The organism is Dictyobacter formicarum, assembly GCF_016587435.1.
The window spans coordinates 1-57,671 of sequence record NZ_BNJJ01000003.1 but is presented as its reverse complement, the minus strand read 5'-3'; the positions used below and the strand labels follow the sequence as shown (position 1 = coordinate 57,671).

Sequence of the window (57,671 nt, the reverse complement as noted above, 5' to 3'; positions counted from 1 at the left end):
GCAGCGATAGCAGCCTGGTGTTCCTGAGCCGAGACCAGTCCGGCCTCAATGATGCTAGCCGTCACAAACGGTCGCGCGCCATCGTGGATCATCACCCAGCGGCAGGCTGGCTGCAACGTTGCCAGCGTATCCAGTCCCTGGCAGACTGAATCTTGCCTGCGGGCACCGCCGGGTATAACGGCACAGATCTTACTCCATGCCTCCTGCTTACAAAGTTCTTGTGTCGCCGCGAGGCGTTCCGCACTAACCACCAGCACAATCCTATCGATAGCCGACGAGCTCTGGAACGCATCAATGGTGCGCGCAAGCGTCACGCGACCGGCCAGCGGAATCCAAAGCTTATCCCTGCCCATGCGCCGACTGGCTCCTGCAGCCACGATAATAACAGCTGATTTCTCTTGCATGGTATGTGTGGAGGTAGGTAGCTACCTGTTCTCCCTCTCCATAAAAAATAGAGAGCACCGCAAAGGGTGCTCTCGTGAAAATGCGTTATGCTAATTAAGCTTGCCTTTGCTTTAAGGACGATTGCGGCGCTATGGCGGCGCTACTGGCATTGGCTTGTTTGGGATGGGCAAAAATCATGCGACCCGCCACCGTTTGTAGCACACGCGTTACCGTAACCTCAATCATCATATTCATGAACTGACGTCCATTTTCTACCACGATCATGGTTCCATCGTCCAGGTAGCCAACTCCCTGTCCCAGTTCTTTACCGTCCTGCATGATTTTAATATGAATATCCTCTCCTGGCAAGAGGACCGGTTTGATGGCATTGGCCAGCTCGTTGATGTTGAGCACCTTAACGCCCTGCAGTTCGGCGACGCGATTGAGATTGAAATCATTGGTGATGATCGGACAATGCTGATCGCGAGCGACTTTCACCAGCTTACCATCTACATCCGCGATCCCCTCAACATCGGTGTCAACGATCTCTATCGGGACTGTTGCATCTTTTTGCAGGCGGTTCAAGATCTCCAGCCCACGACGACCACGATTGCGCCGCATCGTATCGGCCGAGTCAGCAATGCGCTGCAGCTCGTTGAGTACGAAACGGGGCACAACCAGCGTACCGATGATAAAGCCTGTCTGGCTGATATCGGCGATGCGACCATCAATAATCGTGCTGGTATCCAGCAAAATCTGCAATGATGGTATGGTTGATACCACAATCGGCTCTTTCTCTGGCTCACGCTTCTTGCCACGTTCACTACGCTCACTACGCTCGCGATCCTCATCGCGGTCGCGATCACGCTCGCGGCGCCGCGCCACGGTCGATTGGAAGAGATGGGCGATATCGCTCTTGCGCAGGACTGCGGTTGTCAGCCCGATATAGCCAAAGATGACCGCGCCTAGAAACGGCGTAATCTGCCCCAGTCCGAAAGGCAAGTACTGTAAAGGGATTGCCAATAAAACAGCAAGGATAAGACCGATGGCCAATCCGATTGCGGCGGCAACCAGGTCACTGGCCGAAGCTGCGCGGATCTTATTGCTAATCCACTGAAATGGGATAACCGTGATATACGGCGTGATAATAAAAGCGGCGATAGCGCTGACGGTCGCGATAATAGCAATCACCCATGGTACAGGAAGGGGTAGAGGAGCCAACGTCGTTGCTCTATACAACGAGATACTGATCGCTGCGCCTATGGCGACCAGCGCTCCTATGATGCGGGTAACGGTATTAACTGACATCCCTGCATCCTCCAAAGCGAGACACTTAGACGTGCCTTTTCTAAGCTCAAGAGGTCAACGCTGCTTCTTTGTCCGATTGGCAGGTCTGGTATTAAGAAGAAAATGATGAATAATAATTCCAGATGAAATGTATTGCTTAGCCTGCTGTCCAAAAAAACACGTGCCTGTTTGAGCAAACAACCTTTAAAAAATATACGAATCGACGAACAATTTTGTTGCTATTGTGGCAACATTCTGCCTCAAGTAGCAACAATTTCTCTGTACTTTTATCATAGAACATCAAAGAAAGAGCATTTGCCATCTATTGATGCAAACTAAACAACAATACACGCTACGTAGGTAGGGTACGCTGAATATGCAGTATACACTGTTTTCATGTTAGAAGCAAGAGACTTCTCTGCGGTATTGCGTATGGTGCTTTTATTACCGATACACATTGCCAGAAATGCTGCCTCCTTTGCTGTTTTTAATGAAGTGCAATCTCCAATGCCACAGCTAACGTACTGGCTGTAATTACTTTGAAATCCTCTGAGGGATGTGTCTCAGCTATTTCATTGCGCAATTTATTGCCCTGACCCGCGGAAGGGATCAAGCAACGTTTAAAGCCCAGTTTGGCAGCCTCATGAACGCGCAATGACAGGCGGCTGACGGCTCGCAGTTCTCCAGAGAGTCCTACCTCACCAATCAAGGCCATATCGGCCGGAATCAGCTTCTCACGATAGCTGGAAGCGATTGCAGCGGCGACCCCCAGGTCAATTGATGGCTCCTCAATGTTGAAACCGCCAACCACATTGGCGTAGACATCGTGGCCACCCACCGCCAGGCCGACGCGTTTTGTTAAAACCGCCATCAACATCAACAGGCGATTATGGTCGATACCGTTGGTGGTACTGCGTGGATTCCCAAAGTTACTGGGCGTAACCAGGGCCTGAACCTCGACCAGCAAAGGACGAGTTCCTTCCATACTGACCACTACCGCCGATCCACTCGCACTGGTCGCTCGATCCGAGAGGAAGACAGCCGATGGGTTAGAGACCTCTACCAGACCTTCGCCATGCATTTCAAAGACGCCGATTTCATGGGTCGCGCCAAAACGATTTTTGACACTGCGCAACAACCGGTAGGAGTGATAGCGCTCACCCTCCAGATATAGCACAGCATCAACAATATGCTCCAGCACCTTGGGTCCAGCCACCGTTCCTTCTTTGGTAACGTGTCCAATCACCAGGATCGGTATCTGAGAAGTTTTGGCCAGCTGCATCAACTGCAGCGTACACTCGCGCACCTGGCTGATACTGCCCGGGGCCGCCGTCAAGTGACTGGCCAGCACCGTCTGAATCGAATCCACAATAACCATGGCCGGTTTCACCCGATTGACCGACTCAACAATCAGGTCGAGTTCAATGGCGGCCAGCAGATAGAGCTGCTCACCGACGATGTCCAGGCGCTCAGCGCGCATCTTAATCTGCTCAATGGATTCCTCACCCGAAACATAGAGTACCGGACCAACATGTTTCGCAATCTCGCCCGATATTTGTAAGAGCAGGGTAGATTTACCAATACCTGGCTCGCCACCAACCAGGATCAACGAGCCCGCAACCAGTCCGCCGCCCAGCACGCGGTCCATTTCAGGATAGCCTACTGAGATGCGTTCTTGCACCAATGGCTTAATGTGAGGAAGAACAATAGGAGTATGAGGATGATAGTTACTGGAAGCAGGGGATGCAGCCAGCAAGCTCTGCCGCCGTTGTTGGGCGGGACTTTGCGGAATATCTACCACTTCCTCCAATGTGTTCCAGGCCCCACAGTCGGGACATTTCCCCATCCATTTACTATGTTCCCCGCCACATTGCTGGCAGACGTATTTTGTGCGAATTTTTGCCATGTAAAGATCTGCAATCTAGGATAATCCAGAAAATAATCCAGGATATAGGAGCCGCTAGTTTGTGCGTGGTCAGGTTGTAACTGGAAAGTTTAGTACTAAAGGTAAGAGAGAAGAGCAAAGAAAAGGGGACGCGATGTTTGTCACGTCCCCTCAATTCTGATCAGCTTTCTGTATTCGTACTACCTTCGCCGCCAGCCGAGAGGGCCGCTTCCGGGGTAGCCGATGCCGGTGGTGGCAACTGCTCAATGCGGTTGCGTACCTCCAGAGCAAGATCGTCATCGACAATGCTTGCCTCTACCAGATCGCCAGGATGGAACTTGCCTTGTAGCAAGCCTTCCGCCAACGGATCTTCAACCATACGCTGGATAGTGCGGCGTAAAGGACGGGCACCATACTGCGCGTCGAAGCCTTTGTCGATCAAGAAATCCTTGGCGTTCTGTGGAACCACCAGTTCGATCTGCTGTTCGGTGAGCTGTGCACGTACACGGTTCAGCAACAGGTCGACGATAGAGTACATCTCCTCCATACGCAGAGAATGGAAGACAATAACCTCATCGATACGGTTCAGGAACTCAGGCTTGAAGGTATTCTTCAATTCGCCGAGCACCTTACCCTTCATCGCATCATAGTCTGCCTGGTTGGCTTTCTGCTTGTCTTTCGACTGCCTAAAGCCGATCGAGGCCTCCTTATTCAAGAGGGCGGCACCGACGTTTGATGTCATGATGATAATGGTGTTGCGGAAATCCACCGTGCGGCCCTTGGCGTCTGTCAGCTTACCATCTTCCAGAATCTGGAGTAGCATATTGAAGACGTCAGGGTGAGCCTTTTCAATTTCGTCCAGCAGGATCACGCTATAGGATTTGCGGCGAACCGCCTCGGTCAGCTGACCGCCCTCTTCATAACCGACATATCCGGGAGGGGCACCCACGAGACGCGCGGCCGCGTGACGCTCCATAAACTCTGACATGTCGATTTTGATCAGAGACTCTTCGCTACCGAACATAAATTCGGCCAGCGTCTTGGCCAGCTCTGTTTTACCAACACCTGTGGGGCCCATAAAGATGAACGAACCAATAGGACGTTTCGGATCCTTCAGGCCTGCACGAGCGCGGCGTACAGCGCGTGCAATCTTTTCTATTGCTTCATTCTGACCGATCACGCGAGCGTGGAGTGCATCTTCCATTTGTAAGAGCCGCTGTGACTCTTCCTGAGCGATACGCATCACAGGGATGCCGGTCCACATAGAGACGATCTGAGCAATCTCCTCTTCGCCAACCGTTGGTTTCTCATTTCCACGTTCTTTGTGCCAGCCAGACTCAAGTTTGGCAATACGATCTCGCAACTTTACTTCGCGGTCCCGCAGTTCCGCTGCCAGTTCGTATTCTTGTTGCTGGATAGCTGCCTCTTTCTCACGCAGGACAGACTCCAGACCCTTCATGGCCTCTTTCAGGTTCAGAGGAGCCAGTGAGTTCTGCATCCGTACGCGGCTAGCGGCTTCATCGATCAAGTCGATAGCTTTATCCGGCATGAAGCGATCGGTGATATAGCGGCTGGCCATATCGGTTGCGGCCTTGAGCGCCTCGTCTGTGATAATCAGACGGTGGTGCTGCTCATAGCGTTCGCGGATACCTTTGAGGATCTCAACGGTCTCCTCGACGGATGGCTCGCGTACAATCACTTCCTGGAATCGGCGTTGGAGTGCAGCATCGCGCTCGATATACTTGCGATATTCATCGAGGGTTGTTGCACCGATACATTGCAATTCACCACGAGCGAGGGCAGGCTTCAGGATATTGGCTGCATCCACAGCCCCTTCAGCGGCGCCCGCACCCACCAGGGTATGAACTTCATCGATAAAGATGATACAATCGCGGCTATTGCGAATCTCTTCTATAATTTTCTTCAGACGCTCTTCAAACTCACCACGGTACTTTGTACCAGCCACCAGAGAGCCAACGTCCAGTGTGAGTAGACGTTTGCCGGCCAGTGTTTCTGGCACCTCGCCAGAGATCAGGCGTTGCGCCAGACCTTCAACGATAGCTGTTTTACCGACACCGGGTTCGCCGATGAGAGCCGGATTATTCTTATTGCGTCGGGAAAGAATCTGGATGACGCGCTCAATTTCTTGATGACGTCCAATGACGGGGTCGAGTGTACCTGCGCGAGCAGCTGCCGTCAGATCAATGCCCATCTGGTCAATAGTGGGGGTCTTCGAATGTTTGGCGTCGCGCTCATGTGGAGTGCCAGACTGGCTGAGCACTTGAATGGTTTGCGTACGCACTTTTTCCAGGTTGACGCCCAGACTTTCAAGTACGCCTGCTGCGATACCTTCACCCTCACGGACCAAACCCAGCAAGAGGTGTTCTGTCCCAATATAATGATGATTCAGGCGGCGAGCTTCATCAACTGCTAGCTCGATTACCTTTTTGGCACGTGGCGTCAGGCCAATTTCGCCCAGAACAATACGGTCGCCACGACCAATAATAAATTCGACGGCGCTACGAACCTTATTAAGCTCAACGCCGAGATTTGCGAGTACTTTTGCAGCAACGCCTTCACCCTCACGCACAAGGCCGAGGAGCAGGTGTTCTGTACCAATATAGTTATGTTGGAAGCGCTGGGCTTCCTCCTGTGCCAGGCTCAGAACTTTTCTGGCCCGTTCTGTGAACTTATCAAATCTGTCTCTATCGTTCACCTGTTTGTCACCCCCCTTTCATTGGCAGAGGGTGGAACCGAGCCCTCTGTGTCGCTCAGGTAAACTATGTGATTCATCATACAACACCCATCATACAGCGTCAAGGATAACAACTGTAGCCTCCCGTCTGTCAATAAACGCTCAACCTTCTTACTGAGAAACAATCGACCTCTGCACTGCATTCGCATAGATGCACACAGTGGAGAGGTCGCGAGATCATCTGTTCAGGTACGATTTGCTCCAACAGCCAAGGAACCTTGTCTATCTAGGTGCCTCTGTATCTTCTTTGATGCCCTGACAAACGAGCGACTGAGCGGAGTGCATCAGTCATGATCGTTGTCCCTCCATCGTCACTGCTACTGGTAAACATGCGATTTGATTATCCTTTATTCTACAACAAAAATGCGTGGATATCATCAGTATGTTCACGATTTGCTTTTTGCTCAAAAATGTAGAAGGGAACTCTTGATCGCTTCATTAACTGCGCATTTCATCATACTACAACTCTTTTTACAACGTCAAGAATACTATATGTATTCTTAATAGCAACAACACCTATTATACACTGATTTCTTACTAATAAGTGAGAACCTCCCTGTGCAATCTTTCAATGAAAGACTACAGGGAGGTTCTTCTTACAAGTGACGACTACGTAACAGCGCTACAGCGCTACTGACTACTCAGCTGTTTCATTCTCATCTTTAGCTGAACGCTGGCGAGCAGCTGCGCGGAAGGCCTCGGCCATCGCGGTTAACTCACCCTCACCATGTACGTTCTGGCCGCTATCGCCAGAACGCTCCTGGCGCTCGCGGCGCTCGCGCTTGGATGGAACCTGTTCAGAAAGTGTTGGCAGTGACTCCAGAGAAGGAGTGCCGGGCGCAGCTGGTGTTTCGACAGCTGGAGCGGCATTCTGTTCAACAATAGCACTTTCAGCCTGGGCTTCTTCCTGTTCAGGGACCTCAGTCGCAGCCTCTTTGGCATCAACTTCGTCAGCCTGACGTAAGCTGAGACCAAGGCGACGGCGCTCGGCATCAATGCGCAGGATGCGCAACTGCAATTGTGCACCCTCGTGCAGAACCGACTTGGGATCTGTACCAGGTGTCAACTCGGACTGATGGATCAGGCCCTCGATGCCATCTTCGATGCGTGCAAACGCTCCGAAGGGGGCGATCTTGGTCACAGTACCAGTGACGACCTGTCCTGGTGTGTAGCGCTGCTCGACAGTTGTCCAGGGATCAACCTCAGCACGTTTGATCGAGAGTGCGATTTTCTTTTTCTCTTTATCAACACTCAAAACCTGTACTTCGACTTCCTGACCAACATGCAACACTTCGCTAGGATGGTTAACACGGCTCCAGGCTAGCTGGCTGATATGAACCAGTCCGTCTGCGCCACCAAGGTCGACGAAAGCACCAAAGTTAGCAAGGTTGCTCACCACACCCTTACGCACTTCGCCGGGCTTCAACTCATCGAGCAATTCCTCGCGACGGCGCTGACGCCATTCCTGGACAGCCAGACGCTCGGAGAGGATCAAGCGGTTGCGCGCTCGATTGATCTCGATAATTTTTAACTGAAGCTCTTTGTCCTTCATGCCCTGGAGTTTGGCTGCAGTCTCCTGGTTTTCACCGCCGGCTGCAACTTCCTCGCGCTTGAGATTCAAAATTTGAGATATCGGTACAAAGCCACGAATTCCCGCCACGTCAACAATCAAGCCACCTTTGTTATAATCAATGACTTTCGCTTTGAGGAGTTCGTTGTTTTTGTACTGTTCTTCTGCGATACGCCACTGGCGCTCGGTGTTGGCCCTCTTCAGTGAGAGGACAGCATGACCCTCTGAAGTTTCTGGCTGGATAACATAGACCAGAACTTTGTCATTGAGGTGCAATTCGCTAAAAGAGCCATAGCCACTGGATGGCAACTCTTTTGTTGAGAGGACGCCTTCTGATTTAAGGCCAATATCCACCAGGATTTCGTCCTGGTCGATACGCACGATAACGCCCTCGACTACATCACCTCGCTTAATGCTGATAGGATTCGCCGATTCCGCCAGCAACGCTGCCATTTCGTTCTGGTTAAATTCTTCCATCTCTTCGGGGTTGCTGTTGTTTTGCCCTTGTAGGTCATTTCCTTCGATCATCGTCTGTACCCGCCCGCTGTTTTGATTTGCCGCTGGCATTGTCGAAAGGTCGCCGTGCTTTTGCGCATGCATGGGTAGTTAACCCCCTTCGATCCACGGTTTTTGCCTGTCTACGATATTACACCCATGCCAACCCTTTTTGATTCTGTGCTGTTCTCTGTTGCCAGTCATGCCGAACCGACTATTACCAACTCTATTGTCCTTGTAACAGTAAGAACAACAAGATGGATTGCACTGCACGTTGGGACCCTTGGGGAGTGTACCATCGGACTTGGGCTAAATCGGAGGAGGTGCTCAGGCGGTCATCGTTTCGGTTTCCGATATTCCTGTCATTACACTAAGAATACCTTTATAACCCATTGTTTGCTTTACAGAACGGTGATACGAAACGATACTCGCAGGCAGTACGCCACCATACATATGATAATGACGCCTGAATGTAAGCATACCCCCACTCGATACTCTCTATTATACCAAATGCTCTCACCGATTGCAAGACAATGCCCAACCTTTTGCCAAATCTCTCCGATAGTTTTTTTCTGTCTCAGATTGTATCACAGTAGCGCAAGCCCCCTTCAAATGTGCTACAATAGCAGTATGGATGTGTTGGATTTTACGAATACTGCAGCGATTATGGGCATTTTGCGTACACGCCTGACGCCTGTTGAGCAAGCAGGATCGCTTATAGATATGGTCGAGGGTCATCAGCAACATGCGCGCCAGGCCGCAGTGCTCCTTCCATTCTTTGTGAAAGATGGCCGGTTGCAACTGGCCTTGATTCGTCGTGCCAGCACGTTGCGTGCCCATAGCGGCGAAATTGCTTTCCCGGGCGGAAAGGTTGATTCCACCGATTCTTCAATTGTGATGACCGCGTTGCGCGAAGCACATGAAGAGATCGGCCTGGAACCAGCTCGTGTCGAGGCACTGGGCGTGTTACCGCCGGTGTTTACCGTGGTCAGCAACTATCTGATTACACCAGTGGTAGCCTATCTACCGCAAGGATTAGGATCGCTGGTATTACAGGAAAGTGAAGTAGACGAGCTGCTCTGCGTCTCTCTGGAACGGCTGATAGATCCTGCCATTGCTCATACTGAGCAATGGACGCGCAATGGGCAAACACGGACCGTGTATTTCTATGATTACGATGACTATCGTATATGGGGCGCGACCGGGCGTATTCTCGCAGCAGTCCTTGAGCTATTCAAGCGTGCTGATGCGCCTCCTGTCGGCTAACCAGTTCTTATAAAGATTCCCCCAATAGTCATAGTTCCCTTGCGAAAATCGGCTATATCGCTACAATTAAGAGTAGACGGACAAAAATGCTGTAGTGCGTACGTTGTAAGCTGTCCCTTGTTGATGCGGTTGGTATGTAAGTGCCTTAGCGGAGAAAAGCTGTGACGTTGCCCAGTCCTGATGCGCGATCCAGAAGAACAGTGCCTCGCCGGCCACAAATGATCTCTCCCACCTACTCGATGCCCGAAAACTCTTTGGCGTCTTCCCCTGCTATGTCCTCAAACTCTCCCTCTATGTCGGCTTCGGCAAGCTCTCGTCAAGCGGATCATGAGCATGCATTGGATTTTGCAACCCACTCCTGGGACCTGGCTACCGGTGGTTTAAAGACCCTTACCGCGAAACGAGAGCTCCCGATACGACCTGAACGCCGCAATGCGAGTGTTGTACCAGATATTCTGGCCACCTCGCGTAGCTATATGTTTGCTCTGGTCATTATGGGATGTGTATTGCTGATGCTGATCGGCGGAGGCATTGTGTTATTTGTAATGCTACAACCATGACAGACAGGATTGGAGTTCGCATAATCGTACCAATAACAACACCTTTCATCATTTTATAATAAAGAACTGGCTGCTGGGACGCCATGCAAATCGCTCGCGCTGCGCACTGCTTTCACAATTGCTCGTGCGAGTGTGTTCGCTGCCGCCGCTCCTAACGTACTCACCTGCAGTGCTGCGGTTGCTGTATTTTGCTGTATTTCTGGTGCATTGCTCCCTGTTGCCAGCGCAAATACGGTATCCCCGTCAAACATCGTATGTGCAGGTCTGATGACGTGCGCTATGCCGTCATGTGCCATCTGAGCCACTTTGGTGACCTGAGCTTTGGTCAGCGTGGCATTGGTGGCAATCACTGCAATGGTGGTATTGCCAAACGGATTGCTCGCTCCCGAGCTTTTTCCGGCTATATTACGTGTGCCAGCCACTACCTGCTGGGTCTCAGGATCAACAATATCTCCCAGCGCATTGACCAGGACGATGGCGCCGACCACGATACCTCCCAGTAGCTCCATACTGGCGGAGCCAAGCCCACCTTTCATGGCAAACTCTGGTCCTAGCAGTTTGCCTACGGTTGCTCCTGTGCCCCCGCCTACGTTTCCCAGCTCAATGGGACCGCTGCTGGCCTGCTCACAGGCGTGATAGCCAGCGGCATAATCGGGCCGAATGGTGGCGGAGCCGCATGATAGATCAAAGATTGCTGCGCCAGGCACAATTGGTACGCGCGCAATCCCGCTATCGTAGCCGATACCATGCTCATCCAGATAGTGTACAACGCCACTGGCAGCATCCAGCCCAAAAGCACTGCCGCCGGTCAGCAGAACCGCATTGACCTCATCAATCATACATAATGGATGCAGGAGGTCGGTCTCCCGGGTAGCGGGAGCACCGCCACGCACATCTACTCCACCTACCGCAGGCGTGTCACATAAAATAACGCTACAGCCAGTGCCAGCCTCTAGATTTGTATCGTGTCCAACGCGAATACCGGGTACATCGGTGATATCGTCGTGCATAACATCTCCCCATAGGTTCGGAGCTTGCCTCCGATTTGCCCCGTCATTTGGGCGGCAAATCGGAGGCAAGCTCCGAACCTATTTGATGATAATGTATTGTTTATGCCTCGTTGGGAATCGCGCGCCGCAATTTATCCATCGCCTGTGCCACGCTCTCTTTATCGTTATATACGGCAGAGCCCGCTACCAATAAATTAGCGCCCGCACGCACAACTTGAGGGATCGTTTCGGCATTGATGCCACCATCGACTTCAATATCGCACTTCAGATTGCGCTGCTGCAACATTCGATGCAACGTCTCTATCTTCGACAGTGTCTCAGGAATAAACTCTTGTCCTCCAAAGCCCGGATTAATCGTCATCACCAGGATCAGATCGCAAAATGGCAGCATATCCTGCAACATAAAAACAGGGGTGGACGGATTGATCGCCACGCCAGCCTGTTTGCCAGTCGCTTTAATCTGCTTCAAGGTTCGATGCAGATGGGGAGACACCTCCTGGTGCACAATGATGACGTCCGCGCCTGCCTTTGCAAATGTCTCGATATATTCCTGTGGATTGGTAATCATCAGATGGGCTTCAAGGACGGCGCTCGTGCAGCTGCGCACGGCCTCGACAACCATGGGACCCATAGTGATATTGGGCACGAAATGCCCATCCATCACGTCAATCTGGATGCGGCGCGCGCCAGCCGCCTCCACATCCCGCACCTGCTCGCCAAGACGTGTAAAATCGGCCGACAGAATAGAAGGTACGATTTCTACCATGGAAACAATCTCCTATTTCTGTTTGCGCAATTTTCCCGCCGCGGCCGTATCCAGCATCCAGGTAACCTCACCATGGGTAGGGTGTACAATCTGCGCTGGATACTCATCGGACTGATATGGTCCCTCTAGGACGGCCCCTACGGCCTCATCTTTCTCTGCTCCTGTGGCAAGGAAAAGGATATGGCTGGCAGCATTGATCAGGCGAGGCGTAAAGGTCAGGCGGTCGGGTGGCGGCTTGGGTACCGATACCGGCATCACCAGCCGTTGTTGCTCGCGTAATGACGGTTGATGTGGGAAGAGCGAAGCGGTATGCCCTTCGGGTCCCATACCCAGCTGGATCAGATCAAACTGTGGAACATCATCTGTGCCAAATGTCCGCTTCATCTCTTGCGTATAGGCCACAGACGCGGCATCGCGATCAGCCTGGTCGGCGGGCATGCTATGAATATGCTCGGCTGGAATTGGCAGCTTACTCAGCATCACCTCGTTGGCCATGCGATAATTGCTCTCAGGATCGTCCGGGGGCACGCAGCGCTCATCACTCCAGAAAATCTCTACTTTAGACCAATCGATCTGGCTACGATATGATTCGGTTGCCAGCAAACTATATAACTTTTTAGGAGTAGAGCCACCCGATAAGGCCAGTGTAAAGAGGCCACGGGCTGCAATGGCTTCCCGGGCAACGCGCACAATATAGTCGGCCGCGGCACGGCTAAGTTGTTCTACATCGGAAAAAATGGTAACGTCCATACAATGCTCCAATAGAAAAGTTGTACAAAACTGTCGTTACGCCAATAAGGCGAACACCTCGTGTAACGTCATCTCATAGAGACGATCGCGCCCCATGATCTCTAATTCATTATGTAGCAGATCACTTTCTTTATGGGTCGCCGCTATATTCACGGTTCGAGGGGGGCGCACGCTTCCCGGCAATTCGACAGACGTGAGCACATGATCATCATCATCGCCACGCTGGATCGTAAAGGTGGCCTGTTTCCCATGGACGGTACTGGTCATATGTACCAGGCAAAGAGTACCAGGAGCAGACTTCCCGAGTGCGCGTGGTTGAATCGAGATGCGGATACCCCCCAGTGGCGCGCTCATGCGTCTCCCACCTGCGCTGACGCTGAGTGGTTGCGTAACGACCTTCGTCATATCGCGCGTTGACATATGCCAGGAATAGGTTCCTGTCTCATGATCGATGTCATTATCTGACGGATCGTCCGATAGCTGCCAGCCCAGGCGGTTTTTCAACCAGGCAGCCAGCAACAATGCCCGGATAGGATTTTTCGGGTTCGAATGGTGATCAAGTGCCTGGGTAGAAGTGGCGACGGTATGTTCGATCAAAATAGAATCTACACCCATCACATAGGGGCGGTATTCTGTGATATCAAAGAACTGAGCGATCAGTTCACGCCAGGCCGTAACACGTCCCCAGGTGAGATCACTTAGAGCACAATGTGGCGACTTTTGTAGAATAGCAGAAGCATCCTGAATCTGTTCTTCAGGCTGTAAAAAGTGGCTTGAATCAATAATAACCCGGTTACTGATATTGATCAAGCGATGAAAAATTTCATGGTCTTCAGGTAAATCATTTAACCACCATAAATAGACCGGGAGATCAGGCTTTAATGTAGATTGCACAATATTATCTACAAAACGAATAGCCGAGCCACCTACTGAGATGGTTATCTGTTCAAAGTGATGGCGCATAATATCTGAAATGATGGGGAAGGAACGCAGTGTGATCCAGGTTGAAACTTCTGATGGAGCATCACTGCGTGTATCAAGGATTAAAAGGGTAACTCGAGCGATATGTGTACTGGATAAATCACGTAAAATGGCGCTAGCCTTGCGTGCTGACTCTATATCCTGCGCACAGATTACAAAGTTCAGCACACTGGTGCGTACATTCATATTTTGACTGATTCGCATGTTGTCGGCCGCCAGGTGCCAGAGAGTCGACAATTCGCCTTCGACTTGTTCCTGGTTGACCTTTTTACCTGCCCAGGGCAGATGTATTCTGGGGGTTGCGGAGTTATCCATTGCCATTCCTACACCCTTCATCATTGAACCTCATCGTTCTAAAGGACAACGTTGTACTATCTCTGTTCTGTGCTTGCTCTTACAATCACTCTTATGGACGGCGCCAGCGGCGATTATCGCGCCAGATGAACTCATCGGCGGCCTGTGGGCCCCACGAGCCAGATTCATACGTATGGACCGTATCGCGTGGAGCGTTCTGCCATTCATCCAGAATGTTCTGCACGAACGACCAGGCGGCTTCTACTTCGTCACGGCGTGTGAAGAGCGTTGAGTCGCCATGCATTGCGTCGAGTAAGAGACGCTCGTATGCTTCTGGCTGTTCACGTACGAAGGACGAGCCATAGAAAAAGTCCATATTTACCGATCGAATCTGCATATCCGTGCCCGGTACCTTGGCGCCGAACTTGAGCGAAATGCCCTCATCTGGTTGGATGCGTAGTGTAAGGATATTCGGTTCTACCTGTCCTTGCGTGTCATGATCCTTGAACAGCATGAGTGGCGGCTGCTTGAACTGGATAGCGATTTCACTCACACGTTTCGGCAAATGTTTGCCTGTGCGTAAGTAAAATGGTACCCCGGCCCAACGCCAGTTGTCAATAAACGTTTTTATCGCAACATAGGTTTCGGTCGTAGATGTAGGAGATACGCCTCCTTCTTGCAGATAGCCGGGCACCTGTTTTCCGCCAACCCAGCCTGAGCCATACTGAGCGCGAATCGTATTATTCTGTACCTCGCGTCCCACCAATGGTTGCAGGGCATGCAATACTTTCACTTTTTCGTCGCGCACAGAATTGCCGTCGAAGGCAATCGGAGGCTCCATTGCTACCAGTGTGAGTAACTGCAGCATGTGGTTCTGGATCATATCACGGATGGCGCCTGATTCTTCATAATAACCCGCGCGTCCTTCCAGACCGAGATTTTCAGCCACCGTAATTTGAACATGGTCAACATAACGTCTGTTCCAGACTGGCTCGAAGATGCCATTGGCCAGGCGGAAAACCAGAATATTCTGAACGGTCTCTTTGCCCAGATAGTGGTCGATGCGATAGATCTGTTCTTCTTTAAAGACTTTACCAATCTGGCGGTTCAGCTCACGGGCCGTGGCCAGATCATGACCAAATGGCTTTTCGACGATGATACGTGTCCAACCCTTACGGTTGCGGTTCAAGCCAGCCGCGCCCAGGTTTTGAATGATCTCCGGATACTGGCTGGGCGGCGTCGACAGGTAGAAGAGACGATTTCCGCTTGTTCCACGTTCCTGATCGAGCTTGTTCAATAGTTGATTAAGTTTTGTATAGCCCTCGGGATCGTGGAAATTTGACTGCAAGTAATGAATTCCGGAAGCAAAACTATCCCACACTTGAGGACTAACCGGTTTTTGGCGAGAATATTGATTAATAGAGTCGAGGGCCTGCTGGCGGAATGATTCGTCTGTATAAGGCCGTCGTGCAAAAGCAACGACTGAGAATCCTGCTGGCAATGGATGCTCTAGCGCCAGATTATAGAGGGCGGGAAGCAATTTTCGGTGTGTCAGGTCGCCTGTTGCACCGAAGATGACCATAACACAGGGTTCAAGGCTCTCTTTAATGCGTAATCCTTCACGAAAAGGATTAGGCGCCTCGACGACGCTACGCTGAGGCATGTGAAATTCTCCTAATGACTTTTTTAGTTTCTTACAACTAATGACATGTTTTTAAAGGTGTAAAGACCGTTGTTTGGGTCGATATCAAGCGTTGCTTGCTGCTCGCTTTTTGCGGGCAGTGGTCAGCGTTTGATGCTCTACAAGATGATCACCGATATTGGGACATCGCTATCCATGGTTCGTTTGTTTGTGTTCAGCAACCAGACAGGATAGGTAAAAGAACCACAAAGGCTTGCCAGTTGACCATGTATTTTAACGGCGCTCTTAATTGTGAGCAACCTGGAGCGTACAATACTTCCTGTTACTAATAATAATAATAATAAGATTAGCACAAGAGAATTTCAGGTCCGAACTGGTAAGGCTCTCAGGATCTCAAAGCCTTTACCATAGGTTTGCATGATACCATATTCACGTTCGAGCTGCGTTATTTGTACAAGACAATAGGACCGTCCTGTAACTTTCACTTTTATCATGCGATTACCCCTGAAGCCTTGTCAACATCAATAATAAAAGTAGGCTCTGGCCTGGCTTGAGATTGTATCCATACGACCCGGTACCTATATCCTACCACGATGAGATGAATTCTGCTGGAGGGTCAAATATCTGGCAAATATCTGGATTATATGATGCTGGAATGCTCAGGAATATCTCCATCCCGCTACGTCATCAGCGTAATCGGGATGGAGATGCGATGGCGTTACTAAATGCTACAACTATCTGCGCAAGGCGAACTAGTCAGCCAGCTGAGATTCTTTGATCGCATTTTTCTTGTCTTCAATACCTTTGAACAGCTGATGGAAAGAATCGGCGAACTTCTTTACGCCCTCATCCTGTAGCTGTTGGGTGATCTGTGCGTAATGGATGCCCTTTTTCTCCAGGCTATCCAGGACAGCTTTGGCGCCAGGAATGTCATCCTCAATGCTGAGGCGCACCCGACCATGGTCACGGAAGTTTATGATGGTTTCCAGTGGCATGGTATCTACGGTGTTAGGTCCAATCAGTTCCTCTGCATACAGCACATCGCGGTAAGCAGGATTCTTGGTGCTGGTGCTGGCCCATAGTGGACGCTGTACATGGGCACCGGCATGCTTGAGTGACTCAAAGCGTGGGGTGTTGAAGATGCGCTTGAAATCCTGGTAAACGAGACGCGCATTGGCGATCGCAGCTTTGCCTTCCAGCGACTTCAATTCTTCTTTCTCAGCAGGATCATTGCTGGCCTTGATTTTCTCTTCAAGCAGCTTGTCAACCAGGGTATCCACGCGGCTGACAAAGAAACTGGCCACGGAAGCAAGCTTGCTGATGTCCTCACTGCGGCCATTGCGATCCTCAAGGGCGCGGGTATAAGCATCGGCCACATCCCGGTAGGACTCCAGGGAGAAGATCAGGGTTACATTGACGTTGATACCGCTGCGCAGTGTTTCGTAGATAGCCGGGATACCTTCAGGCGTGGCAGGAATCTTGATCATCAGATTCGGGCGATCTACCATGCTCCAGAAGCGTTTCGCCTCTGAGATGGTACCCTTGGTATCATGAGCCAGATCAGGAGAAACCTCCAGGCTCACATAGCCATCCCCTCCCTCTGTGCGATCATAGATCGGGCGTAAGAGATCAGCTACGGTACGGATATCTTGAATCACAACTGCTTCATAGATATCGTTGGTATCTTTACCCTCTTTGATCAGTTGAATGATCTGATCGTCATATGCATGGCCCCCACTGATAGACTTCTCGAAAATGGTTGGGTTGGCGGTTACACCAACGATGCCATCCTCGGCCAGCATCTTTTGAAACTGGCCCGAAGCCAACTGAGCACGATCGATATTGTCATACCAGACGCTCTGACCCAGTTCTTGCAATTGTATTAAAGGATTTGCCATGGTATTGTACCTTCCTTCTACTTAATTGAACATTTCCTGCTAAGTATAATCTTTATTTTTTCAACAGAGCTTTTGCTCTCGCTACAACATTCTCTACTGAGAAGCCAAATTCCTGGAAGAGAACTTTGGCCGGAGCGGAAGCCCCAAAGTGGTCCAATGCAATGATGTCGCCATCCAGACCAACATAGCGTTCCCAGCCCTGAGTGCGGCCGGCTTCAATTGCTATACGGGTGCGAACGTTTCCTGGCAAGACCGCTTCTTTGTACTCTGCACTCTGCTCTTCAAACAATTCCCAGCTTGGTACACTTATTACACGAACAGCAACGCCTTCCTGACGCAATTGTTTGGCTGCGTCGAGTGCCAGAGAAACCTCTGAACCGCTGGCCATCAGAATGAGATCTGGTGTTCCCTCGCTATCCAGTAGCACGTATGCGCCTTTAGCAAGGTTACTTGCGGCTGGATACTCTTCGCGATCGAGGGTTGGCAGGTTCTGGCGTGTCAGGGCCAGTGCTACAGGACCCTGATGAGTGATGGCTACACGCCAGGCTTCGGCGGTTTCGTTGGCATCGCCGGGACGCAACACGGTGACGCCCGGGATCGAGCGCAGGGCGGCCAGTTGTTCAACAGGCTCGTGGGTTGGACCATCCTCACCGACGCCGATACTATCATGAGTGAAGATATAAATGGTCTTGAGACCCATTAAGGACGCCAGGCGGATCGGTGGGCGCATGTAGTCGGAGAAGATCAAGAAGGTGGCACCGAAGGGGATCAGGCCACCGTACAGGGCCATACCGTTGATGATACTTCCCATGGCATGCTCGCGAATGCCAAAGTGCATGTTGCGACCGGACTCGCTAGCACTGAAATCTCCCAGACCCTTCATGTTGGTATTGTTTGAAGGAGCCAGGTCCGCAGAACCACCAATCAGGTTGGGCAGGTTAGCTGCAATCGCGTTGAGCGTTTTTCCAGAGGCGACGCGGGTCGCCATTGCTTCACCGGCTTTAAAGGTAGGAATATCTTTATCCCAGCCCTCGGCCAGTTTGCCGCTTAACTCCCGCTCCCATTGAGCGGCCAGCTCAGGATACTCTGCGCTATAGGCGGCATATTGTTTCTGCCATGCCTGCTCAAATTCTGCGCCTCGCTCAACAGCCTGGCGGAAGTAGTTCAGTGACTCTTCAGGTACAAAGAAAGGCTCTTCCGAAGGCCAGCCCAGGTTACGCTTGGTCAGCACAACTTCCTCAGCGCCCAGCGGAGCACCATGGGCTTCGTGACTACCTTGCTTGTGCGGGCTGCCATAGCCAATCTTAGATTTGACAACAACCAGCGAAGGCTTATCGGTCACTGCTTTAGCAGCTTCGATGGCCTGGTTAAGGGCATCTAAATTATTGATATCCGCGACATGCTGGACGTGCCAGCCATAGCTCTCAAAGCGAGCACCGACATTCTCGGTAAACGCAATGCTGGCATCGCCTTCGATGGTGATATTGTTATCATCATAGAAGAAAATCAGTCTGCCCAGTTTGAGAGTGCCAGCCAGGGAAGCGGCTTCAGAGGAGATGCCTTCCTGCATGTCGCCGTCACCAGCGATGCCATAGATATAGTGGTCAATGACTTCGTGGTCCGGACGATTGAAGCGGCTGGCCTGGAAGCGTTGTGCAATAGCCATACCAACGGCATTACCAATACCCTGACCCAGCGGACCAGTGGTCGTCTCGATGCCGGCGGTGTGACCATATTCGGGATGGCCGGGGGTCTTACTGCCCCACTGACGAAAATTTTTTAGTTCGTCCAGTGAAAGATCGTAGTCAGTTAAATACAACAAGCTGTATTGCAGCATTGAAGCATGTCCAGCTGAAAGTACGAAGCGGTCTCGATTAACCCAGTGTGGATTCTTTGGGTTGTGGCGCATGTGGCGTGTATAAAGTAAATATGCTAAAGGGGCCAGCGCCATTGGGGTGCCGGGATGCCCACAATTTGCTTTTTGTACGCCATCCATGGCTAGTGTGCGAATAGTATTAATACAGAGTTGTTCTAATGCTTGCTTGTCTTCTTCAATATATGTCGGTTGTTGGGTCGTCATTTATCCTCCCAAATTGGTTTTATTATTGTACACAATACACTAACCATCCTTATAATATCACATCTTGATGGTTAGATGTCGGGATTATGCGCGGCAAATATATCGGAATAAGCAAAAAGCCAAAAAGCTAGGAATCCCGCCTGGCTTTCTGCTGTAATTCGTAGAGTTTACTGATGGCCTCGATTGGCGTGAGTTCATCGATGGCCAGCCCTTTAATTTCATCAATCAGCGGATGGGTTTCGGGTTCCAGCAAAGTCATTTGCCAGGCAACTGGCATCGTGATATCGCGCATAGCTTTGCGCCGGTGTTTGGCATCTCCTTTACGTTCTAATTCCTCCAGAATCTCCTCGGCACGATGGATGACTGGCCGGGGAATACCGGCGAGCTGAGCCACATGGATGCCGTAGCTTCTATCGGCACCGCCGGGTACGATTTTGCGTAAAAAGATGACCTGACCAGCCTCTTCGGTGACGGCTACATTCAGGCATTTGATGCGCGGCAATAGCTGGGCGACTTCGACCAGTTCGTGGTAATGGGTGGCGAAGAGGGTACGAGCCCCACTACGCTTATTATTATGTAAATATTCGACCACCGATCGCGCGATGGCCAGCCCATCATAGGTACTGGTGCCACGACCGATTTCATCCAGGATAATCAGGCTGCGTGGCGTGGCATGGTGCAGAATGTTGGCGGTCTCAACCATTTCAACCATGAATGTACTCTGGCCCGTGGCCAGATCATCCTGCGCTCCAATGCGCGTGAAGATACGATCCACCATGCCGATCGTAGCGGCTTCCGCCGGTACAAAGCTGCCAATCTGGGCCATCAACACAATCAGCGCCACCTGGCGCAGGTAGGTTGATTTACCCGCCATGTTGGGTCCGGTGATAATGCCAATCTGGGCCTCGTGATTCGAGAGGTTGGCATCATTAGGGATAAACGGAGTGTCTGCCTGGGCCTGCTCTACCACTGGATGTCGACCGGCTACGATGTGGATGGTGTCGCCTTCGTTCAATGTTGGTCGACAATAATTTTGTCTGGCCGCCACCTCGGCCAGGCTCTGGTAGACGTCGATCTCGGCCAGCGCATGGGCGGTATCTAGAATGCGCTCGGCCGCGTGGACGGCGATATCTGTCCGCAATTGCACAAAGAACTCGTTCTCCATCTTATTGACGCGTTCCTGCGAATTCAAGATGAGGGTCTCGTATTCTTTGAGATCAGGAGTAATATAGCGCTCGGAATTGGTAAGTGTCTGTCTGCGAATATATTCCTGCGGGACACGATTGAGGTTGGATGTGGTGACTTCGATGAAATAGCCAGTGGCCTTGTTAAAGCCAACCTTCAGATTGTTAATGCCTGTACGCTTGCGCTCGCGCTGCTCCAGATCCGAGATCCATTTGCGGCCATTGTGTGAGGCATCGCGCAACTGGTCAAGCTCGGCACTAAAGCTTGGCCGTATAATGCCACCTTCCGTGATGCTCAGGGGCGGCTCTTCGACGATTGCATGTTCGATCAGCTCAACAATATCGTCGTTATCGGCCAGGTGCTCGACGATGCGCTGCAAAGCGGGTTTGTTGGCGCTCTCTTCTTGCGTGAGGCAGTTGCGCACCTCTGATGCGGCCCGCAGTCCATTGGCCAGCGCCACCAGGTCGCGAGGAGAGGCAATGCGTTGCTTGACACGGTTAATCAGTCTTTCAATATCGCCAGCTTTTTTGAGCCCCTCGGTCAGTCTCGCCTGCAGCAAGGTATCGCCTAGCAACTCATTGATGGCCTCTTGCCGTTTGGTAAGGAGAGCGATGTCCAGCAATGGCTGACCGATCCAGCGCCGTAGCAGGCGACCGCCCATCGGGGTGCGTGTGCGATCCAGCACCCAGAGCAAAGAACCTTTGACGGAGCCGCTACGCCCGGTTTCAAAGAGTTCCAGGTTGCGTCTTGTATAGGGATCGAGCGTCATAAAGCCATCGGTGAAATAGGTCTCCAGCGCATTCAACTGTTGCAGGAGTCCCTTCTGGGTCTCTTGAACATAGGCCAGCACCGCGCCTGCTGCCCGGATCGCCAGTGGCAGATGCGCGCAGCCAAAGCCTTCCAGGGATGCCACGTTGAACTGGCGTAGTAAGCGATGGCGGGCATCATCTTCACTGAAATAGCGGGTATCATAAGGCGTGACGTGTCCGGCGACGCCGGTCAGTAATTTTGCCAGAGGGGCTACATCATCCTCTTCATCATCATCGATATCGGGAATATGCGCATTAGGATTGCCATTGCTGCCTAGTTTGGTGACCTGTTTTTCATTCATGACGGCAGCCAGCCAGCGGCGCTTGCGTTGGCCCAGGCGACTATAATTGGCTTCAACCAGCACTTCGGCCGGGCCCACTCGCGCGATTTCTTGCTGGGCCGCCAGGTCGGGCTCAGTTGAGCTGAACTGTGTGATGGCAAATTCGCCTGTGGTGATATCGACATAGGCAATGCCAACCGCGTCGCGACCCACGATCACGGCCGCCAGAAAATTATTACGTTTGGCGGCCAGCATGGCCGGATCGATCACGGTGCCCGGGGTAACAATGCGCACCACCTCGCGATCCACCAATCCTTTGGAGAGAGCAGGATCGCTTGTCTGTTCGCAGATCGCTACTCTATATCCCTTACCAACCAGCCGGGCGATATAGCCATCGGCGGCATGATGAGGAATACCAGCCATTGGCGAGCGTTCACCGCGACCGAAATCCCGGCGTGTCAGCGCAATCTCTAATTCTCGCGCCACGATTTCCGCATCATCATCGAACATCTCATAAAAATCGCCCATGCGAAAGAAAAGAATCGCGTCAGGATTTTGCTGCTTAATATTTAGATATTGTGTGCGAACCGGACTATGGACCGGGTTCTCTTTCTCGTAATCTTCAAATAACACGTTTACCCTCCTAATGCTCAACCCCAGTATAAGCCTATTGCCGCACGCCGTCAATTTGCCTGACAGCAATGAGAATGTTTTGGGATGGGAAGTTAGCTCCTAGTTTTTGCTGTATATTATGCTGGTATATATACTGTATATTATGTAACAGGTCATCCGTATTATCAGTAAGTCCAGCAATTGAACGCAGGCCAACAAAAAGCATGGGTGAATGCTGCTGGACGTATGTATCATTTTTTATACTACAACACCATTATGAAGGAGGTCGTTATGTTCTACCTCATACTGTTACTATTCTTATTGGTATGTGGGGGACTGGCAGTACTGACTATCTTGAATTTTACAACCCAGGTGCATATAGTGCTATTTTCGTGGCAATCGCCTGACTTGCCCATTGGCATGTGGATTTTGCTGGCCTTCTTTTTGGGAGCGTTGCTGCTCTACTTTGTTTCTCTGGTGTCAGCATGGTCCGACAGGCGCAAGATCAAAAAGTTGCAACAGAACGTTGCCGAACTTCAGGAGCAACTGCTTGCCACAAAACAGCCTGTATCCATGCCGGGACTGTCATCATCTCCCAACGTCTCAGGTGTTGTGCCTGGGCAGTCAATGCCGATGCCCACTATGGGCGGTACCCCATCGGGTCGTTTATCTTCTCCGGAATCTATCTAGGGAGCGCTTGAATAAGCCTCGCGTTTTGCTATCGGCGGCAACGTGAGGCTTGGCGCTATTATTAGACGTAGAGATTGTTGGCTGCTCCTGCTGTCCCTGATGATCCTGCGAGGTTACAGGCGAGGCGGCTGGCTCTGCCGTTTGCCTCGTATCCTGAGACTCCTGATATACATAAGGCCACTGCGTGTGCAGGGCTTGTTTCTCCTCTTGAAGAGGCTCTTTCTCTACAGCTTCAACCTGCTCCTGTTGTTCCTCTTCTCGAAGGGGCTCTTCCGGAGCAGTATCTGCAGTATCGGTGGTTGCTGCCAACTGATCACTTACAGGCGAAACAGCATCATCTGTTGCCGCCTCTTGTTCGGGGGGCTCTTCCTCTACCACTTGCTCCGCAGTTGCTAGCTGTTCGTGTGTGGATTCTTCTTGAGTGGAGAGCTCGGTAGGAGAATCGGTAGCTGCGTTCTCGCTCTGTGTTGTTTGTTCAACTGGAGGGACCTCTGCGTTGGCTGGCACTTCCTCTTCTGGCGGATTTTGCGCGGGCTGAGTCTCCTCTTCTTCATCAGGTTCAGACAACTGCCTCTCGTTGTCTGGCTCTGCTCTATGTGGCTGTGGTGCCTCTTCGGCTTCAGGTTCTGCTGGCGTGTCCTGGTTGGCCATCGCTATTTCTGCAAGCTCGCTCTGTAAGGCTTCTTCATGAGCATCTGGCTCATCCTCAAGAGGAGTGTGCGGCATCTCATTCGTTGCGTGTGTTGCCTCTTGTACGGGCTCCGGCACATCTGTGTTATCTCCGATCCCGACCATGTCGGTCTCTTCAGTTGTATCTGCCGGGACCGTATCATGTTGATCATCAACCGTGCCAGGCTCTGTTGCTACTTCTGGCGGGACTTCTTCATGGGCAGTTCCAAGGTCTAGAGGCATAAATGCTTCGGATTGTGCCAGCACCTCTTCCGGACTGATAACCGGTAGCGGCCGGGTGATCCTGGCCTGAGGTCGAGCCGTGGTTTTCTCCTCGCCCTCCTCACTCATCAACTTTTGGAGGAGTTGCGCTTCTGTTACTTCCTCGCTGGTAGTTGTGGTTTGTGTCGTCTCTTGCTGATGCATTGTATCTGGCTGCTCGACATCAAAATAGGTGCTTAAGCTGGCATCGTTCATGGACCACATCCATTCGTATGCTCCTTCCAGCGCATGTTCACACCACTGTGTATAGTTTCCTTGAATGAAGTTGAGGGTTTCGCAGCGCGCGAGCAGTTGCATGGTGTTATCGAGCCATTCCTCTCCACGTTCCAGCATACGATCTAGCAGATCAACATCGTCAACCCCATGAACGCGCAACTGTGCAATGGCCGAAAGCGCAATGGCTGATGGCGCGATCGATTGCATGTGGGCGGTATTTTGCGCCTGCTTTTCGCGCAAAATCTGCAGTTCTTGTTGGATCTGAAGGACCCTCTGGCGGTGCAGCCAGAGCTGATAGGCCTGGTAGAAATCATCAACTTCTGTGGTTGTGAGTTGGGAAAAAAGTTTATCTATGTCTGCCTGGCTAATCAGTTCGCTGTGCTGGTTCTCGCCCTCTTTCATTCGGCCTGGCCCTCCTGTTTTGGTGCGGAATTTTTGGTGCGCTCTCCCCAGCGTTCAAACCAGCGTTCGACAAGCTGGTTCGTTCGAGTACTTTGCTGATCAACCGGGCTGGTACTCCCCGGTGCGTCTTTCTCGATCATTTTATTGGCATGGGCACTGCGTAGCCACCATGGTACTTTGAGTTGTGGGTCCGTCTGACTGTGGGCATCAACAAATGCACTGATATCGGTGGGTAGCAAATTGCCGGTAGAGGCAGTAAGAGGTGGTAACGGGCTGTTAGGAGGTGTATCGTCATCTGATGGTTGGATATCCCGACCATCAAATTTAGGCAACTGACTCCAGGCGAAAAGAGCCGGAGAAACGGTCCCGGCGGCCTTCTGCCCCTTTCCCGTGGCATTACTAGCTGACTGCTGACTATTGGCCCGTTGGGCCTGTTGAATGCCGATCAGCGCCTGGAGGATGATATTGTCTGTATAGCTTGTTTTATGTTCCAGCTGGCCTATTTCTGCCTGGATTTGCGCCAGCTCTTGCTCAAATGCCTGGATCTGAGTCGTTAGCTGTTGATCAATCTCGCGATAGAATAGCCATTCCCTGTATTGACCCATTCCATTATTCCCCTACGCATTCTTACAAATACTACGTCATGGGCAGTATAGCATGTGCCCAAAGTGTAGACAAGCAATGTCCAGTGTGTACTGGTAATGCGTTTTCGACCGGCGCCTCATCCTTCAAATATTATGTATGTTTGATTGGCTGAACCGCTAACAGTTCAGGGATAACGCTGTATATCTGGTACGAAAAATGCTCATTTTTGAACTTTTTTTCGACGGCTAGCAGCGCAACCTTATTGTTCTGATTAAGCAGGTATGTCGCGTAAGGATCGCTCAGTACCGCTTTTAAATATGGAGCATATTTGTTATTGCTATAATCGAATACCCTGCGCCTGGGATACTCATAGTGGGCTGATGCACAGTTTACACTTGGTCCCATCTCAAAATTAATACGATAGCAGATCCAGTAATCAGCATAGAGGTGATGAAGTTTGTGAGATTGCAGGCTCTGGATGAGTTCTTGCTCATTGTGCATGGCCTCTTGCGCTACTGGAACCTGTAACAGCGTCCGATAACTTCCGTACATTGAAATAAATAGAAGTAGTGCCAGTGAACTGAGGCAGAATGCTGCACCGATTTTTCCCGGTAGACCAGCAGGGTGTGTAGCTACTGTGCGTATATAATAATTTGCTCCTGACCAGAGAGGCCAGACCAGTGCTGGTAGGCCTATCCAGACTCCTATTAAGTAGCGAGCATTTTGCCCTGGACCGCTAAGCACTGAACTGCTGCGCAAGTATGGTAAGATGGTTGCTACGATACCCAGGATCAAGATCAGTCGGGCACAGTTGATGATTAATACGCTCCGCTCCTTAGCAGATAGTGTGTGCAGGTGCAGTGGGAAGAAATGTTTGGCCAGCGTCCAGCATGCCATGCCAGTGGCAGTTGCTGTGAGAATGATGAAGCCTGTTGACCAGATACTATTTGTCGTTGCGCAATAGCTATGCCAGTAATTGCCAAATCCCCAATACTGCAAGAATGAATATTCGGATTTATAGCATATCGGGCTACCCGACATAATAGGTAAACTAATGGTGAAGGTGTTCTGGAATTGCGCTTTTAGTGTATGCAGGGTTAGCGGTGCATGTCCTAGCTGGCTCAGCAGTACGGAAATTGTATCGTGGTGGATTGGAGCGTGGATATTATAGACAATGAGTGGAGCGCCACCCACCAGCAGACCAGCGATCACGGCTACCATGGCTGCTTTGAAGATGAGCTCACGCCAGGAAAAGAGCAGCAGCAAACTCGAGCAGGCCACCCAGGGCAGAATAAGGGTGTTGCTCCAGATGCCCAGGCTCACTGTTATACCCCAGAGAAAGAAAAGTCCGTACCTTCTAGCTCGCTGCCACAACTCTCCATCGGGGGTTGTCAATGCTAGCCTGAGTCCGAGCGCCAGGGAGAGGGTTGCAAAAAAGACGGTTTCTGGATAGCCACCGATCGCGATCAGCTGCCGCGACAGCATAGCTGCTGAACCAAAGCTAAAAATTGCGACTATAAAGAGTGCGAAGCGCCGGGCATAGAGCTGACGAATCAGTAAATACATACTCAGTAAAAAACCTACGAAAAGCGTCACCATACCCAGACGAAGTGTAAATACTGAGCGACCAAATAATGTAAAGAAGACGGCACCTAGATACGCCTGTAGCACCCCCATATAATCCTGGTCATAGTAAATAACGGGATGTTTTCCTTGCCGGATGTGCATTCCTATCAGACCCATTGTGCCCTCATCGCTGTTGGGTAAGGGCCAGTTCTGATAAGCCAGAAACACACGTAAGGCAATGGCGAGACAAAATAAAACGAGCAGGGTTGCGCTTTGCCAATTTACTCTGAATTTTCTAGTGTTCACACATATCATTAGCTGCTCCTACCTGGTGGAAGCAAGCTACCTCCTTTTGATTTTGTGCCGCTTAGAGTTGCTATTCCATTAGCAACCGCATAGAAGGAAATGTAAAGTTATAAATGCGGCATGCCTGCTCACAAAAACCAGATGCCGTTGCTAAAGATGGCAGCGCGGTTAAAGAATAGACAAAAGCTTCCCATTTTTAGCTACTTAAAAATGTCTAAAAGCCATAGGTTCCGCGCCTTCGGCTCCTCACACTACGCTCCTGCGGAGCTCAAAAGAGGTTTTTATATTGGTGCAAAACGTGCGCATTGCGCACGTTTTGCACCAATATAAAAACGAGATTGGGGACGCCTACGTTCCCCAAATGATGTTTTAATATATGCCTTCGCGTTCCACTGCGGTGTTGTGGGAGATGCGTAGCAGGATACCGACGATGATAAAGTTGGCCAGGATAGCGTTACCACCATTGCTCAGGTAGGGCAGTGGGATACCGGTCAGTGGCAGCAACTTGAGGTCTCCGGCGGTAATAATCAGCGTTTGCAGAGCAAAGATCGATGTCAGACCGGTGGCCAGCAACTTACTGAAAGGGTCAGTTGCCTCGGCCGCGATGCGGAAGCCTCGGTGCACGATCAGCAGATAGATGCCAATAATCGCAAAGAGACCAACCAGACCGAATTCATCAGCATAAGCAGTGAAAGCCATGTCCGAGTCAATAACCGGTACGCGAACCGGATAACCCAGGCCAAGCCCATTGCCGAGGATTCCGCCGCTGGCGACATTGATGAGCCCCTGATAGACTTGCAGGCCTTTATCCGTCGCGAACGCATCTTCCTTTGGTGTCAGGTGGGCCCAGTCGGCTGGATTGAAGGCCACGGTTGCGAAGCGGTTCTGTACATATGGCAAGAGGCTGTAGCCGATCAAAGCCAGTAAGACGAATGCCAGCAAACTGACCAGGACGTATGATTTTTTGCCTGTCGCCACATAGGTCATGCACAGAAAGAGGCTGTAGACCAGCAGTGCCAGACCAAGCTCACGCACAATCAGGAAGCTCATAAGACCAATTCCCAGCATAGATAGCATTGGTCCTAGCTGCCTGAGCGGTGGCAATCGCAAGGGACCCAGGCGATAGTGTCCTTCGGCCAGGATGTCGCGATTGTCGTTAAGGTAGCCTGCGAAGAAAATAGCCACGCCAATTTTCAAAAACTCGGAGGGCTGTAAATTTAATGGACCAAAACCGAGTGTGTCACGGGTTGGGTCAGCATTTTTAAAGGTAATGATACCTCTGATTACGCTCGGTGCCAGTACCGCAAAGCAGAAGAGGAGCCAGGTATATTTGTAGCGTGACAGCCAGCCGATATTGCGCAGGAGGAACATGGTGCCCAGGCAGATAGCCAGGCCCAGCAATACCCATAATAATTGTTTCGAACCCAGATTAGGGATTGGTCCATTAGGAGCAGGGATATCCGGCCCCAGCCGGGTCATCATTACCACTCCCAGACCGCTCAGGAGCGCTACCAGAGGGAGGAGCACCTGGTCAGCCTTGCGAAAGAAAATATTTAGTACGAAATGTACTCCTAATACGGCGGCAATAAAACCCAGAATGGGAATCAGACCATCCAGAATTGGGAGATTGCGCAGGTTATTCACTGTGGTGGTATCATTGCTGGATCTGATGATGAGCAATTGCGTCATCAATAACAGCAGGATCACCCCCGGAAGCAGCAACAATCCCAGTTCTTTCCAGCGATATTGTCGGAATGCTCCTGATGTTCGTTGTGCCATTTGTGCCATCTATCAAAACCTCTTGTAACTAGAAGCAGGAGTCGGTGCTTAATGAAGAAGTAGCATGAACAAGGGAAGGCAACCACTCTGGTTGCCTCTCATTTATTGTGTGAGTTTGAACTGGATATAGCCGACGCGCACAATATCGCCAGCGCGGGCTGGCACAGCTTCGCGAGCCGGTTGGTTATTCACATACGTACCATTGACACTGCCTGCGTCCTGTATATACCATATGCCATTGCGGAACCAGAGCCGTGAATGTTCCGATGAGATAAAGTTATCAGAAATCTGAATAGTATTGGTGGGACCACGCCCGATGGTGGTATTCTGGTCCAGATCAAAACGCATCCCTGGTTGTACTACCGTGCTGGGACCGCTATCTACCACGATCAGGTGGCCAAAGATTGCCTGCCGTCCTCCGTCGGGGATGTCCCCGATGGCGGCCGTTTTACGCAAGTCGCGGGTAATCGCGATTACCACCTGCATCAAAAAGAGATAGAGCAGAACGATAAATAAGAGACGCAATATGAGTAAGAATACTGGTAGTTGCATAGGGCGAAGATCTCACCTTCTTTCGAAGTAAAAATCATAGCTGCCTATGGTGAACTGATCACCATTGCGCAGAATATGTTGGCGCATATGTGGCGTGTTATTAATTGTGATTCCATTAGTACTGCCAAGGTCAAAGATGGCAAATTGCCCATCTGGTTGATATTTAATTTGTGCATGATAACGAGAAACGCGTTTGTCTTCAACAATAATATCGTTGCTGAGCTGACGGCCGATATTGACCAGTGGCTTTTCGATGCGATAGGTCTGCTGCCCTGCCTGGGGTAAACGGATCGTTAGCCAGGCCTGTGGCATAGGCGTCTGGGGGGTAGGAGGAATGGTCGGAGCAACACCTGGATTGCTATGATGAGCATAGCCCTGGTGTCCAGCCCCTGAATGTGATCCTCTGCCATGCATACCCTGATTGGGTGAACTGCCCCCATCAATGCCGGGCAATGGCTGATTTGTGGCTAGCTGAGCGCGTATATTGGCTAATTGTTCGGCGCTTAGCGCCTGGGTAGCCATCAGGCCCCCACCCTGATCAGCCTGCTCCGTGTCGATACGCACCATACCTGGACGCAAAGAGGTATCAGAGTGCAGGCGAATGATCGGCACTGTCTTTAACGTATAGTGCCGTCTTTTGGCGAATTCCACCAGGTGGTTCTGCCAATCGCGGATGAGCCCGGTCTGGCCCGGCGACAACTGCTGATGATCTTTAATACTCAGATAAATGTCATACACATTTGGCGACAGCCGACGTCCCTCACCTTGCAGCATCGTATTGTCATCCATCGCACGCTCTAATTTGCGCGCGATCTCGATCGGTTCCATCTTGGATGGGAAGAGCCGATTAAAGGGAGTCTCAATGACCCGCTGCATAAATGCTTCTAATTTCGCTAATGGGTTCTGGCGAGCATTCAATGGCTCACTCTCCTGCTTGCTAAAATCTGTTGTGCTTGTTGCACATCCATAGAAATCTGATTTTTCAAGGCATCAATTCCCGGGAAGCGTTGCTCTCCACGTAGCCGTTCAATAAATTCAACGCGCAGATACTTATCGTAGAGATCCATTGTTGCATCGAGTAGATGTACTTCTACAAGGCGCTCTGTTCCATTAAACGTAGGACGAATACCAATATTTGTTACACCATTATAGACGGTAGAAGCTTCTACTGAGTCACCGCTGGCATTGTTCTGGATTGTAACTCTTACTGCATATACGCCGTTGGAGGGAAGAAGTTTGTGTTTATCTGGACGAATATTGGCTGTTGGGAAGCCTAACAGCCTGCCTCGCTCATCGCCATGCACTACCGTGCCTCCAAGTACTAATGGATGGCCCAGCAAAGTATTGGCTTCAGCAATGCGGCCCTCGCTGACTAAAGTCCTGATACGGGTACTACTAATGCGTGTCTGGTTATCTGTCTCCAGGGCTAATGCACGTACTTCTATATCGTGCTCTTGACCATACTGTTCCAGAAAAGCGACGTTGCCCATGCGATTATGCCCCAGACTAAAGTCTGCGCCAACAATCAGTCCTCTTATAGTAAAACGTGTGCAGAGGTTGTTCATAAAATCTTCAGCCGAGAGTGCTGCAACTTCTGGCGTAAAATGCACAATAATAGAATCTGCCACCTTGCCATATTCGCGGGCAAGGGAGAGTTTTTCTTCTAATGTCGTGAGATATGAAATATTCATATTCGGGCGCACAACCATCAGGGTATGCGGCGCAAAGGTGACCATAGCTGGCGTGCACTGCAGCTTCTGTGCCATGGCACGAAGCTCTTGCAAAAGTCGCTGATGTCCAAGGTGGACGCCATCGAAATTGCCAATCGTGATTGCGATCGGCGTTTTTTCTGATAGGGTTGTCTGGTATTCAGTCATCTTTGTTGAGGCCCTCTTCCATTGTTGCCTTGCTTGGAGGTACCTGTTCCTTGTTATTCTCTCGTTTATAGTACCACAGCCGATGCATGCCCGCAATAAAGGTAGGATAATGCAGGACTCTGCGCTTTGGGGCCGCTTGCTGCGGCCCCAAAGCGCAGAGTCCTGCTTCTTTTTTCTGACTCGCCGCCTGCGGCGGCGGGAGGAGAGAGAAAGAATGCTGGGGGACACCCCCATAGGCGTCAACTTAAGCACTTGAACAACTGAAGATTGCATCATCACCTGATAGACGAGCGAACTCCTTCTGGAAATGCACCCGTCGTTGCTGCTCTAGGATAGGTCGCTGGCGTTTATCGCGCAAGAGACGAATACATTGCCTGATATGACTTTTCAAGGTTCGTGGGTCCCAATAGCCTTTCACGATTTGCTCCACCCCCTGCGCACTCAAGCGATTGAGCTGATACAAACTGGTGGGGGTTGCATCTTGTTGCTGGCTCTTCTGGGCTTCAACGAGCAGTTGACTGGTTTGCTCGGTCTGCTGTTCCACCAACAACCACGCGACCAGTAACGTTGCGACCATGGCCTGTGCGGTATCGGCTCGCGTGCAATCTAGATGATGGGCGTCAATGACTTGTTTAAAGCGTTTGAAGAGCGTTTCCACATGCCAACGACTTTGATAGGCTTCGATCACCTGGGCGGCAGACCAATACGTCTCAGGAATGCTGGTCACCAAGAGCAGAAAGCCGGCTGCGAAAATTGCATCGTCAGTCGACTTGCGCCCTTTGTCGCGGTCTTGCTGCCGCTTGCGCTCACGCATGCGTTCCGCTTCCTCGGCTGGTGGGACCTCAACGATGAGGTGCAGACGCACGCACTTGTGTGCGTGCAGCACCTGCACATCCTTTTGATGCACGCCAACAGGCAAGCTTTGGAGCCACTGATGCCAATCGATCATCGCTGGTTTCTCTGTTGCAGACTCAGGAGTCAACTCCGCGAGTGGCAGGTGAAAGGGACTCCAGCGAATGAGCGACCATGCGCCTTGTTCCGCCACTGCAAACACGGATTTGGGATGACTATGACCAGCATCAGCCACGACCACATCCCCGTGCTGAAGGGGAAGATCACACAGATTTTCACCTCCTGTTCCTCGCTTCACGCGCAAGCTTGCAAGCTGACTGGTGAGTAGATGGTAGGTGGCACGCACCTGCCATGAGGTGCCGTGGGGGCCACGACAGGTGAAATGCGTTCCATCCACGAGCAATAGACGTCCGGACACCTGTCCCTGAACTGCAGTGGTCTGGGTCTGGTGGGCCAACAACGTATTGGCAATCCACATCAGCCAGTCGGTTGACTGGCGTAAACGTTGATGCCACGCTTGCTTGCTTAACGGGGGACTGTTGGGCTGAGTCGCCGCGCTCCACAAGCTTAATTGGCGCAAGGACGATTGACTGAGCATATAGCAGAGCAATCCCCGCAGCAGGTCACTGGGCGAAGCCAAATGCCGTTTGCGACGGAATGCTTTGTAGTGCAGTGCTTGCTCATCAAGATCTCCTGGCAAGTATTCCTGGACAAACCATTGCCATTGCTGATTGGAAAGGGCACACAGTTGTTGCGAAGCCTGGGCGTATTGAGTATCATGATGGTGTTGAGGCACGAGTCACTCCTGGTCTGGATTAGGTTTGTACATGTCCAGTGTACCAAGTTTGGCTCTGCCTTGCATCCTCTTCAGTTGTTCAGTTGTTCAAGTACTTTTTCTTAAGTTGACGCCTATGGGGGACACCCCCAGCCCCCCGGCAGGGAGACCCCTGCACCCCATTTGGTTCTTGCGCCTCTTTTGTTAAAGGAGGACTTTTTTGGGTTTCCATTGGTGGTGTTCAGCATCCCAGGTGGCGATAGCCAGAAATTGGCCGTTGTGGCCATAGACGCGCCCCAGAGCAGCTTGCCTGGTGCCACTGGCAGTGGGATAGGCAAAGGCATTGCCATGCATCACACGTTGCGTAAGGGCTTCATCCAGATGCAGGGCGGGGTAATTTTGGAGGGCGAAATCTGCTGGGAAGATGTACTGCTGCAGGGTACCTTGTTCCTGGGCCGCTGCCAGTTGTTCCAGCGTGACGCTTTCAGCCAGCACAAAGGGACCACTGCGGGTGCGTATTAAACCTGTCAGGCAGGCGCCACAGCCCAGATATTCTCCCAGGTCATAGGCCAGGGAGCGAATGTAGGTGCCTTTGCTGCACGCAACCGCCAGCGTGAGGTGCGGATTGTCCCAGGCCAGGATGTCGAGGGACTGAATCTCGATGGTACGAGGTTCCAGCGTAATCTCAGCACCGGCCCGAGCCAGTTTATAGGCCGGTTGACCTTGAATCTTGATCGCGGAGTAGCGTGGTGGCAGCTGTTGCTGTACACCCAGGAAATGTGGCAGCGCGGTTTCAATCTGTTCACGCGTCAACCGCGTGGTATCGGCCGTGCGCACAACTACACCTTCGGCGTCATAGGTATCGGTGACCATACCAAAGGTAACGGTAGCCTGGTAAGCCTTGCCGCTCTCGCTCAGGTACTCTGCGACCCTGGTACCCTGACCGATGCAGATCGGGAGTACGCCGCTGGCCTCTGGGTCCAGTGTGCCGGTATGACCGACACGCTTTTGCTTGAGCAGCTTACGTATTTTCGCCACCACATCGTGTGACGTCATATGCAAGGCTTTATTAATGTTCAGAATTCCGTCCACTGCGCTTTATTTCTCCGCTTCTGGTTATGAATTGAGGGTTTCGTGTGGCAGCCGATCTGTCTCGCGCATCTCGCGCTCTATTTCGGCGATAACCAGGGGTATGGCTTCCTGGAGAGGCAGAGCGATGGTCGCGCCCGCCGCACGCGGATGGCCGCCGCCACCCAGGCGCATACATACGGCCGCTACGTTGTATGGCTCATTGCTGCGCAGGCTGACGCGGGTAACAGCCGGATCGCCATAATTTTTGAAAAAAGCAGCCACCTCTACGCCCTCAATATCGCGCAACATGCCTGAGGCATTGGTATCCATATCATCGGTCGCGCCGGTAGCAGCCAGTGTCTCATCCGTCGCGAAAGACCAGATCAGGCGTCCATCAGCAGACGTCTGGATATTGTTGATGGCGGCCGCCGTAAAGCGCATCTGGGCCAATGGCTGGGTGCGGAAAATAGGTTTGACAATTTCCTCTGGGCTGGCTCCTGCTTCGATCAGGATGGCCCCTACCATCATCGTACGCGCTGTAGTGCTGGGATACTGGAAAGAACCTGTATCGGTAATCAAACCGGTGAGCAGGCAGATGGCAGCATCCTTTGTCAGCTTCAGGCCGACCTGTTGCTGGAAGAGGACAATGAGTTCAGTGGTTGAGGCTGCCCCTGGCTCAATAATATTGACCTGCCCACAACCAATGCTACTGATATGATGGTCGATGTTCAGGATTGTAGCCTGATCCAGGAAGGTTTTATGCCGCTCATAGAGTGCGCCATAGCGGCTCAACTCGCCAGCATCCAGAGCGATAACCAGATCAAACTGTTCATCGCCCAGGGTATTCTGGAGCGCTTCAACACCTGGTAAAAAAGAAAACGCGTGTGGTGCTGGATCAGCACAGATCGGCACACAGACTTTACCCAGCTGGCGTAATATATGGGCGAAACCCAGGATGGCACCCAGGCAGTCGCCATCGGGATGTTCGTGAGCGAGCAAAGCGATACGCTGTGCCCGCTCGATCAAGATCATTGCCTGTTGAACCTGGGTCGGAGATAATTGTTTGGCCAGCGATGAATTACCTGGAGAAAAAGACTCGTTCATTCAACCTCTTTTATGTTGGTTTGTTCGCCTACGTTGGCCTGTTCGGCATTCGCCCTCGCACGATCCTCTTGCTCAACCTGGTTAATCAAGCTAAGGATACGCGCACCCTCTTCAATCGATGTATCCAGTTTGAAAGATAGCTCTGGCATATAGCGCAGGGTCAGGCGTGAAGCTAGCTCATGGCGTAAGAAGCCACTGGCATTCTTCAAACCACTCATGGTTTCTTTTTGCTCTTCAGGTGTACCCATCACGCTTACAAAAACCTTGGCATGGCGTAAATCGCCACTGACTTCAACGCGGGTGATGCTGGCAAAACCGACCCTGGGATCTTTGAGACGGGTGCGAATCAGCTCGCTGAGGTCCGCCGTCATGAGCTCTCCCAATTTTTCTTGTCTATGTATATTTGGCATACTCTTTCCCCTCAACAGCGCTGAAGTGGCCACCTGCCTTAAGACAACAGGTGACCACTAGCGGATGCTGTATTTTTATGCTCCTGGTGTCACGCGTTCCTGCGAGAATGCCTCGATAATATCACCAACTTCATACGCGTTGAAATCTTCGAGGAGGATACCACATTCATATCCACTGAGTACTTCACGTACATCATCTTTACCACGGCGCAGGGATGCCACTTTGCCGTCAAAGACCTTTTCATCTTTGCGCATCAGGCGAGCCTGGGAGCCACGAGTGATACGGCCATCCAGCACGCGGCAGCCAGCGATGACTGTTTTACCAGCTTTGAAGGTCTGCATAATTTCAGCATGCCCATCAATCACCTCGCGATAGGTAGGCTCCAGCATACCGACCAGGGCGGCCTGGATGTCCTCAATCAGCTTATAGATGATGTTATAGTAGCGAATATCGACGCCTTCACGTTGAGCCTCGCGAGCGGCTGCTCCATCTGCCTTTACGTTAAAGCCGATGATAATCGCTCCTGAAGCGGCGGCCAGATGGACATCGGTTTCGCTGATATTGCCGATACCTTCACGGATCAGGCGTACCTTCAGATTCTCTTCACTCAGCTTCGATAGGGCACCCTTAATGGCCTCCAGTGAGCCCTGTACATCACTCTTGATGACCACGTTGAGCTCTTTGACCGTGCCTTCCTGCATCTGCATATAGAGCGTATCCAGGCTGACCTGGCCAAGTGGCATCGCCTCGGTCGCGCGTTTCTCAGCCTCGGCCTCAGCCTGCTGCTTGGCGGTGCGCTCATCTGGAGTTACCTCCAGGCGATCGCCAGCATTTGGCACCTCTGGTAGGCCCAGGATGCTGACAGGAGTGCTGGGAGCTGCTTTCTGGATGCGCTTGCCGCGATCATTGAACATGGCACGTACTTTACCGGCGATCGGGCCAACCACAATATTGTCGCCCATCTTCAATGTACCCTGCTGGACCAGTACCGTGGCTGTGGCGCCACTATTCTTCTCCAGGCGGGCCTCAATGATGACGCCTGTGGCCAGACGGTTCGGATTGGCCTTAATATCCTGCACTTCGGCTACCAGCAAGATGTAATCGAGTAGCTCATCGATGCCTTCGCCGCGACGAGCGGATATCGGCACACATACTGTGTCACCACCATATTCTTCGATCACCACGCCGATTTCAGCCAGTTGCTGTTTGACGCGATCTGGATTGGCGTTGGCTTTATCAATTTTATTGAGGGCGATGATTATCGGCACTTTAGCAGCGCGGGCATGGTCAATCGCTTCACGGGTCTGTGGCATCACGCCGTCATCAGCGGCCACGACAATGATTGCGATATGCGTTACCTGGGCACCACGTGCGCGCATGGCCGTAAAGGCTTCGTGACCCGGTGTATCCAGGAAGGTGATCTTTTTGCCATTGACCTCAACCTGGTACGCACCAATGTGCTGGGTGATACCACCCGCCTCACCAGCGGCCACCTTGGTTTTTCTGATCGTATCCAGCAGGGACGTTTTACCATGGTCAACGTGACCCATAATGGTAACTACTGGTGGAATTGTGACCATATTTTCGCCATCGCGTGAGGCCATCATGGCTTCATTGGCCGAGAGTGGGCGCTCGCCACGAACCGCCGGGTTTTCGGTCATCGTGCTAAGGCTGGGCTCAAAACCCAGGTCTGTCGCCACCAACGAAGCTTTCTCATAATCAACCACCTGGTTGATACTTGCGAAGATGGCGTGCTTATTGATGAGATCACGAATGACCTCGATTGGCGAGACGCTCAACATATCTGCCAGGTCTTTGACCACGATCTGTGGTGGCAAAGAAATGGGCCCGGTTGGCTTTTCCTTCACGGGTGCTGGTCGGCGCTCCTGGGTACGTTGTGCTGCAGGACGTCCACTGCCAGGGCGACGATTTCCATGGCTCTGGATATTGCTACCAGGACGATTGCTAGGTCGTGGTGCGTTCCCCTGTGGTCGCGGTGATGCAGCATTGTCGCGTGAACGCTCCCTATCGCGGTCTCTATCGCGGTCTCTATCTCTATCTCTATCTCTATCCCTATCACGTTCAGGAGCATGAGGGCGTGGCGCGACAGCTGCATTATTCATCGGAGGACGAGGGCCACCGGCATTGCCACCACGATATGGTGCGCGACCACCAGATCCGGCGGGACGTGCGGGTCCGCTGCCAGCAGGCCGGGGGCCACTGCCCGAACCGCCATATGGGCGTGGTCCGGAAGATTGAGTATTCGGATTGCGATTGTAGCCACCGGGACGTGACTGTCCCCCCTGGGCACCCTGACCACCACCAGTATTAGGACGATGGCCCTGATAGTGTGATGATGGACGTGTTGCCTGTGGTTGTTGATGTTGCTGTTCAGCTCCATCGCGTTGCTGCTGCGCTGATGCGGCATTAGTATTTGGCGCTGTACGACGCCGAGACGCGGGCCTGGTCTCCTGTTCCTGGCTGCCTGTTGCTTGGTTTTCTGGTTTTGGGCGAGCGGCGGACCTTGGTTTTGGACTTACGGACTTGCTCTGTGCCTGCTCTGTGCCCTCTGGAAGTTCTGATATATCTCTCATGAAGAAGACTCCCTTTCTTAATCAGATGTTGCGCCAAAGGTGGCGGCGGAATCTCTCTTCACAGCCATAAAAAAGGTCTGCCCCCTGTTCCCGAATAAAGGGAAAAAGGCGACAGATCCTCGTTGGTGCAGTGCCAGGCGAATATCAGTCTGCGCTCTCTGACGTAGAGGCAGCTATGGTTTATATAATCATAGCTAATTGCTCCGCAAACATTCGCTTACAGCTGCCCTGTATACGAGGGGCTGTGTCTCTTTCAAGAGTAGAGAAAAAACGAAACATTGTTCAATCCTCATCTAATCCGTAGATCAGATGCCAGTATTGAAAACTCTATCTCCCCAACGGAGATAGTGACAATAACACATACCGTTTCTCAGTATAGCTTACTGAATAGATCATTGCAATATCGTGCCGCTTGCTTAAAAGCTGAGTTGACTCATTTGTTATGCAATTTTATGAATTTGTCTCGATGGCCTTCTTGCGGCTGGACGATACTTTTGTGGTTTGTACCTCAGATAGTCGAGGATCATCTTTCGGCAGGGTTGCAATATAGTCATCCAGGGCGGCCCGATCTTCTGCAGAAATCTCGGCTTCGAAGGCCTGTTCGAGGCGATGCTCTTTTAATGCTTTCTGCCAGCAAGAAAGTCTGGCGCAGAGGTAAGCTCCACGCCCAGACTTTTTTCCAGTGGCATCGATAAGTACCTGGCCCTCGGGAGTGCGGACGACGCGTAGCAACTCGCGTTTCGGTTTGTTTTCTCGGCAGGCGATACACGTGCGCAATGGGAGATGCTTCTGACGCTGTGGTTGTTTTTTTGCTGCTTTCACGCTCACTCCTCCCTAATCTCGATCGTACTCACTATATCCTGAATGGCTATGGCGACTACCCCGGTCACGTCCTCCGCGCCGCGAACTGCTGTCTCGCTCATGGCGTCCCCCGGAACGCTCCGGGCGCTCGCGACGTGGATACGAACTACTAGAAGACGTTTCCGCCATCTCGCTGAAAGGCTGCTCTTCGAATATTTCGCCTTCACCGGGCTTGGTGACATCTACGCGCCAGCCGCTCAACTTGGCGGCCAGGCGGGCATTTTGTCCATCTTTTCCGATAGCCAGAGAAAGCTGTTTCTCCTGTACGGTGACCAGCGCCGTATGGTCCTCTTCGCGCAGTTCAACCTTAAGCGGCTTTACCGGGCTCAAAGAGTTGGCGACAAAGGTAGCCGGATCAGGGCTCCACTGGATGATATCTATTTTTTCATCGTTGAGCTCGCGTACAATATTATTAATGCGCGAACCGCGTACACCGACGCAGGAACCAATCGGATCAAGCCCTTCCTGGCGTGCGACTACGGCCACTTTTGAGCGACTGCCAGGTTCACGGGCGATCGCCTTGATTTCCACGGTTCCTTCATAGATTTCTGGAACCTCAGACTCAAACAAGCGTCTTACGAGATCACGATGAGTGCGTGAGACCAGAATTTGTAGCATACGACCCTGAACACGGCGGACATCATAGACCAGGACGCGCAGGCGCTGGCCGACGCGATAGCGTTCAGTCGCGACCTCTTCGCTGGGGGGCATAAAGCCTTCAACTTTATCAACCTGGTCCAGATCAAAATCTAACAGCCAGCCACGGACAGGATCTTTGCGGGTCAGAGTTCCCAGGCGAATCTCGCCTACCCAGTTTTTAATCTGGTCATAGAGGTGTTCATGTTCTGCTTCACGAATACGTTGCAAAATGACCTGTTTTGCCGTCTGTGTCGGAATACGTGCGAAGATGAAGGATGAATCAACATCAACAAATTGTCCGAGGGCTGCGTTCGGGATGAGACGCTGTGCCTCTGCCAGAGAAATCTCTTCGTTGGGGTCTTTGACCTGGGCCACCACTTTTTTAGATGCCCAGACATGTACTTCCCCGTTTTTATCCACTTCAATACGGACGTTTTCTCCGCCACCGAAGCTTTTACGGTAAGCTGCTAATAGGGCGGTGGCTACGGTTTCCATTACCACTTCGCGGGGTAGTCCCTTCTCGGCAATTAGTTGCGCGATAGCCGCCTGAAATTCGCTCCTCATATGCCATGCTCCTCCCGCTGGCGCCCGGTAATAACTACATCATTTTTTCGAGTGCAAAGAAAAAAAGTCTCTGGCAAACAGAAAAGTGGGGGCTGCCCACTTTTCTTTAAATGTTTACTCAATTCTGTTGCTATTATATCACGGAATTTGCTGTATGTAAATGAGATTACAAGCTCGCAACATCCCTGGAGATAAGCGCTAATAGTTATTATAGCATTTTTGTGGCGCATGTTGCCTGGCGTACTGGAGCAGCAGGTTGTTCTGTTCGGGCTCTACTGTTATCAGGCGTGAGATCCAGGCAACGTACGGAGATGGCTTAGGGCATTCTGCGCAGGCCGGTCCAGTAGAGAGCCGGTTTCAGCACATCGTTGATATGCTCCACGCTATGCTGATACGTTTTGGTGACCACCCAGCGTAGCGTGACTTCTCCCCATACGGTGGCTCGCTTGTCTTCCCATACTGTAGGATCGATCTCCTGCAATAACGCTATTTGTATCGTCCGCTGCGTTTGAAAATGCTTGAGCACCACATCCAGGTCAGGCTGTTGAGCCCAGGCTCTCTCTTCGTCGCGCACCAGGGTCTCGAAGGCTGCGTAGTGAGCAATCAAGGCATCATCTTGCCGGGTATACAGTGTACGATCAGACAGCCACAGCCGCATGTTGGGGAGCACCACTTTCTCTTCCTGAAATTGTAGATGGAAGATATTACGTGCAACCGACCAGCTGTCGGGCCGAAGTGGCGAGACACTGTTCAGTTTATCGACCGGAATTTGCTGTGTTGCCCAGATAAAGTCATTGCTACTATTCTGCAAGAGGTGTGTAAAATGTTGCGCATAATCCATAACGTTTGGTTCCTACTATTTATTCCATAGTATAGTTCTGGCTACTCCATGCAGTATAAGGTCAACATATAGCTATTGCTATTGTAAAACATTTGGAATAAGGTGATCCTGAGTCGCATATGCTATACTTCTATATAGATATATGAACCCGATATATGGCCTCATTATTGAGCGTAATTAAAGGAGTCTGGTATGGCTGTGTCTCATGTCATTGACGACGAACGGGCACTTATAGACGCAATTCGTGAAATTGCTCAGGAGCGTGTTGCTCCCCGTGCTGCAGAAATAGATCATAGCGGGACCTTTCCCTGGGATATGAAGGAGCTGCTGGCTCAACAGGATATCCTGGGAATGCCGTTTCCAAGTGAATATGGCGGAATCGGGGCCAGTGAGCTGGCGATTGTAATGGCGATCGAGGAGCTTTCGCGTTGTTGCGCGACTACGGGCCTGCTGCTGGCCGTGCAACAGCTTGGTAGCCTTCCCATCCTGCTATTTGGAAATGAGCAGCAGAAACAAAAATATTTTCCACGCCTGGCTACAGGGGAGTGGCTGGCGGCCTTTGGCTTGACCGAGGCGGGCTCTGGATCGGATGCGGCAGCCATGACGACGACCGCGGTTCGTAAGGGCGATACGTATATCTTGAACGGCTCGAAGCGTTTTATTACCAATGGTGGCCTGGCCCAGGTGAACTCTGTTTTTGCCCAGACCGATGCTTCTAAAGGAACGCGTGGTATTAGCGCGTTTATCGTTGAAAAGGATTTTCCGGGTTTCTCTGTTGGACGCATTGAAGACAAGATGGGCATCAAAGGTTCTCAGACTGCAGAGTTGATTTTCAACAACTGCGAGGTACCAGCTGAAAATTTGTTGGGCCGCGAAGGCGACGGTTTTAAACTGGCAATGATGACGCTGGATCGCACCCGCCCTGGCATTGGAGCTCAAGCCGTGGGTATTGCCCAGGGCGCCCTCGATCTGGCGGTCGCGTATTCCAAGCAGCGTGTGCAGTTTAATAAGCCGATTGCTGAAAATCAGGGCATCCAGTTCATGCTTGCCGATATGGCGACCAGCGTTGAAGCTGCTCGCCTGCTGGTCTATAATGCGGCAGAAATGATTGACCGTGGAGACAAGAATTTTGGTAAATATTCGGCGATGGCCAAGATGTTTGCTTCTGACGCTGCCATCTCGGTCACTAATGACGCGATTCAAGTGCTTGGTGGCTATGGGTACATGAAGGAATATCCAGCGGAGCGTATGATGCGCGATGCCAAGATCACCCAGATCTACGAGGGCACCAACCAGATTCAACGTCTCGTCATTGCGCGCTCATTATTGATGGAACAATAGTATTGATGGCTATACTATAGCGCATCAATACCTATGGCCTTGTGGACGGGCGCATACGCGCCCGAGCCTGTTTCTTCTATAGTGAGTTTTAAATGGACGGAGCACATGTTTGAAAATCACGTGTTTCGTGCCTTCGGCCCCTGACGCTACGCGCCTGCGGCGCTCGAAAAATTTTTATGATGTAGTGCCAGAAATGCGCATATGCGCATTTCTGGCACTACATCATAAAAAGAGCGGGGACGACAGCGCCCCCAGGCTGGCGGATTATCGCATCCTGGAGAGGATGCAATAAAACTTATATTGATATGGATAAGCGTATTTTTATTGGTTTGCAGGCCTCGGGTAAGAGTACGTTTTTTCGCACTCACTTTGCCATGACTCATGACTATGTGAGTAAGGATCTGCTGCGCAACAACCGGCGTCCCAGGCGCAGGAGGGCTTTCACTTTGACGTGACCCCCTCGCCCGCTGATCCTGCTGGTGAAGCGCGACAACCTGAATAATTTGGCTGTTAAGCATGGTGGATCAGAACTTTGTCGATGCGCCGTCCATCCATGTCGATGACCTCAAACACAAAGCCCTCAATGGTCACGCGATCGCCAACTTTGGGGATGCGTCCCATGTGGGTTAGCATAAGGCCGGCCAGTGTATGATAATTGTGATGCTCCTCTTCGTCCTTTAGCGGCATACCAATTTTCTTGCGTACTATTTCGTGGTCGGTCATGGCGTCTACCAGCCAGCTTCCATCTTCCCGTTGTAGCATGGCGCTATCCTCCGGCTGATCATACTCATCGTGAATCTCTCCCACAAGCTCTTCCAGCACATCCTCCAATGTGACCAGGCCGGTGATCTGACTATACTCATCAATGACCAGGGCGATATGGATACCCTTGCCTCTAAAAGTTGTTAGCAAGTCGTCTACGTGTTGAAACTCAGAGATAAAAAATGCAGGACGAGCCAGGGCGCGTATATTCACCTCTTCGTCCTGCTGATTGTCCGCGCGTGAGCGTAGCAGGTCTTTAGCATAGAGGACGCCGACCACGTTATCCAATGACTCCTCATATACCGGCAGGCGCGTATAGCCCGAACTCATGAATTTTTCGATCACTTCAGCGAAAGGCGTATGAACCTCGACTGCCACGATTTCTGTGCGTGGCATCATCACACTACTCACCGTACGATCGGTAAAGCGGAAAACGCGATTGATGAATTCCTCCTCCTCCGACTCTACCGTTCCACTTACGGTACCTTCCCGGGCCAGGTAGACGATATCTTCTTCCGTGATGATCTCCTTCGTACTCTTATGCTGTCCCAGCACGCGCAGGATCAGATTGGCCGAGAATGTGAGCAGGGCGACAATGGGACCAGTAATTTTGGATAAGCGATCCATAAAAGGAGATACGGTCACAGCCAGCTTTTCAGCTGATTGCAGGGCTAATCGTTTGGGAGCCAGTTCTCCCAGCACTAACGAAAAATATGTGATAAACATAACAACGATAACCAGTGCCAGCGTATCAGCATAGGGGCGTAGGACTGGAAATGTGGTGATCCATTTTGAGAGGGATTGGCTGATACTGGCACCGCCAAATACAGAGGCCAGGGTGCTGATCAAGGTCATACCAATCTGTACCGTGGCTAAAAAGCGATCAGGATTTTCTGACAGCTGCAACGCCTGTTTGGCACTTCTTTTTCCCGCATCAGCCTGTTGCTGCAGGCGACTGCGACGCGCAGAGACAATGGCAATTTCAGAGGCCGCAAAAAAACTATTAGCGAGAATAAGGGCAAAAATAATGATTACCTCAAACCCGGGAGTACCGCTCATCTTTTCATCACCTTTTACTTTTATTTTTCTGAAGATCCACCACTTATGACAAAAATATACCCCCAGTGTACACTGAAACCAGAGATTGTAAAGTTTTGGGGTTAGTTATAATACGACTCAATGACTGAGAGTATGCCAGAAATCTATCCCTGCCAGGATCATCAGGAGCGCTATCCTGTGAGCGCGTCCGCAAGAGATCAACGCAATTCCCATGATGAAGAGAGTCAGATACTATAGGCGTCACAAAAAAGAGTGGGCAGGATGTCTTTGTGCATCCTGCCCACTCTTTTTTGTCGATACCCCTGTTATTTTGTCTCGATTGCGCGAGCAATAATCTCAGAGATATCCTCAACCTTCATTTTCTCTTCGGCATCAACCCCTTTGATGCCATCTTCAAACATGGTAATACAGAAAGGACAGCCAGCGGCCAGTACTTCTGCATTGGTCTTCAGGGCTTCATTGACACGCGTCTGGTTGACGCGCTTGCCGACCTTCTCTTCCATCCAGACGCGACCGCCGCCCCCGCCGCAGCAGAAGCTCTTGTTGCGATTGCGTCCCATCTCTGTGACACCATTGCTGTTCAAGACGGTCAGGACGCGCCGCGGCTCGTCATAGGTGTCATTGTAGCGACCGATATAGCAGGGATCGTGATAGGTCAGTTTGCGCTTATCAAAGCCCTTCAGCAGCTTCAATTTCTCTTCGGCCATCAGTGAGTCAATAAAGACCGTATGGTGGACGACCTCATAATTGCCGCCCAGTTGCGGATATTCATTTTTGATGGTGTTGAAGCAGTGCGGACAGGCGGTAATGATCGTGCGATGCTTGTTTGTGATCGCCGTTGCGGTCGCGACTGCTGTGGCGGCCTCTGACTGCTCTTTATCGCCATTGCTGGCCGCCTTCGTATTAAAGCCATAACCATTGAGGGTCTCAATGTTCTGCATAGCTTGCATCTGCCAGAGATACTCATTACCGATACGGCGTGCCGGATCACCGGTACAGGTCTCTTCAGGTCCCAGGATGGCAAAGTCGACGTTCGCAGCCTTCAGAACCTTGGCCACCGAGGTCGCCACCTGCTGATTGCGGCGATCAAACGATCCCATGCAGCCCACCCAGTAGAGCACTTTGGCTTCAGGATTCTCGGCCAGCAGAGGAATATCGAGGCTGGCGGCCCACTCCGCGCGCTTATCATTGCTGATTTCCCACGGATTGCCATTGCGCTCGATGTTATTGAAGAGCGAGGTGACTTCCTGTGGAAATTCGCTTTCTTCCATGACCAGTGAGCGCCGCATATCGACAATCTTGGGCACATGCTCGATCGAGACGGGGCAGATTTCCATGCAAGCCATACAGGTTGTACAGGCCCACAGGGCCTCCTGAGAGATGATCCCTCCTATCAAGGGCTCGTGATGGGCCTCTTTTTCTTCTGGGGTTTTATCGGCCCCGATGCCGGCCACTCCCAGTTTGTTGTAGATCGAATTCTCGCCCAGGATCTCGCCGCTGCGCACGAATAGAGCCTCTTTAACGCCCAGGATAATTTCTTTGGGATAGAGAGGCTTGCCAGTATTTAAGGCCGGGCACACCGTGTTACAGCGTCCACATTCGGTACAGGCATAGCCATCGAGTAGCTGCTTCCAGGTGAACTGCTCAACTTTGGAGACGCCATAATCCTCGCGGTCTTCCAGATTTTCAATTAACGGTAGCTCTCCTTTGGGCTTGTAGCTGCGGAAGAACACATTGAACGGGGTCGCCATCAGATGCAGGTGTTTGGAGCGCGGCAGATAGATCAAGAAACCGAGCACTGTAAGGATGTGCAACCACCAGAAGGTACGATAGGCGATAACATTCGTGCCCTGGCTGAGATGGCTGAACAAAGGAGAGAAGAAGGCACCAAGGGGAGTCCAGGCTGCGCCACTGCTGGCGGCATACTCAAAGGTTTCTACCAGAGCCAATGTCAGGATGACCAGAAAGATCAGACCTAGAATAATAAAACCATCCCATGGACCGTGGAGTGCACTGTTGAGCTGTTTGGGGCGCACTATGCCGCGACGAATAGCAAAGACGACCAGAGCAAGCAGTACCAGCACGACAAATACATCCAGAACAATTGCGAAGACGCGATTCTCGCCCAGGAAAGGTATGGAGCCGTTGAACGCTCCCAGAATCAGATTCAAGAGGCCAAATTGTATCACAATAAAGCCCCAGAACGTAAAGAAGTGCGCTATACCAGGAATGGGATCGCGCAGCACGCCGCTTTGTCCCAGCACGACCTTGAAAAAGGCTCCAACCCGATCATTTATATGATCGGTACGATCCTCAGGACGTGCTTTTTGCAGCAACGTAACCAGTTTACCTACCCGTATTCCGAAGAGGACGAGGGCTGCTACAAAAAGGATAACAAAGAGTATGGTACCGAGCCATCCCCCGGTTGGCGAAATTGCAGGGGGAGTCATATGTGAACCTCCGTTGGTTGGGGCGCTATGTGCCCTGTTTGAGGATGCGTATTTATGGATGCGCTAAACGAGGAACAGGAGATACCATGAATGCCGTTGGCAAAAGCGGCCGTAAAGGCCGCACCTACGTGTTCATGGTATCTGCCAGGTGCCTCAGGCTTTCCGGCTTTTGATTTCGTTGGTAAGTTTCGGCAGGATGGCTACGGCATCGCCGATTACACCCAGATCAGCGACCGAAAAGATAGGTGCGTGCTCATCTTTGTTGATCGCAACAATGTATTTTGATCCCTTCATACCTGCTAGGTGTTGAATGGCTCCGCTGATGCCGGCTGCAATATAGAGGGTCGGCTTCACAGTTTTGCCTGTCTGACCTACCTGATAGCTATAAGGTAGCCAGCCAGCGTCGACAATGGCGCGAGTTGCTCCTGGAGCTCCATTTAATACTTCCGCCAGTTCTTCCACATAATGGAAGTTTTCGGCTTTGCCCAGGCCACGGCCACCACTGACAACTACAGAAGCATCTTCGAGGGCTGGTCCCTCGCTCTTGACCTCAACGGTTTCGAGGATCCTGATGGTCTGTGCCTCTGCACTTATGGTTGTGTTGATGGTTTCGATTTCAGCATTACGCCCACTATACTGTTCGATTGAAAATGCCTTTGGTCGTGTCAGGACAATGCCAGGGCGCTGCTGTGTCAGTGTGGCGGTCACGATGGTTTCACCGCCCCAGGGGACAGTCACTTTTACCCCATCATCACCAATGGTAAGATCGGTAGCGTCGGTGATCAGGCCCATACCGCTGCGTATACTTAAGCGTGCGGCCATGTCGCGCACGTCATAGGTTGTTGGCAGTAAGATCAATGTTGGTTGATGCTGTTGAACGAGCTGGCTGATCGTCTCAACCGCTGGTAAGGTCAGATAATTATCGTAGGCTGCATCAGCATGAACATAAACTTTCTCAGCGCCATATTCGCCCAGCGTAGGAGCTACCTCGGCAGCGGCACTGCCCAGCACCACAGCCTCGGCGCGGCCCAGTTTAGCGGCTTTACCTAATACTTCCAGTGACGAACGGACCGGGGCGCCGTCTTCCAGCTCTACCAGAACCCAAATAGTATTTGCCATATTCTACCTCCTAGAGTAACTGGTAACGCTGCAGAAATTCTGCAATCTGCTGAGCTGCGTTGCCATCGTCTTTGATGATTTGACCAGCGGCGCGCGCCTCGGCGGTGCCAACGGTCAGCACTTGCTCACGTGCTCCAGCCTCACCAACCTGCGAGGCTTCCAGGCCCAGGTCAGCCAGACTCAACTGGGTGTATGGCTTCTTTTTCGCTCCCATAATACCCTTCATGGTTGGATAAATAGCCTCGAAGGAGCCACTGGCGATGGTAATCACCGCGGGCAGAGAGCTTTCAACAGTTTGGTAGCCTTTGGGTATGACGCGTTTGATCACTGCCTTCTGGCTCTCGATATTTACTTCACGTGCGAAGGTCAGTTGTGGGATACCCATGAACTCTGCGATGGCACCGGGCACCATGCCTGTATAGCCATCAGTGCTCTCAGTGGAACAGAAAACAAGATCTGCACCCTCTTTTTTAAGGACTGCAGCCAGCACGCGGGCGGTCCCGACCGCATCCGAGCCGGCCAGAGCAGGATCGGTAATCAGAATGGCACGGTCAGCTCCCATGGCCAGCGCTCTGCGCATGGCTTCCTGGGCGCTTGTTGGACCCATGCTTAGCGCGACCAACTCGCTATTGCCAACCTTGTCGCGTAGCTTGATCGCTGCAGAAATAGTGCTTTCATCGCCAGGATCTAAGACAAGAGAAACACCATTACGTACAAGACGTTTGGTAGTGGGGTCAAGTTTAGCTACAGTGGTATTTGGATCAGGTACCTGTTTTATACAAACAAACATCTTCATTGCATATCGCCTCGTCTTCTAGTGTGGTGGACGTAGGATATAAGAGAAACTACGTTGTTTCCCAAGCTATCTTATTGTACCTGTCAAAAAAATAGAGTGTCAATATAACTGGCTAACATATCCACAATGTTATTCAACTGCATTTCCTTTGCTGGCAGGTAAGGAGCGTCTGTGCTATCCTCTTCCATTACTCTGCCATGTATATAGCATATATAGAGCGTGTTTCATTACCACCGCCATCCGATCCCGATGGCACGTCAGCCTGGGAGCGCTGACGTCCCCATTCCCTCTTTATGGTTTGAGCGCCGTAGGCGCGAACCGTCAAGGGTCGAAGACACAAAAAGCTTGCTTTTCAAACACGCTCATAGCAGATTTTCCAGAGGTAAGGTCAGTACCTGTTTATATATAGCTCAGTTTTAGTGTGGTTTAGTATGGATGGCGTTTGCGGCTTCTGCATTTAATGGGATAAGATAAGATGGATGCGAAAAGATGGAAACAAGTAGTTCGTTGATGGAGGACATATGCAGACAAGACATTTCGGCAATACTGATATGGAGATTACGGCTCTGGGCCTGGGGACGTTTGCTCTGGGTGGTGAAGGCTGGCCAGCCTCCTGGGGTCCGCAGGATGATAATGCATCCGTCGCTACTATCCATCGTGCCCTTGAACTGGGGATGAACTGGATTGATACCGCTGCCGTCTATGGCTTTGGCCATGCGGAGGAGGTCGTGGGGCGTGCCCTCAAAGGCCGTAGTGAGCGTCCATTTATATTTACGAAATGCTCGCGCCGTCCTACAGCGGATGGCAAAATTCAAGGGAATCTGAAAGCTGCTTCGATTCGCGAAGAGGTGGAGGATAGTTTACGCCGCCTGCAGGTGGATGTGATCGACCTCTATCAAATCCACTGGCCCAATCCCGATGAAGATATTGAGGAAGGCTGGACCACGATGGCCGAGCTTAAGGCCGAGGGGAAGGTGCGCCATATCGGCGTCTCCAATTTTAATGTCAGTCAGCTGGAGCGCGCCTATAAGATTGCGCCGGTGAGCTCATTGCAGCCGCCCTATTCGCTCTTGCGACGCGATATCGAAAAAGATGTGCTGGACTTCTGCTTGCAGCACAATATTGGTGTGATTGTGTATTCGCCAATGGCTTCTGGCCTGCTAACCGGTAAGTGGAACGTGCAACGCGTGCAGAATTTGCCTGATAGCGATTGGCGCAAACGCAGCGACGATTATAAAGAGCCGCGCTTATATCGTAACCTGGCACTGGCAAAATTGCTACAGACTATTGGACACGAGCACGGCCGTTCCGCCGGTGAGGTGGCGATTGCCTGGACCTTGCGGCATCCTGCCGTTACGGCAGCTATTGTAGGTGGTCGCCATCCCGGCCAGGTCGATGAGATTATCGGAGCTGGCGATTTCCGCTTAAGCGAGCAGGAGATTGCCCGCATCGAAGACTTTATGCAGCAGAGTCAATAGTCGGCAGGGCCGTGGAACGAACGTTGTACCGTCCGCGGCTCTTCTCTTTGCCTGTCTGTTATTTCGTAGAACCTCGGCGGGCCAGAAAGCTGGCCGCCACCGCTACAAAGCCTGCAATGAAGAGCGGGCCACTGATGCTGGCGTTATGCAGGGTAAATAAAAGGAACAGGCTGATGATCTCGATCAGTACGCCGCCGACCAGCAGGATTACAACCGCCAGCGATGAATTTTCAAAGGATCGGCGCACCTGCTCTCGCGTATAGACCGGACCCGTAGATTTCGCCGCAACCTGTACCTGCCCGGATGTTGGTGTGGGCTGTTGCGCCTGTGTCTCTACCTCGTTATCCGTAGCAGCCGATTCTGGCTTTGCTGTTGTATCGTTGGCCAGCCGGAGGGCTTCATAGAGGAATTCGCTTTTCTGCTGTGGCGTCCGGATGTAGACGTTGCGGCGGCCATTGCTCACCAGGATTTCTCGAAAGACCGGCTCATATTTCTTTTTGCGCCAGGTTACTGTGCGTAAATCAGCCAGGTTAAGCGAATCAATGAAAATGCGTTCGCGCGGAAAACCGCGATAATAGTAGCCGATGACGCGCTGATTGGTGATGATCACATCGCATGCCGTACTATGGCTACTCTGGCCTCCGTCCCAGATAGCGGGTAGAGCCAGTATGGGTTCTTCACCAGGCTGCATCCGGGCCTGTAGGCCCTTCAGACGCTGAAAGATTTTAGTTGCTGCGGTAGGGCTTGTATTCGGCATGCTGTCCTGGAACCTTTCTTTATTTCTGTAAAAGATTATAGCATGCGACTAAAAGCAATCGGAAGCATCGCAATGAAGCGGTGTTACCAACTACTATTGTTATTGCCTTGATATGAAAGAAAGCTAGCAATTTTATGGTGATAATCAGGCCAGCCACCATACAGGATGTTGAAGGTATGGCACGTGTCCATGTGGATACCTGGCGTACGACCTATCGTGGCTTAATACCGGATGCCTAACGTTACCTCCAAACCAGATCAGATCGGAGGAGCCGATCTGGAAGAGTTGGCGTATGGCTGGCCCGATCTGCAGGTTCTGGTGTGATCCAGAACAAAAGGGAAATGGAGGAATCCAGGGCAGGGCTGTCCATTCGACACATTGGCATCATGAGCAGCAAGAAAATCTGCTTTTCATATAGTTATTATTGTTGAATTTGTTATTATGAAACGAAGCATCTAGAATATCAGTATCTTACATATGGTGATGGACATTAGAAGTTGTTCCATTAGGAATAGTATGTTTGATATTGAGGAAAATCCCCATGATGCCTGATTTACTTGCGGCCCGCGCCCAGATGGGCACTTCTCTGGCTTTTCACATCATTTTTTCTGTGCTGGGTGTGGGTGTGCCTCTGCTTCTTTGTATTTCAGAGGGCCTGGCCTTGCGCACAAAAAATCCTGTCTGGATGATGTTGACGCGGCGCTGGGCCAGGGCGGCAGCCATTCTGTTTGCCATCGGAGCTGTCTCTGGTACCATTCTTTCATTTGAACTTGGATTGCTCTGGCCTACGTATACACGTTTCGCAGGCGCCGTAGTCGGCCTGCCCTTTTTGTTGGAGGGTTTTGCCTTCTTTACAGAAGCTATTTTTCTCGGCCTCTATCTTTATGGCTGGGATCGTCTCTCGGCCCGGGCGCACTGGCTTTGTTCATTCCCGATCTGGATCAGTGGTATGGCCTCGGCCTGGTTTATTGTCAGCGCCAATTCCTGGATGAATACACCTGCCGGCTTTGTAATAAAAAATGGCAAAGTGGTCGATATTAATCCCTTTCAGGCTGTCTTTAATCCCAGTACGCCTTTTCAAACGGTTCATATGATCCTGGCTAGCTATGTGGCAACTGGCTTCGGTGTGGCCGCTGTTTATGCGTTTGCTTATCTGCGGGGTAAGCGCGATGAATATTATCGCAAAGGTTTGATGCTGGCCATGCTGCTGGCGCTGGTGGCGATTCCATTGCAGATCGTCAGTGGTGATTTCAATGCTCGCTTCCTGTCCGTCTATCAGCCAGTCAAATTTGCTGCCATGGAAGGTATTTTCAGGACGCAGCGTGGTGCCCCAATCTCGATTGGCGGCCTGGCTGATCCCAATACCGGTGAAGTTAAATATGCTTTAGAGATTCCAAATGGCTTGAGCATTCTGGCCGACTACAATCCCAATGCTACTATTAAAGGGCTGGATCAAATCCCACGCGAGGATTGGCCGAATACGACTATTGTCCATACCTCGTTTGATGGTATGGTGGGTAGTGGCTTTTTCGCGCTCCTGGTGGCTGTAGTTTTTTGGGGCCTATTCTTGTTAAAAAAGCGTCTGCCAACGCATAAATGGCTGCTGTGGGGAGTAGTCCTGGCGAGTCCTCTCTCGTTTCTGGCGGTCGAGCTAGGCTGGATGGTTACCGAAATTGGACGCCAACCGTGGTCCATCTATGGATACTTGCGTACGAAAGATGCTGTGACAACGGCTCCTTTATTGAATGTCAGCTTTTTGATCTTCTCGCTCGTTTACGTTCTTTTAGCCGTGGCCTTGATCTGGTTGTTGCTGAAAGTAGCTCGCCGCCCGTTGCCACAAGTAACCCTTTCTGAGCAAGGCTATGAGGTGAAGGAGCCCGAGGTAGAAAAGGTTGGTGTTTAAATGGATGTAGCTTTAATTGCGCTGGTAGTGCTCTGGTGGGCATTGATTGTCTATGCTGCGCTGGGTGGAGCTGATTTTGGAGCTGGTGTCTGGGATCTGTTTGCCGTTGGTCAGTTGGCTAAGCGCCAGCATGGTTTGATTAATCACGCGCTGGGTCCTGTCTGGGAGGCCAACCATGTCTGGCTGATCTTCTTGATTGTAGGACTGTTTAATGTGTTCCCGAGCGCTTTTTATGCCCTTTCAATCGCTCTGTTTTTCCCGTTTACCATTGTGCTGGTTGGAATTGTACTGCGTGGTGCGGCCTTCGTCTATCGCTACTATGCATTGGATGAAAGCGGTTTGTTCGCGCGTGCCTGGAGCCGTGTGTTTAGCGCGTCCAGTGTGCTTACGCCTTTCTTTCTTGGCGTTTCGGCTGCCGGCGTTGCCAGTGGTATGTTGATCGCTTCCGATGGTGTGCCTCGTGCCACCTACCTGGCGGGTATGCTATCACCGTTTGCCATCACAATTGGTGCTATGGCCGTTGCGCTCTGCGCGACCCTGGCAGCTGTCTATCTGGTTGTTGAGGCTCGTGATACTGTGCGAGATGAGGCGTTGACCGAATCATATCGCACCAAGGCTTTGATTGCAGGAGCAATTACAGCGGTGCTAGGCGCGCTTGGCCTGCTGCTCTCAATCTCAGAGGCTCCAATTATCTGGCAGGGCATGCTGACGCGGTCCCTTCCTATTGTCATTGCTACCATGATTATTGGCCTGGCTACCGCCATCGCACTCTACCGCCGTTACTATCGCCTGGCTCGTATATTGATCATCGCGGAGACTGCATTTCTGCTGGGGTCATGGGGGCTCTCGCAGTATCCTTATATTATTCCTCCTCGCTATACCATCGCTAACTCGGCCAACGATCCGACTGTGATTACCATACTCTTAATCGGCATTGTCTGCGGCCTGGTAATCCTGCTTCCATCGCTCTATTATCTCTTCTCGGTCTTTAAATTGCCCTACCCTATTCCTGGCTTACGCCGCTCTGAACAGGTGAAACAAACACAGGAGCGCAAGAGCAATGAGATGATCCATCATTAAATAGCAGCTAGTAGTAGAAAAAGGGAGTTCAATCAGCCATGTTGAACTCCCTTTTCTTATCAATAGCAGCACCCGTGTTGGGCGTGTGTGGCTAGTGCGTATAGGGTCTGAGTATCTTGTGGAAGACACCAAAGAGCAAAAATGTAGGAGGCCACTGGCCTACAAAAATGCTCCAGTCGCGTTTGTTAGAGATGAACAGGATCGCAGATGTGATAATAGAACCCAGGGCTGCCCTTTGGACCATATTACCATTTTTAGAGTATACTTATGGAGTTATCTTATAGATCATAATCATTTATTACGAGAGAAGAAACCATGAGAGACGCTCAAACTATCTCCCGGAGGACCGCGCAGCCAGTTGCCTGGAAAACCTGGGTTAAGACGAGTCGCCCTTTTACGCTGACCGCGACGTTAAGCCCGGTGCTGGTAGGGACGGCTCTGGCCGGCTACGAAGGAACCTTCCATCTCTGGACATTCCTGGCCACATTTTTTTCGTGCCTGTTTCTGCAAATAGGCACGAATTACTTTAATGAATACTTTGACTATCGCTATGGATTGGATCATGCTGGCTCTTTAGGAGCTATGACCGTAATTTTCAAGCAAGAGATGACAGCGGGGCAGGTTCTTGGCGGTGGTATCTTCTGCTTTGTGGTGGCGGCCCTGCTTGGTGTGGCCCTGATCTTTATTGTCGGACCCGAAATAATCCTCTTTGGACTGGCTGGCATTCTGATTGCTTATTTTTATAGTGCCAGGCCCTTCAAATTTTCTAGCCGTGGGTTGGGCGATGTCATGGTCTTTTTAGCCATGGGCGTGTTGATGACCTGGGGCTCATATTATGTCCAGATCCACCACTGGTCATGGAGTGCTCTGGCGGCCAGCGTGCCGGTTGGTCTTCTGGCGGTCTCTATTCTGAATATGAACAATGTTCGCGACTATCAGGATGACCTGGCCGTCAATAAAAAAACGCTGCCCGTACGTTTCGGACTAAAATTTGGCCGGCGCTTCCACGCGGCCTTATTGTTTGGTAGCTATCTGGCGACCACCATCTTTGTGATTAGCGGTCTGCTTCCTTGGACCTGCTTGCTGGTCTGGTTGACTTTCTCGCTGGCCTATATCAATGTGCGCTCGGTGTTTGGAGCGACCGAACGCAAAGCCTTTATTATCGGTATCAAGAAGACCTCCATGCTGCACCTGGTCTTTGGGCTGGTCTTAGCCATCTCCCTTCTGCTCGCTATCCTGTTCTAGCATCTGCCGCCTCCACGCAGAAAAAAGAGCCCCAGATATCGCTGTCTGAGGCTCTTTTCTCTAGAAGTAATCAGTACTGTGTAGATTTGGGATGGATAAGCGGATAAAGATTAATGTCCCATCCTAGCCCGAAGGCGCGCGGTACAAAGATACGTGAAGTCTCGCTATTCCACATAGTGTTGCGCAGTCGCTCTCTGGTGGGGAAGCGTAAATCATAAGGAATGCCCAGCACATTGCCTTGCCAGGATCGCTCCTCTGCTGGACGACTTAATTGCTCGACAATCGCCATCCCGAACAATGCGCTTACCGTGAGACCGATGAGTCCATTGACTAAACGTTTCGTCTTTTTATGCCGTTTCTTTGAGCTCATAGCCTGCCTCTCCCTTCTCTTCTTGTAGAGAAAAATCGTTTGTCTACACTAAATACGGACCGCCTTTTTATAAGTTGTGCTTTTTGGTTTGACAATGATATTGTCAGCAGGTGGTTGCTGTCGGGCAGACCGGATGGTGTACAATAAGGTGAGAGAGAACGTTTGCGGTTTAGTCTTTTATGGCTATGCGTAAGTAGTATTGATGATTAAATAGAGGATGATACTGTGAAGCATGAATTATTAGCACATTATGTTGCCGGAGAATGGTTGAAATCCAATGAAGATCAATGGAGCGATGACTTCAATCCTTCTGATACTACCCAGGTGCTTGCCCGCGTCCCTCAGGGACCGGTGAGTGTGGTTGAACGTGCGGCGGATGCGGCCCACGGGGCTTTTGCCGCCTGGAAAGCCCTGACCGGTCCTGAACGCTCGGAGATCTTGTATCGGGCCGCCAATATACTGGCCGAGCGCCGGCAGGAAATCGGTACTCTGGTGGCGCAGGAGGTCGGCAAACCACTGGGCGAGGCGTTGGGTGAGACAGATCGGGGCGTATCGATTCTGCGTTACTTCGCTTCAGAAGCTGTACATCCAAATGGACAGGTTATCCCGGCCCAGAAAGCCGGCAGCTTGCAATTTACGCTGCGCCAACCCCTCGGTCCGGTGGCTGTGATCTCGCCCTGGAATTTCCCTGTTGCTATCCCACTCTGGAAGATTGCGCCAGCCCTGGCATACGGCAATACCGTGGTGTGGAAGCCAGCTGAAGTAGCCTCGTTGACCGCCGTACGTCTGGCTGAAGTGTTTGACAGCGCGGGCCTGCCATCTGGCGTGCTAAATCTGGTGCTGGGCAAGGGATCTGCCTTGGGCAATGCCTTGATTACGCAAGATGCTATTCGCGGCATTACCTTTACCGGCTCTGATGCCGTCGGTATGGGTATCGCTGAAATGGCGGCCCGGCGCAATATTAAATATCAGCTAGAGATGGGCGGCAAGAACGCGGCCATTGTACTCGGGGATGCTGATATGAAGCAGGCAGCCAAACTGGTGGCGGCTGGCGCGATGCGCTTTGCAGGACAGAAATGTACGGCAACCAGTCGGGTTATCGTTACAAATGATATCGCTGACTCCTTTGTGGAATTGCTCAAGCACGAGATTCAGGCGCTCCCACTGGCTCCAGCGACCGAGGCCACCAGCGCGGTTGGACCCTTGATCACCCAGAGCTCGCTGGAGAAAGTAGCCTCCTATGCTCAGCAGAGCACGCAGAGCGGACGTGTTGTGCTGGGCGGCAACTACGCCAGGAACGGCTCCCTGAAGAACGGCTACTTTTTTGAGCCCACCCTGGTCGTTGATGTACCGCCCGATGCACCCGTCGCCCAGGAAGAGGTGTTTGGCCCACTGCTGGTCGTTGAACTGGCCCATAGTATCGACGAAGCCATTGCCATTGCCAACAACACCAAATATGGCCTGAGCGTCTCGTTGTTCACCCATGATATCAACGCCTCACTGGAATACATCAATGCCATCGAGTGTGGCATGGTGCGTGTAAATGGAGACACCACCGGTGTTGATCCTCATGCTCCCTTTGGAGGCATGCACAACTCCAGCTCGCATTCTCGCGAACAGGGACCTGCCGCCATCGACTTCTTTACCGAAATAAAGACAGTTCAAATCAATAGTGCCGGCTAACCACTTTTTCATATGTGTGGCAGAAAAACGTGCGGATGCACGTTTTTCTGCCACACATACTTACATTTGGGGCTGAGCCCCCACCTTCTCACCCTTCTCCCCCGCCACAGGCGGCAAAAGGTAAGAATAAAAACTACCATTTGTGCAGATTGACAACAATCTGCTTATCTGCTATGCTTTGCATGTTATATAGTTATAGCTTGCCATAGACCTGAATAGTCTTGCAGAAAGAAAGGAGCGTGCCACATGGGAAATGCCACATTCTTTTTCATGCATCACGACTCCAGGCTGGCCATAACTATGCACGTTTGCGGCGAAAAATAACAAGCCGCCCATAATACGATACATTCTGGCCATCTCTTGAGAGAATGGTCTTTTTCATGCCCTGAGAAAGCTGTCAGCGTGATGCTGGCAGCTTTCTTTTTTGATTACAGTTGTGTTGTTTGATTGCTCGGAAAGAGAGGTGCCCAATGGGAACAATT

At 51.4% G+C, this 57,671-nt stretch carries 44 protein-coding genes (1 of these 44 running past the window's edge); 10 read left to right on the top strand and 34 right to left on the bottom strand.

Annotated features, from left to right (window positions below; translation table 11 throughout):
* The 5 genes from ispD to JMI88_RS05320 all read right to left on the bottom strand — a co-directional run.
* Window positions 1-404, bottom strand: partial view of a 2-C-methyl-D-erythritol 4-phosphate cytidylyltransferase gene (gene ispD, locus JMI88_RS05340; protein ID WP_268905966.1) — the 5' portion only. 289 nt of this gene lie to the left of the window's left edge; the window shows 404 of its 693 coding nt (coding positions 1-404); it begins with the start codon at window positions 402-404; the stop codon falls past the left edge of the window.
* Window positions 405-498: 94 nt separating this feature from the next.
* Complete coding sequence (locus JMI88_RS05335; RefSeq protein ID WP_201360720.1) at window positions 499-1,692, bottom strand: PIN/TRAM domain-containing protein; 1,194 nt, start codon at window positions 1,690-1,692, stop codon at window positions 499-501.
* Window positions 1,693-2,158: 466 nt separating this feature from the next.
* Window positions 2,159-3,577: a DNA repair protein RadA gene (gene radA / locus JMI88_RS05330; protein ID WP_201360719.1), complete on the bottom strand. Its 1,419-nt coding sequence runs from the start codon at window positions 3,575-3,577 to the stop codon at window positions 2,159-2,161.
* 160 nt (window positions 3,578-3,737) lie between these two features.
* Window positions 3,738-6,272 carry an ATP-dependent Clp protease ATP-binding subunit gene (locus JMI88_RS05325; protein WP_201360718.1) on the bottom strand — a complete coding sequence of 845 codons (2,535 nt, stop codon included), beginning with the start codon at window positions 6,270-6,272 and terminating at the stop codon, window positions 3,738-3,740.
* A 676-nt stretch (window positions 6,273-6,948) separates the two neighbouring features.
* The gene (locus tag JMI88_RS05320) at window positions 6,949-8,481 is read right to left on the bottom strand and encodes a 30S ribosomal protein S1 (RefSeq protein ID WP_201360717.1); all 1,533 of its coding nucleotides are present in this window, start codon (window positions 8,479-8,481) and stop codon (window positions 6,949-6,951) included.
* 525 nt (window positions 8,482-9,006) lie between these two features.
* On the opposite strand from JMI88_RS05320, the gene JMI88_RS05315 reads away from it, so the two are divergent.
* Together JMI88_RS05315 and JMI88_RS05310 are read left to right on the top strand one after the other, a co-directional pair.
* Window positions 9,007-9,642 (top strand): CoA pyrophosphatase, encoded by a 636-nt coding sequence (locus tag JMI88_RS05315; RefSeq protein ID WP_201360716.1) that lies wholly within the window; start codon window positions 9,007-9,009, stop codon window positions 9,640-9,642.
* Window positions 9,643-9,803: 161 nt separating this feature from the next.
* Complete coding sequence (locus JMI88_RS05310; RefSeq protein ID WP_201360715.1) at window positions 9,804-10,202, top strand: hypothetical protein; 399 nt, start codon at window positions 9,804-9,806, stop codon at window positions 10,200-10,202.
* A 53-nt stretch (window positions 10,203-10,255) separates the two neighbouring features.
* Here the strand turns inward: JMI88_RS05310 and JMI88_RS05305 are convergent, their stop codons facing one another.
* From JMI88_RS05305 to mutS, 8 genes are all read right to left on the bottom strand, one after another.
* Window positions 10,256-11,212, bottom strand: a complete 957-nt coding sequence (locus tag JMI88_RS05305; RefSeq protein ID WP_201360714.1) for a P1 family peptidase — start codon at window positions 11,210-11,212, stop codon at window positions 10,256-10,258.
* Window positions 11,213-11,312: 100 nt separating this feature from the next.
* Window positions 11,313-11,978, bottom strand: a complete 666-nt coding sequence (gene rpe / locus JMI88_RS05300; protein ID WP_201360713.1) for a ribulose-phosphate 3-epimerase — start codon at window positions 11,976-11,978, stop codon at window positions 11,313-11,315.
* Window positions 11,979-11,990: 12 nt separating this feature from the next.
* Complete coding sequence (gene pgl, locus JMI88_RS05295; protein ID WP_201360712.1) at window positions 11,991-12,728, bottom strand: 6-phosphogluconolactonase; 738 nt, start codon at window positions 12,726-12,728, stop codon at window positions 11,991-11,993.
* A 36-nt stretch (window positions 12,729-12,764) separates the two neighbouring features.
* Window positions 12,765-14,030 (bottom strand): glucose-6-phosphate dehydrogenase assembly protein OpcA, encoded by a 1,266-nt coding sequence (locus tag JMI88_RS05290; protein WP_201360711.1) that lies wholly within the window; start codon window positions 14,028-14,030, stop codon window positions 12,765-12,767.
* 85 nt (window positions 14,031-14,115) lie between these two features.
* Window positions 14,116-15,666, bottom strand: a complete 1,551-nt coding sequence (gene zwf / locus JMI88_RS05285) for a glucose-6-phosphate dehydrogenase (RefSeq protein WP_201360710.1) — start codon at window positions 15,664-15,666, stop codon at window positions 14,116-14,118.
* Between the two features lie 731 nt (window positions 15,667-16,397).
* Window positions 16,398-17,543, bottom strand: coding sequence for a transaldolase (tal, locus tag JMI88_RS05280; RefSeq protein WP_201360709.1), 1,146 nt, complete (start codon window positions 17,541-17,543; stop codon window positions 16,398-16,400).
* A gap of 52 nt (window positions 17,544-17,595) precedes the next feature.
* On the bottom strand, window positions 17,596-19,623 hold the full coding sequence (tkt, locus tag JMI88_RS05275) for a transketolase (RefSeq protein WP_201360708.1): 2,028 nt from the start codon (window positions 19,621-19,623) through the stop codon (window positions 17,596-17,598).
* 127 nt (window positions 19,624-19,750) lie between these two features.
* Window positions 19,751-22,531 carry a DNA mismatch repair protein MutS gene (gene mutS / locus JMI88_RS05270; protein WP_236022827.1) on the bottom strand — a complete coding sequence of 927 codons (2,781 nt, stop codon included), beginning with the start codon at window positions 22,529-22,531 and terminating at the stop codon, window positions 19,751-19,753.
* Between the two features lie 270 nt (window positions 22,532-22,801).
* On the opposite strand from mutS, the gene JMI88_RS05265 reads away from it, so the two are divergent.
* Complete coding sequence (locus JMI88_RS05265) at window positions 22,802-23,200, top strand: LapA family protein (RefSeq protein ID WP_201360706.1); 399 nt, start codon at window positions 22,802-22,804, stop codon at window positions 23,198-23,200.
* Here JMI88_RS05265 and JMI88_RS05260 read toward each other — a convergent pair.
* From JMI88_RS05260 to JMI88_RS05190, 15 genes are all read right to left on the bottom strand, one after another.
* Window positions 23,177-24,769: a prolipoprotein diacylglyceryl transferase gene (locus JMI88_RS05260; RefSeq protein ID WP_201360705.1), complete on the bottom strand. Its 1,593-nt coding sequence runs from the start codon at window positions 24,767-24,769 to the stop codon at window positions 23,177-23,179. The two genes, JMI88_RS05265 and JMI88_RS05260, sit on opposite strands and share 24 nt — an antisense overlap.
* A complete protein-coding gene (locus tag JMI88_RS05255) occupies window positions 24,766-25,374 on the bottom strand; it encodes a hypothetical protein (RefSeq protein ID WP_201360704.1) in 609 nt (202 codons plus the stop codon). Before JMI88_RS05255 ends, JMI88_RS05260 begins: the two co-directional genes overlap by 4 nt.
* Window positions 25,375-25,504: 130 nt before the next feature.
* Window positions 25,505-27,226, bottom strand: a complete 1,722-nt coding sequence (locus JMI88_RS05250) for an ArnT family glycosyltransferase (RefSeq protein ID WP_201360703.1) — start codon at window positions 27,224-27,226, stop codon at window positions 25,505-25,507.
* A gap of 369 nt (window positions 27,227-27,595) precedes the next feature.
* Window positions 27,596-29,014, bottom strand: a complete 1,419-nt coding sequence (locus tag JMI88_RS05245; RefSeq protein WP_236022826.1) for an FtsW/RodA/SpoVE family cell cycle protein — start codon at window positions 29,012-29,014, stop codon at window positions 27,596-27,598.
* A 93-nt stretch (window positions 29,015-29,107) separates the two neighbouring features.
* Complete coding sequence (locus JMI88_RS05240; protein ID WP_201360702.1) at window positions 29,108-29,557, bottom strand: FHA domain-containing protein; 450 nt, start codon at window positions 29,555-29,557, stop codon at window positions 29,108-29,110.
* A 12-nt stretch (window positions 29,558-29,569) separates the two neighbouring features.
* Window positions 29,570-30,475 (bottom strand): FHA domain-containing protein, encoded by a 906-nt coding sequence (locus tag JMI88_RS05235; RefSeq protein WP_201360701.1) that lies wholly within the window; start codon window positions 30,473-30,475, stop codon window positions 29,570-29,572.
* Window positions 30,472-31,434 (bottom strand): bifunctional riboflavin kinase/FAD synthetase, encoded by a 963-nt coding sequence (locus tag JMI88_RS05230; RefSeq protein WP_201360700.1) that lies wholly within the window; start codon window positions 31,432-31,434, stop codon window positions 30,472-30,474. The genes JMI88_RS05235 and JMI88_RS05230 overlap by 4 nt, the downstream gene beginning before the upstream one ends.
* 244 nt (window positions 31,435-31,678) lie before the next feature.
* Window positions 31,679-33,082, bottom strand: a complete 1,404-nt coding sequence (locus JMI88_RS05225; RefSeq protein ID WP_201360699.1) for a transposase — start codon at window positions 33,080-33,082, stop codon at window positions 31,679-31,681.
* Between the two features lie 183 nt (window positions 33,083-33,265).
* Window positions 33,266-34,153, bottom strand: a complete 888-nt coding sequence (gene truB / locus JMI88_RS05220) for a tRNA pseudouridine(55) synthase TruB (protein WP_268905965.1) — start codon at window positions 34,151-34,153, stop codon at window positions 33,266-33,268.
* Between the two features lie 24 nt (window positions 34,154-34,177).
* Complete coding sequence (locus JMI88_RS05215; protein ID WP_201360697.1) at window positions 34,178-35,236, bottom strand: DHH family phosphoesterase; 1,059 nt, start codon at window positions 35,234-35,236, stop codon at window positions 34,178-34,180.
* Complete coding sequence (gene rbfA, locus JMI88_RS05210; protein ID WP_201360696.1) at window positions 35,233-35,646, bottom strand: 30S ribosome-binding factor RbfA; 414 nt, start codon at window positions 35,644-35,646, stop codon at window positions 35,233-35,235. The genes JMI88_RS05215 and rbfA overlap by 4 nt, the downstream gene beginning before the upstream one ends.
* Before the next feature lie 75 nt (window positions 35,647-35,721).
* Complete coding sequence (gene infB, locus JMI88_RS05205) at window positions 35,722-38,241, bottom strand: translation initiation factor IF-2 (RefSeq protein WP_201360695.1); 2,520 nt, start codon at window positions 38,239-38,241, stop codon at window positions 35,722-35,724.
* Window positions 38,242-38,691: 450 nt separating this feature from the next.
* Complete coding sequence (gene rnpM / locus JMI88_RS05200) at window positions 38,692-39,063, bottom strand: RNase P modulator RnpM (RefSeq protein WP_236022825.1); 372 nt, start codon at window positions 39,061-39,063, stop codon at window positions 38,692-38,694.
* Between the two features lie 12 nt (window positions 39,064-39,075).
* Entirely contained in the window at window positions 39,076-40,305 is a 1,230-nt protein-coding gene (nusA, locus tag JMI88_RS05195; RefSeq protein WP_201360694.1) for a transcription termination factor NusA, read from the bottom strand.
* 316 nt (window positions 40,306-40,621) lie between these two features.
* Window positions 40,622-41,146, bottom strand: a complete 525-nt coding sequence (locus JMI88_RS05190) for a DinB family protein (protein ID WP_201360693.1) — start codon at window positions 41,144-41,146, stop codon at window positions 40,622-40,624.
* A 192-nt stretch (window positions 41,147-41,338) separates the two neighbouring features.
* On the opposite strand from JMI88_RS05190, the gene JMI88_RS05185 reads away from it, so the two are divergent.
* A complete protein-coding gene (locus tag JMI88_RS05185) occupies window positions 41,339-42,487 on the top strand; it encodes an acyl-CoA dehydrogenase (RefSeq protein WP_201360692.1) in 1,149 nt (382 codons plus the stop codon).
* Window positions 42,488-42,997: 510 nt separating this feature from the next.
* Here JMI88_RS05185 and JMI88_RS05180 read toward each other — a convergent pair.
* From JMI88_RS05180 to JMI88_RS05165, 4 genes are all read right to left on the bottom strand, one after another.
* A complete protein-coding gene (locus JMI88_RS05180; RefSeq protein ID WP_201360691.1) occupies window positions 42,998-44,308 on the bottom strand; it encodes a hemolysin family protein in 1,311 nt (436 codons plus the stop codon).
* Between the two features lie 305 nt (window positions 44,309-44,613).
* Window positions 44,614-46,758, bottom strand: a complete 2,145-nt coding sequence (locus JMI88_RS05175) for a 4Fe-4S dicluster domain-containing protein (protein WP_201360690.1) — start codon at window positions 46,756-46,758, stop codon at window positions 44,614-44,616.
* Window positions 46,759-46,911: 153 nt separating this feature from the next.
* Window positions 46,912-47,877, bottom strand: coding sequence for an electron transfer flavoprotein subunit alpha/FixB family protein (locus JMI88_RS05170; protein ID WP_201360689.1), 966 nt, complete (start codon window positions 47,875-47,877; stop codon window positions 46,912-46,914).
* Window positions 47,878-47,887: 10 nt separating this feature from the next.
* The gene (locus JMI88_RS05165) at window positions 47,888-48,673 is read right to left on the bottom strand and encodes an electron transfer flavoprotein subunit beta/FixA family protein (protein WP_201360688.1); all 786 of its coding nucleotides are present in this window, start codon (window positions 48,671-48,673) and stop codon (window positions 47,888-47,890) included.
* 521 nt (window positions 48,674-49,194) lie between these two features.
* Here JMI88_RS05165 and JMI88_RS05160 point away from each other — a divergent pair.
* Entirely contained in the window at window positions 49,195-50,151 is a 957-nt protein-coding gene (locus tag JMI88_RS05160; protein WP_201360687.1) for an aldo/keto reductase, read from the top strand.
* 58 nt (window positions 50,152-50,209) lie between these two features.
* Here JMI88_RS05160 and JMI88_RS05155 read toward each other — a convergent pair whose 3' ends face one another.
* Window positions 50,210-50,908 carry a hypothetical protein gene (locus tag JMI88_RS05155; protein ID WP_201360686.1) on the bottom strand — a complete coding sequence of 233 codons (699 nt, stop codon included), beginning with the start codon at window positions 50,906-50,908 and terminating at the stop codon, window positions 50,210-50,212.
* A 231-nt stretch (window positions 50,909-51,139) separates the two neighbouring features.
* Here JMI88_RS05155 and JMI88_RS39290 point away from each other — a divergent pair, with 231 nt between their 5' ends.
* From JMI88_RS39290 to menA, 4 genes are all read left to right on the top strand, one after another.
* Complete coding sequence (locus tag JMI88_RS39290; RefSeq protein WP_236022824.1) at window positions 51,140-51,232, top strand: phosphatidylinositol-specific phospholipase C1-like protein; 93 nt, start codon at window positions 51,140-51,142, stop codon at window positions 51,230-51,232.
* Between the two features lie 217 nt (window positions 51,233-51,449).
* Window positions 51,450-52,811, top strand: a complete 1,362-nt coding sequence (locus tag JMI88_RS05150) for a cytochrome ubiquinol oxidase subunit I (protein ID WP_236022823.1) — start codon at window positions 51,450-51,452, stop codon at window positions 52,809-52,811.
* Window positions 52,812-53,891 (top strand): cytochrome d ubiquinol oxidase subunit II, encoded by a 1,080-nt coding sequence (locus JMI88_RS05145; RefSeq protein ID WP_201360685.1) that lies wholly within the window; start codon window positions 52,812-52,814, stop codon window positions 53,889-53,891. It abuts the gene before it with no gap.
* Between the two features lie 315 nt (window positions 53,892-54,206).
* Window positions 54,207-55,136: a 1,4-dihydroxy-2-naphthoate octaprenyltransferase gene (gene menA / locus JMI88_RS05140; RefSeq protein WP_201360684.1), complete on the top strand. Its 930-nt coding sequence runs from the start codon at window positions 54,207-54,209 to the stop codon at window positions 55,134-55,136.
* Between the two features lie 70 nt (window positions 55,137-55,206).
* Here the strand turns inward: menA and JMI88_RS05135 are convergent, their stop codons facing one another.
* Window positions 55,207-55,506 carry a DUF5808 domain-containing protein gene (locus JMI88_RS05135; protein WP_201360683.1) on the bottom strand — a complete coding sequence of 100 codons (300 nt, stop codon included), beginning with the start codon at window positions 55,504-55,506 and terminating at the stop codon, window positions 55,207-55,209.
* Window positions 55,507-55,731: 225 nt separating this feature from the next.
* Between JMI88_RS05135 and JMI88_RS05130 the strand changes: the two genes are divergently transcribed.
* Window positions 55,732-57,189, top strand: a complete 1,458-nt coding sequence (locus tag JMI88_RS05130; RefSeq protein WP_201360682.1) for an aldehyde dehydrogenase family protein — start codon at window positions 55,732-55,734, stop codon at window positions 57,187-57,189.
* Window positions 57,190-57,671 lie beyond the last annotated feature (482 nt).

What these genes read in the sequence shown, in the direction of transcription:
- JMI88_RS05335 (WP_201360720.1), bottom strand. Translation starts at nt 1,692, where the DNA reads ATGTCAGTTAATACCGTTACCCGCATCATAGGAGCGCTGGTCGCCATA.
- radA (WP_201360719.1), bottom strand. Translation starts at nt 3,577, where the DNA reads ATGGCAAAAATTCGCACAAAATACGTCTGCCAGCAATGTGGCGGGGAA.
- JMI88_RS05320 (WP_201360717.1), bottom strand. Translation starts at nt 8,481, where the DNA reads ATGCATGCGCAAAAGCACGGCGACCTTTCGACAATGCCAGCGGCAAAT.
- JMI88_RS05315 (WP_201360716.1), top strand. Translation starts at nt 9,007, where the DNA reads ATGGATGTGTTGGATTTTACGAATACTGCAGCGATTATGGGCATTTTG.
- JMI88_RS05305 (WP_201360714.1), bottom strand. Translation starts at nt 11,212, where the DNA reads ATGCACGACGATATCACCGATGTACCCGGTATTCGCGTTGGACACGAT.
- rpe (WP_201360713.1), bottom strand. Translation starts at nt 11,978, where the DNA reads ATGGTAGAAATCGTACCTTCTATTCTGTCGGCCGATTTTACACGTCTT.
- pgl (WP_201360712.1), bottom strand. Translation starts at nt 12,728, where the DNA reads ATGGACGTTACCATTTTTTCCGATGTAGAACAACTTAGCCGTGCCGCG.
- JMI88_RS05290 (WP_201360711.1), bottom strand. Translation starts at nt 14,030, where the DNA reads ATGGCAATGGATAACTCCGCAACCCCCAGAATACATCTGCCCTGGGCA.
- zwf (WP_201360710.1), bottom strand. Translation starts at nt 15,666, where the DNA reads ATGCCTCAGCGTAGCGTCGTCGAGGCGCCTAATCCTTTTCGTGAAGGA.
- tal (WP_201360709.1), bottom strand. Translation starts at nt 17,543, where the DNA reads ATGGCAAATCCTTTAATACAATTGCAAGAACTGGGTCAGAGCGTCTGG.
- tkt (WP_201360708.1), bottom strand. Translation starts at nt 19,623, where the DNA reads ATGACGACCCAACAACCGACATATATTGAAGAAGACAAGCAAGCATTA.
- JMI88_RS05265 (WP_201360706.1), top strand. Translation starts at nt 22,802, where the DNA reads ATGTTCTACCTCATACTGTTACTATTCTTATTGGTATGTGGGGGACTG.
- JMI88_RS05260 (WP_201360705.1), bottom strand. Translation starts at nt 24,769, where the DNA reads ATGAAAGAGGGCGAGAACCAGCACAGCGAACTGATTAGCCAGGCAGAC.
- JMI88_RS05255 (WP_201360704.1), bottom strand. Translation starts at nt 25,374, where the DNA reads ATGGGTCAATACAGGGAATGGCTATTCTATCGCGAGATTGATCAACAG.
- JMI88_RS05245 (WP_236022826.1), bottom strand. Translation starts at nt 29,014, where the DNA reads ATGGCACAAATGGCACAACGAACATCAGGAGCATTCCGACAATATCGC.
- JMI88_RS05240 (WP_201360702.1), bottom strand. Translation starts at nt 29,557, where the DNA reads ATGCAACTACCAGTATTCTTACTCATATTGCGTCTCTTATTTATCGTT.
- JMI88_RS05230 (WP_201360700.1), bottom strand. Translation starts at nt 31,434, where the DNA reads ATGACTGAATACCAGACAACCCTATCAGAAAAAACGCCGATCGCAATC.
- JMI88_RS05215 (WP_201360697.1), bottom strand. Translation starts at nt 35,236, where the DNA reads ATGAACGAGTCTTTTTCTCCAGGTAATTCATCGCTGGCCAAACAATTA.
- rbfA (WP_201360696.1), bottom strand. Translation starts at nt 35,646, where the DNA reads ATGCCAAATATACATAGACAAGAAAAATTGGGAGAGCTCATGACGGCG.
- infB (WP_201360695.1), bottom strand. Translation starts at nt 38,241, where the DNA reads ATGAGAGATATATCAGAACTTCCAGAGGGCACAGAGCAGGCACAGAGC.
- nusA (WP_201360694.1), bottom strand. Translation starts at nt 40,305, where the DNA reads ATGAGGAGCGAATTTCAGGCGGCTATCGCGCAACTAATTGCCGAGAAG.
- JMI88_RS05190 (WP_201360693.1), bottom strand. Translation starts at nt 41,146, where the DNA reads ATGGATTATGCGCAACATTTTACACACCTCTTGCAGAATAGTAGCAAT.
- JMI88_RS05185 (WP_201360692.1), top strand. Translation starts at nt 41,339, where the DNA reads ATGGCTGTGTCTCATGTCATTGACGACGAACGGGCACTTATAGACGCA.
- JMI88_RS05180 (WP_201360691.1), bottom strand. Translation starts at nt 44,308, where the DNA reads ATGAGCGGTACTCCCGGGTTTGAGGTAATCATTATTTTTGCCCTTATT.
- JMI88_RS05175 (WP_201360690.1), bottom strand. Translation starts at nt 46,758, where the DNA reads ATGACTCCCCCTGCAATTTCGCCAACCGGGGGATGGCTCGGTACCATA.
- JMI88_RS05170 (WP_201360689.1), bottom strand. Translation starts at nt 47,877, where the DNA reads ATGGCAAATACTATTTGGGTTCTGGTAGAGCTGGAAGACGGCGCCCCG.
- JMI88_RS05165 (WP_201360688.1), bottom strand. Translation starts at nt 48,673, where the DNA reads ATGAAGATGTTTGTTTGTATAAAACAGGTACCTGATCCAAATACCACT.
- JMI88_RS05160 (WP_201360687.1), top strand. Translation starts at nt 49,195, where the DNA reads ATGCAGACAAGACATTTCGGCAATACTGATATGGAGATTACGGCTCTG.
- JMI88_RS05155 (WP_201360686.1), bottom strand. Translation starts at nt 50,908, where the DNA reads ATGCCGAATACAAGCCCTACCGCAGCAACTAAAATCTTTCAGCGTCTG.
- JMI88_RS39290 (WP_236022824.1), top strand. Translation starts at nt 51,140, where the DNA reads ATGCCTAACGTTACCTCCAAACCAGATCAGATCGGAGGAGCCGATCTG.
- JMI88_RS05150 (WP_236022823.1), top strand. Translation starts at nt 51,450, where the DNA reads ATGATGCCTGATTTACTTGCGGCCCGCGCCCAGATGGGCACTTCTCTG.
- JMI88_RS05145 (WP_201360685.1), top strand. Translation starts at nt 52,812, where the DNA reads ATGGATGTAGCTTTAATTGCGCTGGTAGTGCTCTGGTGGGCATTGATT.
- menA (WP_201360684.1), top strand. Translation starts at nt 54,207, where the DNA reads ATGAGAGACGCTCAAACTATCTCCCGGAGGACCGCGCAGCCAGTTGCC.
- JMI88_RS05135 (WP_201360683.1), bottom strand. Translation starts at nt 55,506, where the DNA reads ATGAGCTCAAAGAAACGGCATAAAAAGACGAAACGTTTAGTCAATGGA.